This is a genomic window from Diplocloster agilis (genome assembly GCF_019042275.1).
Taxonomy (GTDB): domain Bacteria; phylum Bacillota; class Clostridia; order Lachnospirales; family Lachnospiraceae; genus Diplocloster; species Diplocloster agilis.
Window position 1 is genome coordinate 1 of sequence record NZ_JAHQCW010000024.1, and the last position, 57671, is coordinate 57671.

At 50.9% G+C, this 57671-nt stretch carries 43 protein-coding genes (1 of these 43 running past the window's edge); 13 read left to right on the forward strand and 30 right to left on the reverse strand.

From position 1 onward, the window contains the following. The first annotated feature begins 557 nt into the window (after nt 1-557). Both KTH89_RS14220 and KTH89_RS14225 read left to right on the forward strand, forming a co-directional pair. Nucleotides 558-2648, forward strand: a complete 2091-nt coding sequence (locus KTH89_RS14220; protein ID WP_238722147.1) for an efflux RND transporter permease subunit — start codon at nt 558-560, stop codon at nt 2646-2648. Nucleotide 2649: 1 nt separating this feature from the next. Continuing rightward, a complete protein-coding gene (locus KTH89_RS14225; RefSeq protein ID WP_238722148.1) occupies nt 2650-4914 on the forward strand; it encodes a hypothetical protein in 2265 nt (754 codons plus the stop codon). 207 nt (nt 4915-5121) lie between these two features. Here the strand turns inward: KTH89_RS14225 and KTH89_RS14230 are convergent, their stop codons facing one another. The 8 genes from KTH89_RS14230 to KTH89_RS14265 form a co-directional block, all read right to left on the reverse strand. After that, the gene (locus KTH89_RS14230) at nt 5122-5901 is read right to left on the reverse strand and encodes a sulfite exporter TauE/SafE family protein (RefSeq protein WP_238722149.1); all 780 of its coding nucleotides are present in this window, start codon (nt 5899-5901) and stop codon (nt 5122-5124) included. After that, on the reverse strand, nt 5898-7343 hold the full coding sequence (locus KTH89_RS14235) for a sulfatase family protein (protein ID WP_238722150.1): 1446 nt from the start codon (nt 7341-7343) through the stop codon (nt 5898-5900). The genes KTH89_RS14230 and KTH89_RS14235 overlap by 4 nt, the downstream gene beginning before the upstream one ends. Nucleotides 7344-7552: 209 nt before the next feature. Then, complete coding sequence (locus tag KTH89_RS14240) at nt 7553-9127, reverse strand: sulfatase family protein (protein WP_238722151.1); 1575 nt, start codon at nt 9125-9127, stop codon at nt 7553-7555. Between the two features lie 13 nt (nt 9128-9140). Next, nucleotides 9141-9920: an ABC transporter ATP-binding protein gene (locus KTH89_RS14245; protein WP_158346980.1), complete on the reverse strand. Its 780-nt coding sequence runs from the start codon at nt 9918-9920 to the stop codon at nt 9141-9143. 37 nt (nt 9921-9957) lie between these two features. Continuing rightward, nucleotides 9958-10737, reverse strand: a complete 780-nt coding sequence (locus KTH89_RS14250; protein WP_158346981.1) for an ABC transporter ATP-binding protein — start codon at nt 10735-10737, stop codon at nt 9958-9960. Next, complete coding sequence (locus KTH89_RS14255) at nt 10716-11504, reverse strand: ABC transporter permease (protein ID WP_158346982.1); 789 nt, start codon at nt 11502-11504, stop codon at nt 10716-10718. The genes KTH89_RS14250 and KTH89_RS14255 overlap by 22 nt, the downstream gene beginning before the upstream one ends. Then, entirely contained in the window at nt 11501-12277 is a 777-nt protein-coding gene (locus KTH89_RS14260; protein WP_158346983.1) for an ABC transporter permease, read from the reverse strand. Before KTH89_RS14260 ends, KTH89_RS14255 begins: the two co-directional genes overlap by 4 nt. A 129-nt stretch (nt 12278-12406) precedes the next feature. Continuing rightward, complete coding sequence (locus tag KTH89_RS14265; protein ID WP_238722152.1) at nt 12407-13555, reverse strand: ABC transporter substrate-binding protein; 1149 nt, start codon at nt 13553-13555, stop codon at nt 12407-12409. 304 nt (nt 13556-13859) lie between these two features. On the opposite strand from KTH89_RS14265, the gene KTH89_RS14270 reads away from it, so the two are divergent. After that, on the forward strand, nt 13860-15653 hold the full coding sequence (locus tag KTH89_RS14270; RefSeq protein WP_238722153.1) for a sensor histidine kinase: 1794 nt from the start codon (nt 13860-13862) through the stop codon (nt 15651-15653). A gap of 28 nt (nt 15654-15681) precedes the next feature. Further along, entirely contained in the window at nt 15682-17208 is a 1527-nt protein-coding gene (locus KTH89_RS14275; RefSeq protein ID WP_238722154.1) for a response regulator, read from the forward strand. Nucleotides 17209-17283: 75 nt separating this feature from the next. On the opposite strand, the gene KTH89_RS14280 is transcribed toward KTH89_RS14275, so the two are convergent. After that, nucleotides 17284-17988 (reverse strand): helix-turn-helix domain-containing protein, encoded by a 705-nt coding sequence (locus KTH89_RS14280; protein WP_238722155.1) that lies wholly within the window; start codon nt 17986-17988, stop codon nt 17284-17286. A gap of 151 nt (nt 17989-18139) precedes the next feature. Here KTH89_RS14280 and KTH89_RS14285 point away from each other — a divergent pair, with 151 nt between their 5' ends. The 3 genes from KTH89_RS14285 (at nt 18140) to KTH89_RS14295 (ending at nt 22965) form a co-directional block, all read left to right on the forward strand. Then, the gene (locus KTH89_RS14285) at nt 18140-19507 is read left to right on the forward strand and encodes an MFS transporter (protein ID WP_158346988.1); all 1368 of its coding nucleotides are present in this window, start codon (nt 18140-18142) and stop codon (nt 19505-19507) included. 15 nt (nt 19508-19522) lie between these two features. Continuing rightward, entirely contained in the window at nt 19523-22036 is a 2514-nt protein-coding gene (locus KTH89_RS14290; RefSeq protein WP_238722156.1) for a beta-mannosidase, read from the forward strand. Nucleotides 22037-22128: 92 nt separating this feature from the next. Further along, nucleotides 22129-22965, forward strand: a complete 837-nt coding sequence (locus tag KTH89_RS14295) for a carboxylesterase family protein (RefSeq protein ID WP_158346990.1) — start codon at nt 22129-22131, stop codon at nt 22963-22965. 300 nt (nt 22966-23265) lie between these two features. Here the strand turns inward: KTH89_RS14295 and KTH89_RS14300 are convergent, their stop codons facing one another. The 9 genes from KTH89_RS14300 to KTH89_RS14340 all read right to left on the reverse strand — a co-directional run bounded on the left by KTH89_RS14300 (nt 23266) and on the right by KTH89_RS14340 (nt 35606). Next, complete coding sequence (locus KTH89_RS14300; RefSeq protein WP_238722157.1) at nt 23266-26427, reverse strand: glycosyl hydrolase; 3162 nt, start codon at nt 26425-26427, stop codon at nt 23266-23268. Between the two features lie 97 nt (nt 26428-26524). Next, nucleotides 26525-27559, reverse strand: a complete 1035-nt coding sequence (locus KTH89_RS14305) for a hypothetical protein (protein WP_238722158.1) — start codon at nt 27557-27559, stop codon at nt 26525-26527. 23 nt (nt 27560-27582) lie between these two features. Next, complete coding sequence (gene ulaG, locus KTH89_RS14310) at nt 27583-28647, reverse strand: L-ascorbate 6-phosphate lactonase (protein WP_158346993.1); 1065 nt, start codon at nt 28645-28647, stop codon at nt 27583-27585. A gap of 96 nt (nt 28648-28743) precedes the next feature. Further along, nucleotides 28744-29703, reverse strand: coding sequence for a nucleoside hydrolase (locus KTH89_RS14315; protein ID WP_238722193.1), 960 nt, complete (start codon nt 29701-29703; stop codon nt 28744-28746). A gap of 2 nt (nt 29704-29705) precedes the next feature. Beyond that, nucleotides 29706-30536 (reverse strand): carbohydrate ABC transporter permease, encoded by an 831-nt coding sequence (locus tag KTH89_RS14320; RefSeq protein ID WP_238722159.1) that lies wholly within the window; start codon nt 30534-30536, stop codon nt 29706-29708. A gap of 16 nt (nt 30537-30552) precedes the next feature. Beyond that, the gene (locus KTH89_RS14325) at nt 30553-31422 is read right to left on the reverse strand and encodes a carbohydrate ABC transporter permease (RefSeq protein ID WP_158346995.1); all 870 of its coding nucleotides are present in this window, start codon (nt 31420-31422) and stop codon (nt 30553-30555) included. 98 nt (nt 31423-31520) lie between these two features. Further along, entirely contained in the window at nt 31521-32873 is a 1353-nt protein-coding gene (locus KTH89_RS14330) for an ABC transporter substrate-binding protein (protein ID WP_158346996.1), read from the reverse strand. A gap of 260 nt (nt 32874-33133) precedes the next feature. Beyond that, nucleotides 33134-34090, reverse strand: coding sequence for a sugar-binding transcriptional regulator (locus tag KTH89_RS14335; RefSeq protein ID WP_158346997.1), 957 nt, complete (start codon nt 34088-34090; stop codon nt 33134-33136). A 40-nt stretch (nt 34091-34130) separates the two neighbouring features. Beyond that, nucleotides 34131-35606, reverse strand: coding sequence for an FGGY-family carbohydrate kinase (locus tag KTH89_RS14340; RefSeq protein ID WP_238722160.1), 1476 nt, complete (start codon nt 35604-35606; stop codon nt 34131-34133). Between the two features lie 150 nt (nt 35607-35756). On the opposite strand from KTH89_RS14340, the gene arfA reads away from it, so the two are divergent. Further along, nucleotides 35757-37319: an arabinosylfuranosidase ArfA gene (gene arfA / locus KTH89_RS14345; protein ID WP_238722161.1), complete on the forward strand. Its 1563-nt coding sequence runs from the start codon at nt 35757-35759 to the stop codon at nt 37317-37319. Between the two features lie 130 nt (nt 37320-37449). Continuing rightward, on the forward strand, nt 37450-38772 hold the full coding sequence (locus KTH89_RS14350) for an alpha-L-fucosidase (protein WP_238722162.1): 1323 nt from the start codon (nt 37450-37452) through the stop codon (nt 38770-38772). 152 nt (nt 38773-38924) lie between these two features. Here KTH89_RS14350 and KTH89_RS14355 read toward each other — a convergent pair whose 3' ends face one another. The 3 genes from KTH89_RS14355 to KTH89_RS14365 form a co-directional block, all read right to left on the reverse strand. Next, nucleotides 38925-39896 (reverse strand): ORF6N domain-containing protein, encoded by a 972-nt coding sequence (locus tag KTH89_RS14355; RefSeq protein WP_238722163.1) that lies wholly within the window; start codon nt 39894-39896, stop codon nt 38925-38927. A 507-nt stretch (nt 39897-40403) separates the two neighbouring features. Next, nucleotides 40404-41510 carry an anaerobic sulfatase maturase gene (locus KTH89_RS14360; RefSeq protein ID WP_238722164.1) on the reverse strand — a complete coding sequence of 369 codons (1107 nt, stop codon included), beginning with the start codon at nt 41508-41510 and terminating at the stop codon, nt 40404-40406. A gap of 138 nt (nt 41511-41648) precedes the next feature. Next, nucleotides 41649-42380 (reverse strand): MBL fold metallo-hydrolase, encoded by a 732-nt coding sequence (locus KTH89_RS14365; protein ID WP_238722165.1) that lies wholly within the window; start codon nt 42378-42380, stop codon nt 41649-41651. 176 nt (nt 42381-42556) lie between these two features. Here KTH89_RS14365 and KTH89_RS14370 point away from each other — a divergent pair, with 176 nt between their 5' ends. Genes KTH89_RS14370 through KTH89_RS14385 form a run of 4 tightly spaced genes read left to right on the forward strand, consistent with a single transcriptional unit; the run spans nt 42557 to nt 47616 of the window. Beyond that, nucleotides 42557-44824: an oxidoreductase gene (locus KTH89_RS14370; RefSeq protein ID WP_238722166.1), complete on the forward strand. Its 2268-nt coding sequence runs from the start codon at nt 42557-42559 to the stop codon at nt 44822-44824. Between the two features lie 60 nt (nt 44825-44884). Continuing rightward, the gene (locus KTH89_RS14375) at nt 44885-46168 is read left to right on the forward strand and encodes an aconitase X (RefSeq protein WP_317251465.1); all 1284 of its coding nucleotides are present in this window, start codon (nt 44885-44887) and stop codon (nt 46166-46168) included. Then, a complete protein-coding gene (locus tag KTH89_RS14380) occupies nt 46165-46617 on the forward strand; it encodes an aconitase X swivel domain-containing protein (protein ID WP_158347002.1) in 453 nt (150 codons plus the stop codon). Before KTH89_RS14375 ends, KTH89_RS14380 begins: the two co-directional genes overlap by 4 nt. 39 nt (nt 46618-46656) lie before the next feature. Beyond that, entirely contained in the window at nt 46657-47616 is a 960-nt protein-coding gene (locus KTH89_RS14385; RefSeq protein ID WP_238722167.1) for an SDR family oxidoreductase, read from the forward strand. Nucleotides 47617-47746: 130 nt separating this feature from the next. On the opposite strand, the gene KTH89_RS14390 is transcribed toward KTH89_RS14385, so the two are convergent. From KTH89_RS14390 to KTH89_RS14430, 9 genes are all read right to left on the reverse strand, one after another. After that, nucleotides 47747-50629 (reverse strand): carbohydrate-binding domain-containing protein, encoded by a 2883-nt coding sequence (locus tag KTH89_RS14390; RefSeq protein WP_238722168.1) that lies wholly within the window; start codon nt 50627-50629, stop codon nt 47747-47749. Between the two features lie 350 nt (nt 50630-50979). Continuing rightward, nucleotides 50980-52161 (reverse strand): MalY/PatB family protein, encoded by a 1182-nt coding sequence (locus tag KTH89_RS14395; protein WP_238722169.1) that lies wholly within the window; start codon nt 52159-52161, stop codon nt 50980-50982. Nucleotides 52162-52270: 109 nt separating this feature from the next. Then, nucleotides 52271-52900, reverse strand: a complete 630-nt coding sequence (locus tag KTH89_RS14400) for an ABC transporter permease (protein WP_330654862.1) — start codon at nt 52898-52900, stop codon at nt 52271-52273. Then, nucleotides 52879-53649 carry an ABC transporter ATP-binding protein gene (locus tag KTH89_RS14405; RefSeq protein ID WP_158347006.1) on the reverse strand — a complete coding sequence of 257 codons (771 nt, stop codon included), beginning with the start codon at nt 53647-53649 and terminating at the stop codon, nt 52879-52881. The genes KTH89_RS14400 and KTH89_RS14405 overlap by 22 nt, the downstream gene beginning before the upstream one ends. 39 nt (nt 53650-53688) lie before the next feature. Continuing rightward, on the reverse strand, nt 53689-54579 hold the full coding sequence (locus KTH89_RS14410; RefSeq protein ID WP_238722170.1) for a glycine betaine ABC transporter substrate-binding protein: 891 nt from the start codon (nt 54577-54579) through the stop codon (nt 53689-53691). Between the two features lie 97 nt (nt 54580-54676). Beyond that, nucleotides 54677-55327 (reverse strand): ABC transporter permease, encoded by a 651-nt coding sequence (locus KTH89_RS14415; RefSeq protein WP_158347008.1) that lies wholly within the window; start codon nt 55325-55327, stop codon nt 54677-54679. Nucleotides 55328-55538: 211 nt separating this feature from the next. Further along, nucleotides 55539-56435, reverse strand: a complete 897-nt coding sequence (locus KTH89_RS14420; RefSeq protein ID WP_238722171.1) for a hypothetical protein — start codon at nt 56433-56435, stop codon at nt 55539-55541. A gap of 380 nt (nt 56436-56815) precedes the next feature. Beyond that, entirely contained in the window at nt 56816-57220 is a 405-nt protein-coding gene (locus tag KTH89_RS14425; RefSeq protein WP_238722172.1) for a PaaI family thioesterase, read from the reverse strand. Nucleotides 57221-57448: 228 nt separating this feature from the next. Further along, on the reverse strand, nt 57449-57671 hold the 3' portion of the coding sequence (locus KTH89_RS14430; protein ID WP_158347011.1) for a prolipoprotein diacylglyceryl transferase. 158 nt of this gene lie beyond the right edge of the window; only the last 223 of its 381 coding nucleotides appear in the window; its start codon lies beyond the right edge, outside the window; it ends in the stop codon at nt 57449-57451.

Genomic DNA, 57671 nt, shown 5'->3' on the forward strand with positions numbered 1-57671 from the left:
TGGTGAATAGGCTCGGTTCCTGAATCCGGCTTTTCGATTTCACTTAGCGTATTCCAGCGCTAGCCCTCCGCGCCCCCAGGGAGATACAAAAGAACCCGGCCGCCCGGAGCGTCCCCGGATACCGCCCGCGGTTCCAAGCCGTAAGCTGCGGACATACAAAGCCTCCAGGAAGAACGCTAAGCGAGTGCGACAGCGCCTGGTGAATTGGCCCGGTTCCTGAATCTGCCGTCTGGATTTCACAAAGCAGCAGCCAGCCCTCCGCCCACCCAAGGACAGGCGTCCGCCCCACCGGGCGGCGCCGGCCGGAAGCCACCATCCCGCCCCTCAGGGTTCTTCCTGTCCCCAAGATCATTAAATTTTTATAAACTTGCAAGCTTATATTGACTATTGGTCATTTTTGGTGTATAATTTTCCTTGAGCTTGAAATGACGTTTAGTCATTTTATTGTGTGAACAACTTCTCAAATGAGGATGCGTTGCATATAGTAAACATTAATGAAGGTACGGGGTGGCTGGATTCCGTATCGTGAGGAATTAGAATTTACGAGGAGGATTTGTATGATTAAGCTTGCCAAGAAGATAGTGAAACATAAGAAAATCATCGTCGCCCTGTATATGCTGCTGCTGATACCGTCCGTGATCGGCATCGCGCACACCAGAGTCAACTATGATCTGCTCAGTTATCTGCCGGACAGCCTGGAGACGGTGGAGGGGCAGAATATTATGGTGGATGAATTCGGGATGGGCGCTTTCTCCATGGTGATTGTGGAGGATATGCAGCCAAAGGACGTGGTGAAATTAAAGGAACAGATCGCTCAGGTGGAGCATGTCAAGGAAGTGATCTGGTACGATGATGTCATGGATATCACCGTTCCTATGGAAATGCTGCCGGAGGATATCCGAAACGCCTTTAATCATGGGGACGCTACCATGATGATCGCTTTATTTGATAATACCACCTCTTCCGATGAGACGATGACCGCCATCAGCCAGATGCGGGATATCTGCAATCAGCAGTGTTTTATCAGCGGGATGAGCGGGATCGTTACCGATATCAAGAATCTGTCGCTTCAGGAGATGCCTGTCTATGTGGTGATCGCGGCGTTGCTTTCCCTGGTCGTCCTGACACTGACTATGGAATCTTTCCTGATCCCGCTTATTTTCCTGTTCAGCATCGGCGTGGCGATTCTTTATAACCTGGGCAGCAATGTGGTGATCGGGGAAATCTCCTATATTACCCAGGCGCTGACCGCTGTGCTGCAGCTTGGGGTTACCATGGATTATTCCATTTTCCTGCTGAACAGTTACGAGGATAATAAACTCCGGTTCCCGGGGGAAAAAGACAGGGCCATGGCACATGCCATTTCCAACACATTCAAATCCATCACCGGCAGTTCCGTCACCACCATCGCCGGATTCGCGGCTCTTTGTTTTATGAGCTTTACACTGGGACGGGATATCGGGGTGGTCATGATGAAGGGCGTGGTGATCGGAGTCCTTTGCTGTGTGACATTGCTTCCGTGCCTGATTCTTCTATTTGATAAGTGGATTGAAAAGACGCATCATAAGCCGCTGGTCCCGAATCTGGATAAGATCTCCGGTTTTATTACCAGACATTACGCGGCGTTTATCCTGTTTTTCCTGGTACTGCTGCTGCCCTCCCTTTGGGGTAATAATCACGTGGGCGTTTATTATAATATCGACAAATCCCTTCCCCAGACACTGCCCAGCAATATGGCCAACGCCAAGCTGGAAGAGGATTTCGATATGAATACGATCCATATGGTCCTGCTGAAAAACGGCCTGACTAACAAGGAAAAGGACGATATGGTCAGCCAGATCGATCAGGTAAAGGGTGTGAAATATACGCTGGGAATGAATTCCCTGGTAGGTCCGGGACTTCCGGATGAAATGATTCCTTCTGATTTAAAAGACAAGATCATGAGCGATCATTATGAGATTATCTTCGTCTGCTCGGATTACAAAACCGCAACTGAGGAAGTGAATGCGCAGATTACACAAATTGAGAAGATCGTGAAATCATTCAGCCCGGAATCCATGGTCGTCGGAGAAGCGCCTCTGACCAAGGATCTGGAGGATGTTACTTCCGTGGATTTCCGCAATGTCAACATCGCTTCCATCGCGGCCATTTTCCTGATTATCATGATCGTGTTCAAGTCCATTTCCCTGCCGGTGATCCTGGTGGCCGTGATCGAATTCGCCATCTGCATGAATATGGCGATCCCCTATTACATGGGCACTACGCTTCCTTTTGTGGCCAGCGTGGTAATCGGGACGATTCAGCTGGGAGCTACCGTGGATTACGCGATCCTGATGACCAGCCGTTACCAGAAGGAACGGGGGCGGGGCAAGAGCAAAAAGGATGCGATCAGCATTGCCCACAAGACATCGATGAAGTCCATCCTGATCAGCGGATTCAGCTTCTTTGCCGCCACCTTCGGCGTGGGGCTTTACTCCAAGATCGATATGATCAGTTCCATTTGTACGCTGTTATCCAGGGGCGCCATTATCAGTATGATTATCGTAATCTGCATACTGCCGTCCATGTTCATTATATTTGATAAAGTAATCTGTAAAACATCGATTGGTTTCCTGGCAAAAGAGCCGGAGAATGAAGGAGGAAAATGACATGAAAAGTATGAAAAAATATGCTGCTGCCGGCGCCGCCGTGCTGCTCACCGGCGTCTTAACGGTCGGATCGGCCATGTGGTCCGGCGCTCCGTATCTCACCGCCGCCGAATCGGACCCGGATGACAAGGAAAAACTGGTGGACGCCATTGAGGAAGTGGGGACGAATACCCCCGCGGTTTCCGGCGGCACCGAGCTTTCAAAGGAAGAGACCGTCTATGTGACCGCGGACGCTTCGGGGAATGTAACGAAGGTGATCGTCTCCGACTGGCTTAAGAATGCGGGCCGGGAAGCGTCTCTTAGCGATGTGTCCGATCTGAAGGATATTGAAAATGTAAAAGGCGACGAGACCTTTACCCAGGATGGGAACCGGCTGACCTGGCAAACGGCAGGGGCCGACATTTATTATCAGGGAACCACCGACAAAGCGCTGCCAGTATCCATGGACATCCGCTATGAGCTGGACGGTAAACAGATCTCTCCCGCGGATCTCGTTGGAAAGAGCGGTACTCTTTCCATGACCGTATCCTATACCGCCGCGGATCTTCCGTTTACCATGATTACGGCCATGATGCTGCCGGTGGAACATTTTCAGAACGTAGCTTTGGATAATGGAAAAATCATTTCCGATGCCAAGACCGATATTGCCGTTGGCCTTGCCTTCCCGGGATTGCAGGACCGACTGGACCTGGACAGCGAAGCTCTGGAATTCCCCACCTCGTTTACGCTGACCGCCGATGTCACCGATTTTCAGATGGGGCCTACCATGACGATCGCCACCTGCGGATTGTTAAATGACATGGATCTGGATGATTTTGAGGGAATGGATGATCTGAAGGATGCGTTAAATGACTTGTCGGACGCGTCAACAGAGCTGGTAGACGGAACCGGTGATCTGAAGGAAGGCGTCGATAAGCTGCAATCCAAGACCGGTGAGTTCAAGGACGGTGTGAATACGTTAAATGATGGACTGAATCAGCTTCAGGATGGCGCCGGTACTTTAAAAGACGGGGTGAATCAGTACACCGACGGGGCCGATACCCTGGCCTCCGGCGTAAATCAGTATGTGGACGGCGCTAACACGCTGGCCTCCGGCGCTTCCCAGTATGTGGACGGAACCAACCGGCTGGCCGGAGGAGTTACACAGTATGTAGAAGGCGCTTCCGCTTTGAGCACCGGGGTCAAACAGTATGTGGAGGGCAGCAAATCCGTGGCGGAAGGTATCGATCAGTTGAATCAGGCGCTATCGGGATTGAATATCTCCGAGGAAGACTTAAATACGCTTAATACTCTGGTGACACTGGCCGGCGGCCTGGATAACGACACGCTGAATCAGCTTCGCGGCATGTCCGGATCGATCAATGGGGGAATCGACCAGTATAACGAGCAGTTACAGCAGGCGCTGGACAGCGCCCTGTCCCAGAGCTTAAGCGGCAACCTGACACCGGCGATACTGGATTCCATTGATCCCACCGGTGCAATGCCTCAGGACCAAAAGGACGCACTGGCGGCCTCCATTAATTCCGGCATTTCGCAGACGGTAACCGGCACCTTAAACACGGTATTCCAGTCAGATCCGGCCTCCCCGCTGAAAGACAAGGTGACAGCCGCCGGTACTACGCTCAATGGGCTGGCTGATAATCTGGGTTCCATGAAGTCCGGGATGGATACTGTAAAACCGCTGCTGACACAGCTTCCTGATCTGCAGCAGCTCCCCGGGGTAGTTGGCCAGATCAAAGGCGGAATGGATCAGCTGTCCGAGAAAAACGACATACTGACAGGGGGGGCTGACGCCTTGCTTCAGAGCTCTCCGGATCTGAAAAGCGGCGCAAAAGAGCTGACTGATAAGAGCGCCGATCTGAAAAACGGCGCATCCGCACTGACCGGCAAGAGCGGCGAATTAAAGAACGGCGCCAATACCTTATCCGGCAAAAGCGGCGAGCTGCGGGACGGCGTCAACAGCCTGGCCTCCGCATCCGATCAGTTAAAGGACGGCGGGAACACGCTGAGCAAAGGAACCAACGCGCTGGCCGACGGCATCGGAACCCTGGCCGACGGGGCGAAGGATCTGAACAGCGGCATGAAAGAATTTGACGAAACCGGGATTCAGAAGTTAAAATCCACCTTTGATGATGATATCCAGGGGCTGCTGGACCGGGTGGATGATATAAGCCAGGAGAGCAAAGCTTACAAATCCTTCTCCGGAATCCGGGACGATATGAACGGCAGCGTAAAATTCATCATAGAAACAGCGGAAATTAAATAGAGAGGGGACTGGCTCCTTCCGGCGAGCAGCCGGGCAAGCAGTAAAGCAGGAACGGAAGGTGCCTGTCCCCGGATGCCGGGCTTTGTGCACACCTCCCTTGTTGATATGTCAGGGGCGGTACTGCACGAGTCCGCTTCCGGGGACAGGCACCTTCCTATTCTGCTTTATTTCTTGCCCGGCTGCCTGCCGGAAGGAGCCAGTCCCCTCTCATAGGAATTGTATTATGTTGTAAATGTTAATGCCCACAATTACAAGCATAATTAGAATAAACAGTTTTTCAACCGTCCGGTCCCGGATCGTCTTATTGATCCGGCTGCCCAGCATTCCGCCCAGAACGCCGCCCAGAACCATCACGCCCAGCGACAGTACCGCGAATTCGGGAACCGTGCCGGTGCAAAGGGTATTCAGCAGGCTGGCCGCCTGGGAGAACATAATGATATATAATGAGTTGACCGCAGCGGTCTTGGTCTCCATTGAGAAGAAATAGTAAAGGACCACCAGATTGATCGGGCCTCCCCCTATCCCCAAAAAGGATGACATAATGCCCAGAAGCAGTCCGATCGCGGCGCACAGGGCGACGTTCGTCATATGTAACGTCCGGATTTTCTTTCTGTTGACCGTATACAGCAGCGCCGCTGCCGTAACAAGCATCAGGCACACGGCCTGCACGCAGCCCACTACATTCTCCGCCGCCTGCCGGCTGATCCATTGAAACATGTATTTTCCGCAGACGCCTCCGGCCGCGGCACCGAGGGCCAGCGGCGTGGAGATCCGGTAATCCATCCGGATCTGTCCGTTCCTTTTATTTTTCATCACAGAGATCACGGACATGGTCAGCACCGTGCATCCGGACAGAAAGCTGATGGAGGCCACGCTCATCACCTGAAAGGAATCCAGCAGCGGCTTCATCAGCACACCGCCGCCGATTCCGCAGATCGAGCCGATAATGGAGGCCGCGAAGCTTACGATCAAAAACAGCAGCGTCATTGTACTTCCATTCGAATATCCCGAATGACCTCCTTCATCTCCAAAGGTTCAAAGCGGACATCCTGCGGATATTTCGGATCGTTCCACTCCAGGCTTTTGATATCCCGCACCTTGACGCCAAGCAGCCGCTTCAGCAGCTTCAGCGTCATTTTCTGACGGACCGTGGTATATTCCGGGTCGTCATACAGATTGTTCAGTTCCTTTGGGTCCGACGACAGATCGTACAGCTCGCACCGGTCGTCATAATAAATCGTCAGTTTCAGGCTGCCCTCCCGCAGCATGGCCCCGGGTCCGAAGGAGGTGGGCACGTGGGGGGCTAAAAGCTTAAGCCCGGGAATCGCCTCCTTGCAGGTAGGAGCGCCTCCTCCCGCCTCGCACAGCACGCTGTCCCTGAATTTGTCATAGATCCCCGCGTCCAGAGCAGGGCAGATGGATTTGCCCACCATCGTAGGCGGCGCTTCCACGCCCAGCATATCCAGCAGGGTGGGGGTAAGGTCTACTTCCTCCACCAGGCCGCCGAACCGGATACCATGATATTTGTCCGGGTGGTACAGGATCGCGGGAATTCTGGTAAGGCAGTCGTAGAATACCGGAATCTTATGGGTCATACCCCGGTTCCCCAATAATTCTCCATGGTCGGAGAAGAACAGCACCACCGTATTCGCAAGAAGGCCGCTCTCTTTTAAGTAGTCCATCACCCGGCCCACACTGTCGTCCACGTAGCGGATCTGCCCCATGTAATGGGCCACCGCTTGGCGCATCTGTGTCTCCGAACACAGATCCATCTCCGAATGTTTCCGCCAGACCTCGTTGCGCACCGGCTCTGTGTCCTTATCATATTCCCGGAATTCCTTCCCCAATTCCACCTGGTCAGGATCAAACATGGTGTCGTATGGCGGCGGGCAGGTAAACGCGGGATGCGGGTCCTGATAATTAATCCAGGTAAAAAACGGCCGGTCTTTATTTTCCCCCATAAAACCAATCGCCTCGTCGGTCAGCCGGCCCGTGATATTATAGGGATGATTCTCCTCCAAAGTAAACGAGGAAAAGGAATGTTCATACTTCTCATGCCCGTCGTAGTTTCCCAGGCAGATCTCGTCCAGTCCATCCCAGAGTTTTTCCAGTTCGGAATAGATGAACAGATGATTTTTTCCGTACATGCCGGTCCGGTAGCCCTGGTCTTTGAGCTGACTCACCAGGTTCGGCACCTCGGAACTGATGGAGGACCAGTAGTTCCGGTGATTGTGTTCGGAAAAATAGGTGCTGGTAGCGAAACTGATCCGGCTGGGCGCGCACAGCGGGGCGGCGCAGTAACAATTGTCCAGGGTCACCCCCTGTTCGGAAAGCGCGTCGATGTGATTGGTTTGGATACTTTCATGGCCATAGCAGCTCAGATAATCCCGGCGCATCTGGTCGGGTGTTATAATCACCAGGTTATACAAGTGAATTCCCTCCCTTTGTTCTCTAATAAACGGTTCTATTTCATGCTTCTGTTTTAGGTTGTGAATTAATTTATTGTTATGAATATATGGTTCGCAACGATTTCTTATTTTACTGACCGGACATTCGCAGTCGTTATTGCCGATTGGACACTCGCAGTTGTTATCTATACTGATTGGACATTCGCAGTTGTTCCCTAATGTGTTTTCCCTTACATAGAACAAAAGTAATTGTCTTTTGACACCTTAAAATCCCTGATATTTTTGGAGAACTCAAACTGGTGAATCCGCATCAGGGGACGGTATGTCAAAGGAAAGGTCTTCATTTCCCCGTTCTCCATGGACTGCTTAAGGCCCGGGCGGCTGCAGATCTCCTTTAATTTCATACGGAACTCATCCGCGTCGCGGGTTCGGATGGAAATCAGATTTTCATATTCTTCCGGGTCTTCCCGGAGGTCAAAGAGCTGTTCCAGTCCCCCGTTGGAGAGGAAGATATACTTATACCGCCCTTCCCGGATCATGACTTTGAAGCGCTCGGTTCCGGGACGGCCGTAGACTCCGACCACCGCTTCTCTTTTCTCGCCGCCCAGGATATCCACCCCGTCCTTCTTTTTCATAAGTTCTTCCGTTCTTTTTCCGCTATGCAGGTCATTGCGCAGTTCTTCGGGCCGTACTTTTTGCTCCTTAGTCTCCATCAAACCGGCCGCCCTGAGTGCGATCGGATACAGATCCGCCAGCTCAATCAGGCTGTCATCCACAGCGCCCTGCGGCAGAACCCCCGGCATACTCAGCAGAAACGGAATCTTCGCGGACGCCTCAAAAAACGTCTCCTTCTGCCATGCCCGGTGGTCTCCCATCTGATCCCCGTGATCCGAAAAGAAGCAGATCAGCGTCCGGTCCGCATCCGGCCTGCGCTCGACCGCGTCCAGAATCCTGCCGATGCAGGCGTCTATGTAGCTGATCTCCCCATAGTAGCGGGAACGCAGATTTCTGGCCCAGGCGTCGTTGATTTCGTCCGCCCAGATCGCGTAGTTCATAAATGTAATCTGTTCGTCCATCAGATCGATGTTTTTATCTCCGCGTATGGGATTCGGCATCCGGTCCGGGTTGTACATCAGATGGTAGGGGGCCGGCGGAGCGCAGGGCGGATGGGGACCGACAAAGGAGACAAAACCAAAATAGGGCCGCTTATCCTCTTTCTCAATTTCCCGAACCGCCAGGTCCGCGGTAAAAGCTTCCACGGTCAATTCCTGCGGGAAGGGGCTCATCTGGGGGACATAATACATATTCGTGCGCTCTCCGTGAAGCTGGTCGATATGCGCGTATTCCGGATGTTCCCGCAGCATGAAGCCCGCATAGGCATCCTTTTCCTTGATTTCAGGAGTTTCCCATAATTCTTCCGTATGCTTGTGTACTTCAAAGCCCAGATCCTCGTAGCAATCCGGTTTGGTATGGAATTTGCCGATGCCGAAGGTGCGGTATCCCTGATCAGTAAGACAGCGCGCCAGATAGGAGCCGCACCGTTCTTCGATCGCTTCCGGCTGCCCATCCATGGGAACCGGATTTTCGTTGGAATAACAGCCGGTTTTCTCCGGTTCGCAGCCGGTCATCACCGTATAGCGCGCGGCCACGCAGACCGGGCAGGTGGAGTAGGCTTCCGTAAAAGCCACTCCTCTGGCCGCCAGGCGGTCCAGGTTGGGAGTCTGAATTGTGTCATTTCCCAGTGCCTGTATGCAGTCGTAGCGGAACTGGTCGCACATCAGATACAAAATATTATATTTATCCAAATTTACACCTCTTTTACCACCACTTAATCAGTTCGGTCACTTCATTTCTCAGATTGATAAAGTCGTCTGAGGAGATCTTTCTCGGTCTGGGCAGGTTGTTGATCATCTCTTTTTTAACTTTGGTGGGCTTGTTGGTCAGTACCAGAATCCGGTCGCTTAAGTAAACGGCTTCCTCAATATTGTGGGTGATGAAGATAACCGTGGTTCCGGTCTCCTGCCACAGGTTCAGCAGCTCGTCTTCCAGCTTGTATTTTAGCTGCAGATCCAGCTGGCCGTACGGCTCGTCCATCAGCAGAAGCTTTGGCTCCACCGCGAAGCCGCGGGCGATGACTACGCGCTGCAGCATACTGGCGGAGAGCTGGCGGGGATAGTATTTGCGGTAAGCGTCAAGCCCTACCATTTTGATTACTTTTTCCACCCGTTCGTTCTGCAGCTCTTTGGGGTAGCCCTTTACTTTCAGGCCAAATCGGATATTTTCCTCTACGTTCAGCCATTCCATGGTGGAATATTCCTGAAAAATGTAAGCCAGGTCATGTTTTTGAGGATCGATTTCCTCGCCTTCGAACAGGATCTTTCCGTCGTCGGCCTTGTACAGCCTGGTCAGACTGTTCAGGAAGGTGGTCTTGCCGCAGCCGGTAGGGCCGACGATACAGAGGAATTCGCCTTTTTTTACATCAAAGGAGATATCATTTAAAACCAGAAGATCTCCGAACTTTTTGGTCAGATGGTCCACATTTAAGATGGCTTCCGGCTGTGTGATTTTCGTTTGCGCGCTTGCTTGTGCTTGTCCCATATTTACCTCCAGTGGCGCATTTACTGCGCCTTTTCCATTACAAATCCATTTCATCCATTTCCGATGTAATCAGTTCCCGCAGCTCCAGGAATTCGGGAGATACATAGCTTCTGGGCCTGGGCAGATCCACGACATATTCTTTTTTCACAGTGGCCGGGCAGTTTGTCAGCAGAATGATCCGGTCTGCCAGATAGATGGCTTCCTCGATGTTATTGGTCACGAACACCACCGTCCGTTTTTCCGTGGAGCAGATGCGCTCGATCTCTTCCTCCATCAGATACCGGGTCTGGGCGTCCAGGTGGCCGAAGGGTTCGTCCATCAGGATCACGGAAGGATCGTTGCAGTAGGCTCTGGCGATGCCGACCCGCTGGCACATACCGCCGGAGAGTTTGACCGGATAGCTTTTTTCAAAGCCCTTTAATCCCACCAGATCGATATAATACTGCGCCCGCTCCCGGCGTTTTGATTTCTTTACACCGGCCATCTTCAGGCCGAATTCCACATTTCCCATAACGGTCAGCCAGGGGAACAGCGCCGTGGTCTGATAGACCATGCCCCGCTCAGGCCCCGGCGCGGTGACCGGTTTGCCGTTTACGTTTACTTCTCCGCTGGTGGTCTGTTCCAGGCCCGCCATCAGATTGAGCAAGGTTGTTTTGCCGCACTGGCCCGGGCCGAAGATGACGACAAATTCATTTTCTTTTATATTCAGGTTGATATCTTTTACCACTTCGTGGGAAGTCTCGAATTCCCCGAATATTTTTCCGATGTGGTCGCAGCGGACCACGCAGTCATTTTCTAATTTCCTCGTATTTTCCATGAGCATAACCTCTTTTCCGCATATCTCATCAGCGTCGCCAGGATCAGGCCGATCAGGCCGATTGCCAGCATTCCCACCAGGATCTGGGTCGTATTGCCGGAGTTCATGCCTCCCGTGATCAGATAACCGACCCCCTCCTGCGCACAGACCATTTCCGCAGCCAGCACCGCCATCCAGCTGGTCGATAAGGATACCTGGAGGCCGGCGAAGATATAGGGCACGGAGGCCGGTAACACGATATGTACAAAGATCTGCCTGCGGTTCGCGCCCAGCATCTGGGCGGCGCCGATCAGCTGTTTGTCCACATCCCGGGCGCCTGCGTAGGTATTTAATAACACATTGGCAAAGCCGCCCATGAAGATAATGAAGTATTTCGTGGTCTCTCCGATTCCAAACCAGAGGATCGCCATCGGGATCCAGGCCACGCCCGGGATCGGACGGATCAGGTTAAAGATCGGTTTTACGATAGCATCGATGACCGGGATACGTCCCATAGCGATTCCCAGGATCACGCCTACGACAGCGCCGGAGACGAATCCCACGAACACCCGGTAGAGGCTGAAGACGGCGTGCTGTACCAGGGTATACTGGCCGATGGGTACGGTTAAGGACTCTACAAACTTTTGAAACACAGGGATGGGTTTGGGGAACATTTTCCCTAAAGTAGTCCCGGATACAGCCAGCTGCCAGACCAGCAGAAGCAGGCATACGGACAGCATGGCGAACAGAATCGTGGATACTTTGTCTCTTACTTGTTGTTTACTCATGGCCGCCTCCCCTTTACATATCTATTTTCCAGGAAGTCCAGGATCGTGGAAAGGATCAGTCCCACCACGCCGATCACCAGCATTCCCATAACGATGATATCCGCTCTTCCGATGGTACGGGCCACCTGGATCATATAGCCCAGTCCGTTGTTGGAGGCCAGCAGTTCCGCCGCCACCAGAGTCATCCAGGAGATTCCAAGGGCCGTCTTAAGCCCGGTGAAGATAACCGGAAGCGCTGTGGGGATCGCCACCATGAACAGCATCTGGGTCCTGGTGCCCCCGAAGGTCTGGCCAACCCACATATGCACCGGATTCACCTGTTTTATTCCCGTGTAGGAGTTGATCACGCAGGGGATCAGGGCGCCTACGAAGATTACCGCCACTTTGGCCCAGAAGCCGATTCCCAGGACCAGGATCATGATCGGGATCCAGCCGATGGGCGGGATGGGGCGCAGCAGGTCAAAGATCGGCTTTACCAGCTTGTCAACGGAGCTGTACCAGGCCATGGCGATGCCCAGGGGAATACCGACTACCGCCGCGGTCAAAAAGGAGGCCATGGACACCTTTAAGCTGGACAGAATATGTACCGGCAGCGTGGAACCGTCGGGGCTTGAGGTCGTAAGCTTCGTAATAAAACAGTTCAGTACCTTGACCGGACTGGGAAGAACATAGGAAGGCAGCAGCTGCAGCACATCCGTGATGATCTCCCAGAACGCCAGGAATACAAAAACAGAAGCAAGCGAGATTAATTTATACTTGGTTTTTGTTCTCATACCGTCTCTCCTTAGCTAAATTTTGCGAAAAAAAAATACCGGATGGGGACATGTCCATTTCGGTTTGGGACATGTCCATTCCAGCCGGGACATGTCCCAAATCGATTTGGACATGTCCCCTTTTGTCAGTTATTTCATGGATTCCAGGGCTGCCTTCATAAGCTCGGGTTTTACGTTATCAACCACCGTCTGCACCTGGGAGGAATCCAGCTTGTCGATCATGACCATGAATTCCGCATAGTTTTTCTCGTAAATGCCCATCTCGATCTCTCTGGCTTTGTCGGAGGTGATCAGGGGTTTTAAGTCGCATTCCGCCCTGGCGCTCTCCTCGGTCACTTCATTGGCGTTGTCGGCATACCATTTCATGGTATATTCCACTTTTTTCTCAGGGTCGGCTTCCAGAGCGTCATTCGCCATGTAGACCAGCTTCAGGAAGGTCTGGATTTCATCTTTTTTGCTCTCGTATGCGGACTTGGAAGCGACCAGCTCTTCATAGTTCGGGGTGTCCAGGTTGATCAGGTCCGCCGCTTTTACCCAGCCTTGTTCCGGAGCGTCGTAGCAGTAGGGGGATACCAGTACCACCGCATCGGCCTGGCCCGCTAAGAACGCCTGATAACCGGCTGCGTATTCCATGTTAACAAGCTCCACATCTTCTTCCTGCACGCCTACGGCTTCCAGCCATTTTACCGCGCACAGCTGAGAGGTGGTTCCGGTAGCCATGATGATCTTGGCTCCTTTTACGGTCTCAGGGCTTCCCAGAACATCCGGGTAGGTGGGGTTGTAACCTTTCACCTGGGCGATGGGGCTGTCCGGTCTGACATAGAGTTCATTTCCGCCGGTTCCGTCGATATGGCTGCCCACGACCTTCGCGTCATAGTTGGCTACGCCGAAGACGAACGCGCCGCCGGTCATGGATACATCCCACAGGTCTGCGGAAAGGGCTTCGTTCTGGGTGGCTCCGTTGGAGAACAGGATCGGTTCGATCTTGATTCCGTTTTGTTCATCTAACTTCTGATCCAGGATGTAGGCCATCTGCATGCCGTTGTAGTATGGCTGGACCGCTACCCGCAAAGGTTTCAGATCCCCGGAAGCCTGGTCTGCCGAAGCGTCCCCTGCGTCCTGGCCGCTGGATGCGTCCGCGGTCTCTTTGGCTTCCTCTGATGCTGCGGCCGGTTTGGCCTGTCCGGAGTCTGACGACGGCTTCAGGCTGCATCCGGTAAATACGGCGGCTGTCATTGCGACCGCCAGGGTCAGAGCTAATACTTTCCTCTTTCTCATGAAACTTTCCTCCTCGTTCCTTGTCGTTTGACTGTGTTCTTTTCCGGTACGTCTCTTGCGTACGTTGTAAATTCATTATAGCCTGCGGCGTCCCCCGTGTAATGAAACCAGACTGACCATTTTTCTCCTAATTACCATTAATTGCGGCAGTCATTTTCTGATATATTACTATTTGTACAAATAAATTAACACTATTCTGACATTTTTCTACAAATTTGACTCTCTTTTCCGTCAATGTTATAATTTTTAACAGTAATTTTCACAACTACGGAATACAGGAATACAGGCTTCTGACAGGTGATATATGAAACTATTTAAGGTATTTAAGAAAAATTTTCAATTAAAGCAGGTTTTACTGTTTTGTTTCTTGTTTTTAGTTTTTCTCTCTACCTTTTTAATGGTAGTTTTTTCCTATAGTATCTATTCCAAAAATATAACCAAACAGCTGGCCTCCTCCAGGGTGGACGTGCTGGAGCAGATCTCGGAACGGACCAGCTCCATCCTTCAGACGGTAAATGTAGTCAGTAACTTCTATTACTATAATCTGCCGTTTAACCGGTCTGATCTTGATTATACACGAGAATTGTCCCCAGAGGAACAGCTCAATATTATCCATTCTATGGATACCCTGGACGGCATTCTGCAAAAGACCATTGACGCCACCAACATTGACTTTTATTATACGATCGCGCTGAACAACGGTTTCACTTATTCCACCGACGGCTATCCTTCCAGGCGGACGATCGACATGTATCAGAAGAAACTGTGGTATGCGGATATTATTGCCGCCAAGGGACAGCCGGTTCTGATCTCCACGCACCGGAATTTTTCTGAGAAACCGCAGTACGTATTTTCCATGGCATATTCGATCCTGCATCCGGATACCGGCGAACAGCTGGGTATCTTCCTGCTAAATGTCAAGGAGTCGAATCTGTCGGCCACCTACGAGAGCCTGATCAACAATAACAATTCCATCTATATCATAGACCAGAAGGGAACGATTATCTCCCACAACAACAAGGACATGCTGTCCATTAACTTTTATAATATGGACCGCTTTGATCAGATCTTTGGGGACACCGACTTTCAGATTATCGATAAAAATAAAGAAAAATTCCTGTTTTCCAAATGCGAAAATTCCACGCTGGGCTGGGTGATGATCGAGGAAATACCCTTGGAGGTGGTGCTAAGGCCGCTGGCTTCCATTCAGTATATCGTAATTATTTTTGGTTTTGTCGTATTTTTGGTAATTATTTCTCTCTCCTACTATCTGTCCAGCAAAATCGTGAAGCCGCTGTCCAACCTGTGCCAGCAGCTGGAAAAGGTGGGAAGCGATGAGGCGCCTGAGAATTTTAACGTCCGCGGCTGGGCCGAGATCAACACCATCTCCGACGAGTGCAATTATATGCTGGGCCGGATCAACATGCTGGTGGAGGATATCAAGCTGAAAGAGGAGTCCAAACGCCAGGTGGAGCTGCAGGCTATGCTGGCCCAGATGAACCCGCATTTTATCTATAACACACTGTTCTCGGTCAAATGCATGGTGGATATGGGGCGGAAGGACCGGGCGCTGGGCGTCATCGACGCCTTCACGGTCATATTAAAAAATACCATGTCCTATACCAATAAATTTATGCTGGTGTCGGACGAGCTGAATTTTCTGGAAAATTACATCACGCTTCAGAAATACCGGTACGGGGACATTTTTGATTTTATCACGGATGTGCCGGAACAATTCCGCTCCCTGCGCATCCTGCGGATGATGCTGCAGCCTCTGATTGAGAATTCCATATTCCACGGCTTCTCCGATATCGGATACCGGGGACAGATCACGCTTCGCATCTGCTCCCAGGGCGGCGATCTTCTGATAACGCTTTTTGATAACGGGACCGGGATGGACGAAGAACAGCTAAACAGGCTGTGGGACGGAGACCTGGTACCCAGCAGCCAGCATTCGAACCTGATCGGGATCCGCAATATCTCAGACCGGCTGCTGCTTCACTTTGGCCCTTCTTACGGAATCACCATAGACAGCAAAGAGGGCTGCGGCACCCGAATCCGGATCCTGCATCCAAGGATTGAGAATGACGCTAACTGACTTTTAACGGCAACAGGGGGGAATTGTTATGTTAAAGATTATGATTGTAGATGATGAATTGCCGATCCGGGAATGGATCGAATATGTGATCCGGGAGACGGGCCTTCCGGTAGAAATCGTCGGAATCGCGGCGAACGGCCGGGATGCTATGGAGTGCTTTCGTCAGCACAGGCCGCAGCTGGTGTTCACGGATATTAAGATGCCCATGATGGACGGGATCGAACTGCTGCGGCAGATCAAGCTGGCGGTCCCCCAGACCATGGTAGTCATGCTGACCAGCCACAATGACTTCGAATATGCCAGGGATTCCCTGAACTATAACGCGGATCAGTTTATCCTGAAGACAGAGATCACAAAAGAATGTCTCCGGGAAATCATCTCCGGCTGTATGAAAAAAGCCGGTGAACAGCCGGCTGCTGCACCTGTCCCCAAGGCTGCGGCCGGGGATTTTATCCGCTTCACTCCCGGTGAACTGAATCAGTGGATCGCCCAGGAAGGCCTGGCCGTCCCGTCAGGGCCTTATTTTATCCTGACCTATGAGGCCGCCCCGGAGCTTGGCCCCCTGTCCGTGAAGCTGGGGGAACAGTGCGCCGAATCCTTCTCTCTGGTCATCCGTGAGCACGAATGGAAACAGGGCTATCACGCGGCTGTCTTCTATCTGCCCGCTTCCTCCAGCCGCCTGTACCTGTACGATGTGTTTGAAAAGGTCGCCGGCCAGATGTCGGAGCTGCTTGCGCGTCCCATCGGCACTTCCGGACCTGTAACCGAGGGATTGGAATTCGCCGAGGAGTTGTCTGTCAGCCTGCTCCTGCACAACATGCGCTTTTACGAGGAGGAGGACGCCAAAATATCCGCCCATGCTCCCTTTCGTTATCAGGCATCGGCGAAAACCTATCATGTCTGGCAGGATACGCTGCAGAAAAGTTTCCAGGAGATCATCTACGAGATCTCTTCCCAGCGCTTTCATGAAGCGCAGAGCAAGATCAAACTGCTTCTATCCTATCTGGAAACCGAACATCCGCCGCAGATCTATCAGATCCGGAAAATTTTCCGGGAAATTATTAATAACTATAAGCTGATCGCGCTGGGACAGGGCTTTGCCAATACGGAAAAGCTATGCCACGCCGCTATCTCCAAATTAAAAAGCGCCGGAAACTTCCGGGAGTTTAAAGAACATATTTACGCGTTCCTGTCAGGCAGCACCATCAGTTTTCTGAATACCTATTCCGGATATTCCGAATATGTGAAGGCTGCCATTACACGGGTCCGGAAGGATTACGCGGCAATTGAGAAGATTTCGGATATCACAGATGTTCTGAATATTAACCAGGAGTATTTCTGCCGGTTGTTTAAAAATGAGGTGGGTATTTCCTTTAATAAATATCTTACCAATTACAGGCTGAAGATCGCGGAAGAATTGTTAAAGAATACCGACCGGAAGGTTTCGGATATTGCCCGGCAGGTTGGATACCAGAATCTGAGCTATTTTTCCAAGATCTTCAAAGAGAAGTATAATACGAATCCTTATAAATACCGGGCAGGGGATGAGGAGTAAAGGGCGCACAGGCCATTTTCTTTTCTTCTCGCCCATGACCTTTACACAGATTTTTTCACAAAATACTCTTTTTTGCTACATTACATATTGTCTGGGTGTTTTCCCGTAGAACCGTTTAAACTCTCTGATAAAGTGGGAGGCATTGCAATATCCGAGAATATCAGCGGTTTCGTTTACGGACAAGTGGTCATTAGCCAGGAGTGTCAGGGCTTCTTTCATTTTCTCACGCCTTACATACTCCTTAGGACTCATTCCCAGTTCCTGTTGGAAAAGGGCCGCCAGATATTTGGGGTTGCAGCCGGTAAACTTTGCAGCCCCTTTTACTGTACAACTGCCAAAGAGATTAGCATTGATGTAGCGAATCGCTTTCGACACCGGATAGGGATATTTTCGCTGCTGCGCTTCCTCTACCAATTCCCGGAACCGGTCCAGAATTTCTTTCAGAAGCTCCTGTAATTCCACTTCTGTCTTTTGTTTTTCTACCTCATTAATAAAAAAATCACTCATGGAAAAGCTGATTTCAGAGTCAGCGCCATTTCGTATGGATGAACGGCTTATCACCGTAATCAGACAGATGAGCGTGTTTTTTACTGCACGTATCCGGTCGGGTGCAAGAACGTCCGCATAGGTGTCTATACGCAGGATCTCCTCAAGTGAACTGTCTCCGCGCCCCTTCAGGTAAAAATCCGATATCTCGCGTTCTATGGAAAAAGAATGGTGGCGGTAACCACTGAGGATAGATTGCCGGATAAATTGATTCATTTCTTTTTTTTGCGACATAATTATATTACCTTTATACTATTATTATGAGTTTCATATCATTATATTAGCAAAATAGATGATAAAATTCAATTGCAACAAGTAATATTGTACACATGATTCAAATACGCCTGACAGGCGGAAGAAAATTTAAGTTAAAGGAGAAGAAAGTATGGGCAAAAAACAATTTACGACATCGCGGGGTGAGCGGGGTAGTTATGGGCTGTATGCCTTTGGCGCTATTTTGTCATATTATGTAATTATGAGTTTTCTTCAATTATTTATGACGGATTTGGGGATTCCGGCGGCCATGGTTGGTCTGATTTTTGTGTTTGCAAAGGTCTGGGATGCCATTAACGATCCGGTTTTTGGCGTCATTGTGGACAAGGCCCATTTAAAAGGGGGAAAATACAGACCTTGGCTGCGTATCGCCGGTCTTACCATTCCCATAACAACGGTTTTGCTGTTCATCATACCATCCGGAGCATCCATTCAGGTAAAGATCATATGGTCCGCAACGGCTTATATTTTATGGGACACGGCATATACCATGTATGATGTGCCAATGAATGCAATCGTAACTGCAATGACGGAAAATCAGGAAGAAAGGAATAAATTGTATTCCCTGAATTCATTTTGCGTATATTTGGGCGGGATTCTGGTGGCCATTTTGGTTCCGCTGCTCTATCCTGCTATCGGGTGGCCCTTGACCATATTAATTTTGGGCGTACTTTGCCTGATTACAATGATACCGCTGCCCGGCAAAGCAAAAGAAAGGTATGGCGGAAAAGCAGAAAAGGAAGTCTCCATTAAGGAAATTTTTATGAGCCTAATACATAATAAATATCTGTTGATTTTTACGCTGGCTTCCATTGTCAGCGCCTTGACAGATTTCAGCAATACATTGCTGGCATATGTAGCGATTCATTGTCTGGGCAGCGAATCTTATATCACAATTCTTACCTTGTCCTCCGCACTGCCCATCCTGATGGTAGCGCTGCTGATTCCTAAAATGATCAGTAAGATGGAGAAATTTAAGCTGAATATCACAGCCCGTATCATTGCTCTGGTGTTTACGACAGTAATGTATTTTGTGGGGTATGAAAATACCGTACTCGTGTTCATTCTTTATATGGGGAAAAGCCTTTTTTCAGGAATCAGTGCGGTTACAGCGATCATGTTCGTTGCCGATTGTGTAGAATATGGCCAGTTCCGCAACGGGGAGAGAAATCAAGGTATTGCTTTTGCAACAAAAGCGTTTACCAATAAAATCGTCGTGGCACTGACGGGAGCCCTGGGTATGTTTGGTGTGGCGGCTGTCGGATTTGTGGCTGGAGAAGGCGCGGTTCAGGGTGCCGGAACCATTAACGGCCTTTGGATACTGTTTGGACTTGCTCCATTGATCGGAGGAATTATTTCTATCTTTATCATGTTGTTTTGTTATAAGCTAAGAGATCCGGATGTGGCACTGATGATCCGCTGCAACAATGGTGAAATGTCCAAAGAGGAAGCAAAAGCTTCGTTCAGCCACAAATTTTAATAGGAGTGTATAGACATGATGACATTGAATTTAAACGGTAGATGGAAAATGCGTGCTGCAGAGTGCGAAGACATCTGGGATGCGGTTGTTCCGGGAACCGTGGCAGCCACACTGCTGGAGCATGGGGTGATGCCTGATCCTTTTTGGCGGGATAATGAGAAAAAAATACAGGAGCTACTGGATCGGGACTACATTTTTGAAAGAAGCTTCACAGCAGGAGAAGATTTGCTGAAGCAGGAACAAATTGTGCTTCATTGTAATGGTCTGGATACACTGGCGGAAATTCGACTGAATGGAGCAGTTGTTGGTAATGCCGATAATATGCATCGCATATGGTTCTTTGATGTGAAGCCGTTTTTAAGACCGGGAGAGAACGAGATCTCGATTTATTTTCGCGCACCGGCACCTTATTTGAATGAACATCCGTCCGGGATTGGGAAGCCCTATACCGTGCTTCGGAAGGCTGCATGTATGTTCGGCTGGGATTGGGGGCTGTCGCTGCCGGATTCGGGTATCTGGCGTGATATTATGATTGAAGGATATGAAAAAGGAACCATAGAAACCGTAATTGTACATCAGGAACATATGAATGGAAAAGTTATTGTAAAAGCACAGCCCGTCTGCCGGGGAGCGCAGGACCTTCTTTTCCGGCTCACTCTGACCGAACCGGACGGTGCAAAGCTGGAAACCCGGGAATGCGCTGCGGGAGGCACGGTATACTTTGAAGTGGAACATCCCAGGCTCTGGTGGCCCTCAGGTTATGGCGGGCAGCCGCTGTACAGGCTGTGCACCGAACTAATGACACAGGACATGATTTTGGATACCAGGGAGCAGCGGATCGGGCTGCGGACGATAGAGCTAGACCGTTCGGAAGATGGTGACGGCGCGAAATACTCCTTTGTAATCAATCATATACCTGTGTTCTGCAGGGGTGAAAATATGATCATCGAGAACTCGGTGATACAAAAGACAGACGGCAGCTGCTATAAGAAGCTGATTGAGAACTCCCTTCGTTCCAATGTGAACAGCATCCGCGTGTGGGGAGGGGCTTATTATCCCCCGGAGGAATTTTATGATTTATGTGATGAAAATGGGATACTGGTCTACCAGGATTTCATGTTCGCCTGTTCCTTTTATCAGATATCCCCTGAATATATGGAAAATGTGAAGCAAGAGCTGAAGGACAATCTGGCGCGGATAGCCCATCATGCCTGCATCGGGCTATACTGCGGAAATAATGAAATCGACTGTATCTACACAGTGACAGGCGCAACAGATCCCGAGACCACGGCGCTTCGCAAACTGTTCGGTTCCGGTAAGGACCCATTACCGGAAGCAGTCAGGAAGGCTCTTTGGGCCAATTATGAACCATTATTTTTAGAGATGATTCCAGAGCTGTGCAGTCGTTATGCACCGGATACGGACTATGTCCATTCCTCTCCGTCCGCCAAGGCACCGGGAGAAGTCACTGCCTTTTTCGACTATGCAAAGGATGGGGATCTGCATTATTATCTGCAATATAACGGAAATGCCCCCTACCAGAAAATACGGACCATGCGCAGTCGTTTTGTAACAGAAATGGGGTTCCAAAGCTATCCTTCCATGAAGACCATCGCTTCTTTCACAGAGCCGCAGGACAGGCTGCCTTATACCCCGGTGATGTATGCCCATCAGAAATGCGCCGGCGGAAACGAAACAATCGAACTGTATATGGAGCGCGACTATTTGATTCCAAAGGACTTTGAAGATTATGTCTTTTTGTCACAGCTTCAGGCCGGAGAGATTATGCGGTATTCCGTGGAACATTTCAGGCGTGATAACGAATATTGCAGAGGGATCATGCTGTGGCAGCTCAATGACTGCTGGCCGGTCGTGAGCTGGTCGGGAATTGATTATTACGGCAGATGGAAGGCGCTTCAATATTTTATACGGCGGTTCTATGCGCCTGTGCTGGTAAGCGCCAGGGAAGAGGATACCAATGTCTCGCTGTGGGTTTCCAATGAAACTGCGATGGAATGTAACGGCCAACTCCGATGGAAATTATATGGAAAAGATGGAAAGATACTGGACCAGGGCGAGAAGTCGGCCCATCTGTCAGCGGGTGAAAGTGCTTCGTTGGTATATCTTGACTATTCCAGGATGTTAAACAGGATAGAAAAAAAATCTGCTTATCTGTTTTTCGAGTGGGAACATAACGGAAATGTAGAAAGGGGCACGGTTTTGTTTGTACTTCCACGGGAATTTTACTTCTCGGAGCCGGAGCTTTCCTGGGAGGTTAAAGAAACGGGGAGCAGTTATGTCATTGAAGTGACCGCCAAACATTTTGCAAAGGCGGTCGGATTTGATACGTCAGAAGGCGACTGCATTTTTTCCGATAATTATTTTGACTTGCCGGCGGGAGAAAGCCGAACTATAGAGGTGAAAAAAGTTGAATGCGAAGGCATTTCGGATTCGGAGGATCTGAGAAGGCAGCTTATGGTCCGCACGCTCAATGATGTTATGCTGAGGGCGGCTATGGCCGGAAAGTAAGATAGAATTAATGATACCGTGAATCAAACAGTATATGGGTATGCCATCGATATACCTATATATGCGGAAAAACGCACGCATGGAGGATCAGCATGAAGAAAAAGGTAAGAATCATTTTGAATGTAATGGCAGTTATCCTATTTGTATTAATTGTAGGTCTGGCGGCCGCATTTTACATAATAGCCGGAAAAGGAGGGTATTATGCTCTTTTTACAAGCAAGGACCGGACAGATATCATGGAAGCTTTCCGTTATACGGACGATAACGGAACAGTTCTTCCATACCGTTTATACCGGCCCGCAGAATCGGGGGAGAACTATCCTCTTGTGCTATTTTTGCACGGCAGCGGTGAGAAGGGAAGTGACAACGAAAAACAGGTACAGGTAAACAGTGTCACGGATACACTGCTAAATGAAAAAAACCGGAAAGAGTATCCCTGTTATGTGGCAGCTCCCCAGTGCCCGGAAGGTGAAAAATGGTCTGTAAAACTCGAAGAGCCAGGCAGTTTCTCGGAGAATACGGAAGAGCCGCTGCTGGATGCAGTCATGGGGCTGGTGACCGAATTGGAATCGGAATATCCCATTGACCCGGATCAGATTTATATAGTCGGTATTTCTATGGGCGGCCATGCAGTATGGAATCTGCTTTCGCGTGAAAATGATACTTTTGCAGCAGCGGTATCTGTGTGTGGCTGTGGAGATCCAATGCAGGCAGAAAAAGTGAAAGACATTCCCCTATGGTTATTTCATGGAGCTAAAGATTCTACCGTTCCGGTCCACTACAGCCGGGATATGGCGGAAGCGCTAAAAAAAGTTGGGGCGGAGAATATCCGTTACACGGAATATCCGGGCGAAAAGCATCAAAGTTGGGAGTTGGCATACAGAGAGAAGGATTTATTTCCATGGCTGTTTGCGCAGCGGAAAAAATAGTAAATTACAGGCTGCCCTTATAGCTCCCCTCTTCTGTGAATCATTCATACTAGTAGTCTGTTCTTCAAGTCCTTGTGCATAGAGTACCTGATATTCGCGTCAGGTGTGCGATTGCGAAGCGACGGCGTAGCGAGTCCTACGGCTAGCTTCGCAATCGTGCACCTGGCGTGAATAGCGGGTGCTATATGCACAAGGACTTGGAGAACAGACTACTAGTCTCCCGGATACAGCTCAAGCCTTCGTAACTTTTACTCCTGTTTCAATTACCTGCCCGACTTATACGCACATACTGTCAGAGGCTCATACCAAGCTCTCAATAACTACAGGCTCCGACAAAAGTCCGGCCGCTGCCAGGCGGTAGCTGTCCGTCCAGGCATCCCCCGCCGTCCGCCAGGCGTCCGGGCCGCACCATTTATCCTCACTGTCCGCCTGGTGTAGGGCGCCGAACGCATTCTGTCTGGAGATATACGCGGTTATCTCAAGCATATGTTCCCCGGCTGCCGGTCTGCCCAGTTCCGCCTCATAAGGCGGATAGGCCAGCGCTCCAAAATCCTGCCCATCCATCCGCACGTGCAGCACATTGGCCCGGTAATGCGGAATCCGCACCCGCAAGTCCCCGCCTCCGCTGCATAGTCTTATCCGGTAAGTGAGCGCCCCTCCATAGAAAGCAAGTCCCTGTCTCGTAATATCGTCAAATCCTATCTGCTGCGGAAAAGCCGTGATCCGTTTCCTGCTTCCGCATACCTGCACACCGAAGTCCCCCAGAAGGTAGCACCATTCCGTGTTGGTACGCTTGCCGAACGGGATCGTAAGCTCCAGTATATTAGCACCTTCCCTCAGCCTGGGAAGAGGAATCCTGCGTATGGCCCGATCCACATACCAGCCCGCGTCGCAGGCCCTCACTTCCTCCCCGTTCCAGACGATCTGCGCCTGTTCCGGGTGCTCGATGGCCAGATAGGGACTCTCATATGCGATCTCGCTTTCCACCTGGAAGCGCAGATGGAGTTTATGTGATATCACCTCTTTTTCTATGGTCCAGGGCTGCGCCAGCGCCGCCCCTCTCCTGGGCCAGCCTAATTTTTTTCTGCAAAGATTATCTGCCCGGAAAAGCTCGGTTTCCCCGCTAAAATCTTCCTCGTCCAAATGGAACCAGGCTTTATCAAGAACCAGCACATTTGGCTCCGACAAGGTAAAAGAGGTCAGGGCTTCTACCGGCAGCCGCCGCTCTTCTCTTCCGCTGCCATCGTATTCATCTGCTTTCATCCCAACAGCCCGATTGCCATCTACAGGATTTTCTGCCGCACTATTGTCTGCGGACTCTACCGGAAGAAGCCTCAGCAGCAAGCTGTCGTAATCATAAAAATAATAGGTAATGACCGTGCAATTATTTTCGTGGCGGAAGGCAATGGATTCTTCTTGTCCATTCTGGGTATTGAATAGAACCGGTGCATAGAGTCCTTTGATCCGCAGCCTGATTTCTCTCTTTCGGGGGATATCTTTGTTATAGGGCTCGGTTCCCCGGGCAATAAACAGCCATTTTTCCTGTCCGTCCATCCGAAGCTGATACAAAAGATTCGTAGTCCGGGTTCCGTCCGCTTCTCTTAACTCCACTTCCCGGAAGTCATCTAAGGCAGCCAGAAGGTCCTGCCGTTCGAACATAATCACCTGTCCCGCCTTATCCGCCTGATCATAGAGGGCTGCAGGCCGGTCTGAAACTACCGCGTCCATATAGCGGGGGCATTTTCCCATGAATATCAGACGACCGCCCTGATCCCGGAATTTTTCCAATCTTTCCAATGTGCTCGCGCGCAGAGTCTCACACTCGGGAACCACGACGGCATCGTAGCTCATTTCTCCTACCTGCAGCGGCGCTTTGCCCTCCGGGCACTGGAACGGCAGCTGGGACTCGCAGATATAATCAAAATCAATTCCGCCGAACAGCAGCCATTCCGTCACATTTTCAAAGTTTTCATCCATCTGCTGCCGGATATCCGCCGTCTGATCGGAAGGCCCCCAGTGCAGCCAGTAGCTCTCAATCGGATGTATCACGCCGACCCGCACGACTGCTTTTCCCCTGGTCAACGCCGTGTTCACCCGCGCGAAATGATCTTCCACATATCCAAACTCCCGATACCAGGGAGACTGATATCCGAAGGTGGCCGGGAAATCCCTCTTGGCCTCGCCTTCCATAGAAACCCAGGAAAGATGCGGTACCCGCAGGGTAACCCCAAGGGCCGCCTGCCAATCTCCATGCAGCTTATAATCCCGGAAATCCGCAGTCCAGCCGGTCACCCCATATAACTCGCTCATAACGCCTTCCCGGCCGCACTGATGCGCCATGGACTGGGCCTGTATCACGGTGGTATATTCCAGATCCCAACGAAGCATATCCACGCCCGGGATGTCGATGCCACGGTAGGAACGCATCGCTTCCCCAAGAGCCGCGCACTGGGATTCAAGAGTCGGCTCCTCCATCAGATGTCCCGTTAACAGCAGATGATTGCTGCGGCACCATTCCCCGTAAGTATCGGCAAAGGCCGAGGTAAAGCGCTCCGCCACATGATCGTGATAACGGTATCTGGTTACAGACACCCCCTGATCCGGCAGTTCCCAGATCAGTTCCGGCAGCTTTTCGATCAGGCTGCCGCCATAAGTTTCGTGATACGTATCTTCCAGATCGTCGGTCCAGGGCAGCGTCACATCCATTTTACTTCCGGCAAAGTTCAACGTATGCTTTCTGGAGAATTGGGGTTCATCGGTAAAAACTGCGGGTACAGATTCCCCGAAGTCCTCCCCGATTCTGCTTTTATAGCGCTCATGGGTCACTTCCAGGAACCGCTCCACAGCCCGCTTGTCCAGGGTATTGCTGTAGGTCTGGTTGTTGTACCAGGGATTGGGCTGGGCGGTTTCCAGATAGGCATACCATACATCTCCCCTTTGTTGTTCGCCGTCCTGCAGCAGCCGGTATCCGGCCAGGCATCCCTGCCGGTCCAATTCAATCTCATATCGGGCCAAAAGGGTCCCCTTGCCATTTCTAAGGGGCTGCGACAGGAAACCGCCCGGTGTTTCCATACCTCCCAGCTCTTCATAGGACCAGGGCGTAAACAGCAGATATTTCTGCCGGTACTGCTCATCCTGCGTCACGATTCCTCCGGCCGCGCCGGAAGACCAGCGGTCCTCATCATAGAGCCAGGCCAGCATCCGCCTCTTTTTGGCTTCCTCCACACATTCCTGCACGATCTGCATATATTCCTCACTCAGATACGGGGTATCCATTCCGGTTCTCACGTGCATGAAAAACCCGCCGAATTTCATCTCCTGGAGATCCCTTATCTGCCTGCGCAGTTCCTCGGTATCCAGTTTACAGTTCCAGGACCAGAAAGGGGCAGCCCGGTATTCGCTGGTGGGGTTTTGGAACAGCTCCTGTGAAAATGGAGTGTTATAAGACTGCTTATACAACATATGTTTGTCTCCTTTAGGTGCAATTGGTGCAATTTGGGACATGTCCAGATCGAAACGGACATGTCCCAAACCGAAATGGACATGTCCCAAATCGATCTTATGGTATGACTTTATAAATAACTGCCTGGGCGGCTTCCCGGTTGGCGGACAGGATATAATCCGCATCCGCGCCGTTATAGATCATGGCGTTGCTGGGGCCCGCGTTCTCATCCACCGTGTGAATCCGGAATTCCTGCGCATCCGCATCCCAGGAGATCAGGAAGAGCTGTTGCTTTCCCCTCCTGCAGCCGCCGATGAATACCGGCCGGCCATTCAGGCTGCCGCTTTTCACTACATGGTAGAATTCCGTGACTTCCGGGTGCTCGAACACCTGCCGGTAACTGCCGTTTTCCTCTTTGTAGATCCGATAATAGCAGCCGTGGAATTCCTCGATCACCGCCAGTTCTTCCACACCGTCCCCGTCAATGTCGATCAGGTCGATATCGCTGGCGGCACGGTCTAAGATCTTCTCAATGGTCCAGTCGGAAACGGCGCTCTGAGGGGGCGTCACGCGGAATACGCCTTCCCGTCCGGCGATGTATGCGGTATCCTTGCCGTCCGCTGTTTTTTTGCAGAAACCATGATTCTGGTGGATCTCCACCGGAAGGGGGGTGAGTGTAATCCCGTCGTTCAGATCTTCCGGCAGCTTGGCCACATAGAGATGGCCGGGCAGCGACCAGTCCTCCCGCGTGGCTTTGTGATCCGCCAGTGTCGCACAGATCAGATAGTTACCGTCCGCGCCGGTGAGCACGTCAAACCGGTGAAGATAGGGAAGGGTAAATAATTCCTGTACCCGGTATCCGTCCGCTTCTTTCCGGCACCAGACCAGTTCCGCTTCCTCCCAGTCGTACAGGCGGTAGAACTTCTGTACCGCCAGGAAGCCTTTTCCTTCCCCTAACGGCACCATGCTCATGGTTCCGCCCGGTTCCTCCCACACGGTCTTCTTTTGTTCAAAAGTGCCGCAGTCGAAGGCCACACAGCCGCCGACTTTGCCCTCAGTGGCAAAAAAGGCATAATCTATTTTATCCTCCGGCATTACGGTGACGCTGTAACACCGTTCCATATCTGTCAGGACTTTTTTCTGAAATTTCATCTTTACCTCCCTCTTCCGCCGGATTACAGAATCGACCGGAACGGAGTGTTGGGTTCTTCGATAAAGCAGTCGGAAAAACCTCTGTCATGATGATACTGGCGTTTTTCCTTGTCGGCAGGGTATACATATTTTCCCCCTACCTCCCAGATAAACGGATGGAACTGATAGTTCAGACGGTATTTTTTCATCTCGTAGAGCACTTCGATCTCCCGGGTGTCTGCCATGAAATTCGTCCATACGTCATAATGGATCGGAATCACCACCTGGCAGTTCAGGGCTTCGCCCATCCGCAGGATATCGCAGGAAGTCATCTTGTCCGCGATCCCCACAGGATTCTCACCGTAGGAGCCAAAAGCCACATCGATCTTGTGGTCCTTGCCGTGTTTTGCGAAATAGATGGAATAGTGGCTGTCGCCGCTGTGGTAAATGTTGCCGCCCGGGGTTTTGATCAGGTAATTCACCGCTTTTTCGTCCATGTCATCGGGGCAGGTATGCCGGATGTCCTCTTCCCCGTTGGTGGTAACCAGACAGGTTCTGTCAAAGGATTCCAGGGCTAAGATTTCAATATCTTTGATCTTAACGCTGTCTCCGGGTTTCACTTCGATGAAGCGGTCCTCCGGAACTCCCCAGGAACGCCACAGCTCGATGGATTTCTTCGGCCCGATGAAGGGGACTTTCTCCTCCACATTGCGCAGCACCGCAGCCGCGTAGTTGGGATCCATATGGTCCTGATGATAATGAGTCGCCAGCACCGCATCCACATGCTTTACCGCGAAGGGATCGATCACAAAGGGCGTGGCCCGCAGGTTCGGCTGCAACAGCCTTCCGCCGCACATGTTCGCCATCTGGTGTCCCTTGGCCATGTATTTATTCTGCTTGGACCTCTTGCCGTTGCCGCACCACAGGTCGATGCTGATGTTGCAGCCGCCCGGGGTTTTTACCCACAGTCCGGTGCAGCCAAGCCACCACATCGCCACGTTTCCGGGCTGAACTTCCTCTTCCTCAATTTCTTCATTTAACCAGGTTCCCCATTCCGGGCAGCTGCTCATAATCCAGCTTTCCCTGGTGATTTCGTCTATTTTTGCCATAGTCTGCCTCCTCATTTCTTTCATTCTTTATGCGCTCTTCCATTATGTAAATACAAATATTACTATGTCCGATATGTCCGATTACACCGTCTTACATCACTTTGTGCCCTGCCGCTGTGCATACAGAGCTAATTTAGCAAAGAAATCCTCCAGTATGTAGCGGCTGTTCACGCGGTGGTATACTTTGATCTCACGGTTGTCCGGCTCCTCTGTGTAGGTCATATCAGGCCGGATACCAGGCGCTTTTCTCCATTCATATCCAAACAACTGGTCGGCCAGCAGCACCCCGATCCCCGGCGAGTCACCCAGGCACCAGAATTCTCCGGTCCGGTTGGTGGCCATGGAAGCGGACGTATGACTGCACTGTTCCAGCTGCTCAAACAAATATCCGCCCAAGATCCCGCACCCTTTTACCTTGTACTGAAGCTCCGCCATAGAAACCAGTACTTCCGAATAGACATCCCTGGGGATCTGCCACAAAGGCAGGTCGGAATGCATGACGGTCTGCGCCGCCAGAATATCATTGCTCAGATTATATTCAAAACCACCGTAGGGATACGCCCCGCCGCCGATCCAGATACAGGTCAGCTTCCGGGCGATGGACGGTTCGCAGATCCAGGCCAGGGCCATATCGGTCAGCGGTCCCATACACACCACGTATAACGGCTCCTTTGTATCTTCCCGAAGCGCTTCCTCTATGATAAACCGCGCGCCGTCCGATGGGGGCTTCTGTCCCGGAACCGCTGCAACGCCGTCCGTGATCAGCTGTCCGTTCCGCTGTGTCAAAGGCTTACTTGCGCCCGGATGAGCCAGCCCCTCCGGTAATCCCATCAATTGTAAAATATGCTTTAATTCCGTATCACTATCCTGCATACTGTGGGGGCTTCGCACACTGCCAAAGTGAGCGGCCACGATCCCCCGGTTGTCAAATTTGGGGCTGAGCAGCGCATGTATGATCGCATAGGGATCATCGGCCTCATTTTTTACATCGGAATCGATAATCAGCCGGATTCTTTTCCCTTCCGGTATCTTATAGTCGTATTCATCGTAAATCATTGTCACGCCTTAACGGCTCCAGCCATTCCTTCCACGAACTGACGCTGGAACACAATGTAAATAATCAGGATTGGTATGATGGAAACCAGCACACCTGCGCTTAACAGACCGTAATCCGTACTGAATTCTCCCATAAAGCTCAAAAGCCCGTTGGGTACCGTCTTCATGGTATCCTTGGTAATCAGTACGCTCTGGAGTAAGAATTCGTTCCAGGTGTTCAGGAAATCCAGGATAAACATAGTCGCCACTGCTGGTTTTGCTACCGGCATGATAATGTTGGCGTAAAGCCTGTATTTTCCGCATCCGTCGATGGCCGCCGCCTCATCCAGTTCATTCGGTATGGATCGGAAAAATCCGCGGAAGACCAGTGTTCCCAATGGAATTCCAAAACCGATATAGGTAAAGATCAGGCACAGATATGTATTATTCAGATGCAGTCTGGAGTACATAATATTTAACGGAATCAGCGCCATCTGTACCGGCAGCATCATTCCGACCAGGATAAAGATAAACAGCGCGTTGCTGTGGGGAAGCTTCATTCTGGTCAATGCAAATGCGCACATCGAAGAGATCAGCACTCCCAGCGGAACCTTGATCAGACATACCATGATACCGTTTGCCATGAATCTGCCGAGATTTCCGTTTGTCCAGGCTTTCGAGAAGTTACTCCACTGAATCGTATCCGGGATGGAAAACAGATTCAGGTTTGAAAAGAATTCACTGGTGCTTCTGATTGCAGACAGGAACAGCATGACCAAAGGAATGACCCAGATCAACGCTACCAGTGTCAGCACGATATAAAAGAGGATTTTCTTAATACTTTTTTTCTTCACTTTCCACCGCTCCCATCTAGTCTTCTTTTGTGGAGTATATTACATACGGAACAATGATCACCATCATGATCGCCATCATAACCGTAGCGACAGCGCTTCCTGCCCCCAGGCTATTGTAAGAGAAGGTCTGGTTATACATGTACGTGGCCAGTGTCTGCGTGGCATTCGCCGGCCCGCTGTCCGTCATTACATAGACAATATCGTACACCTTCATGGATGCGATGATCTGTGTTGCCAGTACGATTACAAAAGTTTCTTTCAGCATCGGAACGATAACCCGGATGAACAGGTTGAACTTTCCGGCTCCGTCAATTCTGGCCGCTTCCAGGACATCCGACGACATAGTCTGCAGTCCTGCCAGGAAGTATAACATCGGCTGCCCAAGGCCCTGCCACAGCGCCGCGATGAACACACAGTACAGCGCGATTTTTGGATTGGACAGGTAGGCGCCCTTTAAGGAATCCAGTCCCAGCGCGTCCAGGAATGTATTGATCATACCGAAGTTGGGGTTATACATCCATTTCCAGATAATACCTACGATGATCCAGGACAGCATGTAGGGGAAATAGAAGATCGACCGGTAAACGATACGCCCTTTAAAACGATTATTCAGCACCAGTGCCAGGAGCAGCGCCAGTACCACTGTGATACAGACGGTCAGGACGATCCATATGATATTATTTTTCAGGGCAATCCGAAAGACCGCGTCGTTGGTAAATAAATTCACATAGTTTTTGATGCCTATGAATTTTTTCTCTGAAATTCCGTTCCAGTCAAAAAAGCTTAAGATCACGGAATAAAAGGTCGGAAAAACAATGATGATAAAATAGATGATCAAAGCCGGAGCCAAAAAAGATAGTGTTTTCAGCCGTTCCTTCGTCTTCAACTTGTGAACCTCCCATCTGTGTTAATACGCGGGCCTTTGCCCTTCAATAGGACTCCTATTGAAACAGCAAAGGCCCTGCATATATTCATCTGCCTATATTACTTATTTGCCGCTTTGTAAGAATCAATGGCAGCCTGAATCTGCGCACCTGCCTGAGAGGGTTCGATGCTTCCCAGCAATACCGCCTCTTCCGTAGCGAATACAACATCCATGATTTCGTTCGGAACGTTCTGGTCGGTGGTGGTATAGCTTCCGGCTTCGTCGATCATTTCCAGAAGGCCGTCTGCCAGTGCCATGGAATCGGAAAGTTTCGCGCCTGCTACAGCGGTGGGCTGCTCAATGGATGCATGGGCTGCCAGGCTTTCGTCACTGTAGTAGTAATCCCAGAACAGCATAGCTGCTTCAAACTGGTCATCGGTCAGGTTCTTGTTGAACTGTGTAGTTTTTACATAGGAAGAGATTCTTCCGGTTTTTCCATCCTGTCCGGTAGGCAGTGCAAAGAAGGAATACTGGGATGTATCATATCCGTTAGCCACTACGTCGGAGGCCATACCGGAGTTGTCCATTACCATGGCGCTGCTGCCGCTGAATACATACATTTTGGCGTTGTTGGCGTCTTCTGTTACATATCCGTCGATGAAGTAACCTTTGTCGCCCCAGTCTTTTAATTTTGCAAATGCATTAGTCACTGCTTCTGATTTGGACCAGTCTGCTTCCAGAGCGTTCAGTGCGTCATGCTCTTCCGGTCCTGCGTAGTACTCAAGCAGAGCTTCCAGATATCTGAAAATGTGCCATCCGCCTGTGGAGAAGGAAGCCTGGCCGTTTTCTTTCAGAGTTGCGCATACCTGTTCCAGTTCTTCAAATGTAGTCGGAACCTTCAGGCCGTATTGATCAAAAATGTCTGTCCGGTACCACAATACTAATCCGGTGTAAACCTGAGGGAAGGCAATGATCTTGCCGTCATCTGTTTTACACAGGTCCAGAGCGGACTTCACATATTTGTTTTCCCAATCGTGTTCTGCTGCATAGGCGGACAGATCGTAGCAAAGGTCAGCGGACGCATAGTAATTCGCGTAATTATAACCGCCCCAGTTGTACCACATATCCGGCAGGGTTCCTGAGGAAGCCGCTACCTTGGTATTTGTCTTGATATCATCCGTTGAATAGAAGGTCGGCTCGATCTTGATATTCGGATACAGCTTTGCAAAGTCTGCAATTACCTGCTCGTCCGCATCTTTGTGCCAGGTAGGAGACCAGAAGGTCAGGGTTACTTCTTTATCAAACTTCGCGCCGTCTGCGGAATCAGACGCATCGGCCGGAGCCTGTGTCTGCTCTGCGGCAGGCTCTTTGGAAGCCTCGGGCTGTGCTGCTTCCTCTTTGGATCCGCAGCCGGCCAACATAGAAGCCATCATAGTCAAGACTAATGTACATGCTAGTAATCTTTTTTTCATTTCTTTCCCTCCTGCGTTTTCGCATTTCATCAATTATTATTTCATTTTTTTGAAACAGCAGCCTTATCCGGCGCCTGACAAAGCCTTGCTGTCTCCCCACAGAATCATTTGGCGAAATTGCACATTTGCTCAATTCTTTTGCCTTTTCTCCAAACGTATTGTAACATTTTCTCACTTATTTGGCAACACGCTTAAAAAATAAGCACATATGTTACTTTTTTACTGCAACATTTGTGCTTATTTCAAGCATTTCACCTCATTTATGACAGTTTGACCATTTTTTCCGCCGTCGAGCTGTCCGAAATCAGCACATCCACGAAGCCGCCCTTGATCGCTCCCAGCAGAGCTTCCGCCTTCACCTCACCGGTGGCCACAACAATGACTTCCTTTATCTTACGGATATCCTCCAGTTCAATCCCCACACATCTGCGGTTCCAGGCATTGTCCAGAATCTTACCGTCCTTATTGAAGAATCTGGCCCCCAGACAGCCGATGGCTCCCTGGTCCCGAATCTCATCGAACATCTCTTTCGTCATATACCCCAGCCATGGATTGGAGTCCGTTACCTTCTCAAGCGTACCGATACTGGTGAGAACGATATCCGCATGGGTAGCCAACGACAGGGTACTCGCCACATTCTTATCCTTCATGATCTGATTCTTCACGTAAATATCCGGCACAAACAGCGGGGAATTCAGCCCGTAGACGATCCCTCCGTATTTGGATGCCAGCCGGTTGGCGATATTGTCGCTGTTGCTCATCAGATTCGTGGTAGCCGCCGATCCCATAATCTGTACGATATCGATGGGGATCTCCTCCACATCGGTGATCGCCTCCACTGTCCGGCGGATCGTCCCGCCCCAGGAGATTCCCACGATCATTTTCCGGTTGATCTTTTCTTTCAGCAGCGCCGCCGCCAGTTTTACCACGCCGTCCCTTACTTCCTCTTCCGTCTTCTGGCCGCTGTTGTAGAGCTGCACTTCCTTTAAATGAAACCGCTCCTTTAAGCGCTCCTCGAAGGAGTGATTCCTTTCCAGGATGTGATTGATGCGGAATTCCACCACCCCCATCTCATGAGCCTTTTTCAGAATTCTGGAAATCCTGGCTCTGGACAAGTACAGTTGGTTCCCGATCTCCTCCTGCGTCATATCCTTCTCATAATACATGGAGGCCACTTCCGTCATAAGGCTTAACTGCACCATTTCCTTCTTGTTCATCTCATTCCCCTCCTTACCGCGTTTTCAGGATCTCAAACCGTCATACATCCTCTAACGCCCGGTACAACCGCTTCCTCTTTTGTATCATCTCCCGGTAGATCTGTGTGTTCTCCCGTACCGGGCTATAGCTGTCTTTCCCTGCGGCCAGCAGCTTTTCCGCTTCCTTAGGCCCTTTCACAATCCCAAACGCCATGGCGGCGCTTAAGAACGCTCCCTTCGCCGTAGCCTCCGGGTCCTGCCCCAGCAGCAGCGTGCGGCCGCAGGCGTCCGCCTGTATCTGGTTGAACAGCTCGCTCTTCGTCAATCCTCCGGACAGGCAGACCTTCGATGCCGGCCCCGTATATTCCTCTATCACCGACAGGTTTTCCGCCGTCTCAAGAGCGATTCCCTCCAGCAGCGCCCGGGCAAAATCTCCTCTGGTATTCTGCAGGGTCACATTCAGGAAACTTCCGGTGGCGCGGCTGTTCCAGTCCGGTGAACCTCTTCCCTGAAAATAGGGGAGCACAATGATTCCTTTCGAGCCCACCGGAGACTGCCAGGCCTCCCGGTTCACCTTCTGTATTCCCTCTTCCTTCTCGTCGTAAAACTCCCGGAAGAACCATTCATATAAAATAGCCGACGACAGCATACTGGCTTCCACTATGTACTGCCCCTGAACCGCGGAGACATTGCACAGAAAACGCATATCCGGATCCAGCACCGGTTCCCCGGAGCAGGCGATCAGATAGGCCCCCGTTCCCGTAGTGGCCTGGACGCTGCCGCTCTCCATCACGCCGGCTCCCAGGGCCCCGCACTGCTGGTCACCGCCTGCCGTCACCACAGGCGTTCCCTCCGCCAATCCGCAGGCCGCGGCAAAGGCAGGTGTCAGACGGCCCAGAACCGAGCCCTGCGGGATCAGCGGACACAGCTTCTCCCGGTCAAGCCCAAACAGGCGAAGCATCTGATCATCCCATTCCAGATCCCGGATATTCATGAGCCCCGTACGGCTCCCATAAGTGTAATCACTGGCCCATACGCCGGTCATTTTATAGTGAAGGTAATCGGCCACCGTAGCGATCAGCGCGGCTTTCTTATAGATATCCGGCATCTGCCTTTTCATCCACGCGGCTTTCACTCCGGAAAATACGGGATACAGCCGGACGCCGGTATGTTCATAGACCTGTCTTTCACAGTCTTTCAACTCTTCGCATACGCCGGCGGCCCGTTTGTCCTGCCACATGACGATCTCACTTAAAGGTTCCCCCTCCCGGTCCACCGCCAGCACGCAGGACCTCAGCGCCGTGGTCGTGATCCCGATCACAGGGATTCCCCTCTTTGCGGCGGCCTCCCCGCATGTCCTGACCACTTCGGTCAGATGATCCAGGTAGACTTCCGCTTTTTGTTTCACACAACAATCCGATTCATAGATCGGAATACTTCCCACCGAAGTTTTAAAAATCATATTCCCGTCAAGGTCATACAGGATGCCTCTCATATTGGAGGTTCCCACATCAACTGCCAATACTGCTTCCATCATCTTCTCCTCTTAATCGTGCAACTTTTCGGCTATATATGAGCAAATGTGCCTTTTTTGGTTTAGATATGGATTATTTATGCAATTATGTTATCATATAAAGCACAGATGTGCAAGTTGTTTCATTTGAAAATAAGGAGAAGGAGAAGAGTTGTGAAATCGTCGAAAATAATTCTGGATCGATCTTATGTAGTTGGCAAAATTGACAACCGGCTTTTCGGCTCATTTGTGGAGCATCTGGGGCGCTGCGTCTATGAAGGGCTGTATGAGCCGTCGCACCCCCTGGCAGACGAACTGGGATTCCGAAAAGATGTGCTGGACATGGTCCGGGATCTGGGCATATCCCTGATCCGTTATCCCGGAGGCAATTTCGTATCAGGTTTTCACTGGGAAGACTCGGTAGGCCCTGTCTCGCAGCGTCCCCGCCGTCTGGATCTGGCCTGGAAGACGACAGAGAGCAATGAAGTGGGCCTCCATGAATTTGCCGCCTTTTGTAAAAAAGCCGGCGCGTCGCTTATGTATTCGGTTAATCTGGGCACCCGCGGAGCCGACGACGCCAGGAATGTGGTGGAGTACGCGAATCATGCCGGCGGAACTTACTGGTCCGACCTGCGTATCAAAAACGGCGCCGAGAAACCCTTCGGCATCCCGCTGTGGTGCCTGGGCAATGAGATGGACGCCGCCTGGCAGACGGGGCAGAAGAGCGCTCAGGAATACGGCCGCCTGGCCAGAGAATCCGCCAAAGTCATGAAGCTGGTTGACCCCGGTATCGAGCTGGTCGTATGCGGTTCCACCGGTCCTGTGATCGAGACCTTCGGCGACTGGGAGCTGACCGTGCTGGACGAGTGCTACGACTATGTCGATTACGTGTCCCTGCACCGGTATTATGAAAACCCGGAACATGATACCGCCAGTTTTCTGGCCAACACGCTGGATATGGAGGACTTCATCCACACGGTGGCCTGCATCTGCGACACGGTGAAAGGGAAGAAACACAGGAAAAAGAAACTGAACCTCTCCTTCGATGAGTGGAACGTATGGTATCACACCAAAGGACAGGACGAAGAGCTGATCGCAGCGGACCGTTGGGGACAGGCGCTGCCTCTGTTACAGGATGTCTATAACTTTGAAGACGCCCTGGTCGTCGGGCTGATGCTGATCACCCTGTTAAAGCACGCGGACCGGATCAAAATCTCCTGCCTGGCACAGTTAGTCAACGTCATCGCCCCGATCATGACGGAAAAAGGCGGCGGCACATGGGCCCAGACCATCTTCTATCCCTTCATGCATGTGGCAAAATACGCAAAGGATACGGATGTCCTGATGACTCTGATCGATACCCCTCTGTACGACTGTAAGAAATATACCTCGGTTCCGTATCTGGACGGGGTTGCCGTTATGGCCGTTGACGCGCAGACCGGAGCCTGCAGGGAGGTCACTTTGTTCTGTGTCAGCCGGGACCCTGATGAGGAACATACGGTAACGCTGGATCTGCGCTCCTTCGGTTCCCTGTCCCTTAAGGAACATATCCTGCTGCATCATGATAATGTAAACGCCTGCAATACGCAGTCCGATCCGTTTCGTGTAGCACCCGCGCCCGGCCCGGGAGGAACTGTGGAAGACCAGACCGCGGTTCTTCGCGTCCCCGCTTTGAGCTGGAATGTTTTCCGGTTTACCGCGTGCGAACAAGAATTCGAACAGAAACCAGATAAGTAAAGCCGGAACGCTCTGCCCGCAGCAGGCCCCGTACGCGGTATCTTCCTTACTGCCGCTGTGCGATCCACGCGAAGCCTGTTAAGCAACATGTACTATAGACCAACGTATTCGATTGAAAGGAGAATTACTCATGAAATTTAAACCAGAAATGGATTCCATCCGCACCCACACCGTACCTCAATGGTACGATGACTGCAAGCTGGGTATCTTCATCCACTGGGGCCTCTACTCCGTTCCCGCCTGGGCATATCCTTCCGGGAAACTCGGCACCATCCCCTTTGACGAGCGGTGGTTTGCCTATAACCCCTACGCAGAATGGTACTGCAACTCCGTGCGCGCCGGATTCGGCCCCACTTACGAGCATCATGTAAAAACCTACGGCGCAGATTTCGATTATGAATCCTTTACCGATCTGTGGAAAGCCGAGCGCTGGGATCCGGCACAATGGGCGGAGCTGTTCAAGAAATCCGGAGCCCGCTATGTGATCCCCACCACGAAGCACCACGACGGCTTCTGCCTTTGGAACACCAAGTATACGGATTACAACTCTTATCAAAAGGGCCCCGGCCGCGATCTCATGAAAGAGCTGTGCGACGCGGTACGCTCCGAAGGTATGCGCTTCGGCGTCTACTACTCCGGCATGTTAAACTGGCACGTCACCCACAATGCCATGATGAGTGACTATGAAGTACATCATCCGAACAATATCACGAACGGATACGCCGACTTTGCCTATAACCAGATGATGGAGCTGGTGGACACCTTCGAACCTTCCGTGCTGTGGAACGATCTGGACTGGCCGCTTAAGGGGCTTGATGATCTCCCCTATCTCTTCGCCCACTATTACAATACCGTTCCCGAAGGTGTGGTAAATGACCGCTGGCACGATGTCTGGTTTGATTACAAAACCAAAGAGTACCACCGGGGCGACAAGTTCCTGGAGCAGAAATGGGAATGCTGCCAAGGCATGGGCTTATCCTTCGGATACAACCAGGTCGAAACCGACGAACACTATGTAAGCCACAACGAACTGATCACCCTGCTGATCGACACCGTGGCCTACAACGGCAATCTCCTGATCAATGTAGGCCCGAAGGCAGACGGAACCATTCCCGAAGAACAGGAAAGCCGTCTTCTCTATCTCGGAAAATGGATGGAGGTCAACAGCCCCGCCATCTATTCCACGAAGCCCTTCAGCCGGCAAAAAGAAGAGCTGGAAACCGGAGAAGTTGTCTACTACACGCAGAATGACTCTTCCATCTTCCTGCTGGTCACGAATCCGAAAGCCGGAAACAGCACGCTGCGCATTCCGGAACCGGCATTTTCCTGCGATTTCCGCAAAACACTGGGTAACTTTGGCGCAAATGTAGCCATCTCAGAAGGAAACCTGGTAATCGACCTGCTGGATATCCCCGCCGACTCCGCCCCCGTTGTGCTGGAATTCACCAAATAGCCAGAGAGGGGACTGGCACATTCCGTCAGAAGAGGTGGCCGGTAAGATACTTATGGCGGAAGGGGCCTGTCCCCGGACGCCGGCATAAGCGGATAAGTTTCCCCTCCAAGACAGGTAAGCGCGTCACAGCGCTCGCCTGCCCGGAAGGGCCTTTACCCCGTTTCCTCCGCCTCCAATTCCAATCTCCGTGTTATATCTCTGATTATCGTATTGTCTTCCAACAAATTAATGGCAAAGCATTTTTTACCCGCATCTTTTAAGGAAGCGCCTATATGGTACGCGCGCGTTTCATCGACTATCATAAACCGATCATGAAAGGTTCTCGTATACTTAACCTCCAAACTCGGATATTGGGAATTAAAATTTTCAATATCTTTACCAGTCAGTTTCGTACGTTTCATCGTATAAACAAAAACTGATACATTCTGCTTCTTTTTAGACAATATATTTAATGTATTGATATCTACATAATTGTCCACTAAAACCAGAGTCTTTTCTGCGCTGCTTACCAAGTCCGCCAAAAGGCTGAACGCATCATATATTTGGCCCTCAAAAAACACTCTTTGTGTTACTTCCGCATGATCCGCAATAAAATCTAAAATCTGTTCAATCTGTTTGTCCGTCCTGCGCTGATAATCCATCTGACACAGTTCTAATCTATTTATTTTATCAAGCATCCATGTACTACTTACCATATATCTGCGGATCTCAACGAACGTTTCCATTATACGTATGCTTACCTGAATCGCCGTGGGACTTTTCAGCACGGCGGATAGCATGGCGATTCCCTGTTCTGTAAATACATAGGGCAAAGTTCTTCGTCCGCCGTAATTATCTGCTCCATTGTCTGAACTTGAAATCACAAATTGTGATTTCAAGTCTTCATATTCCCTGCTTGTAATCTGGAACCGAAAGCTCTCCGGAAACCGGCTGATGTTTCTTTTTACCGCCTGATTAAGGACCCTCGTTTCCACTTGATATAACTTAGCTAAATCACAATCCATCATGACCTGTTGATCACGAATAACATAAACCAAATTCTGTATTGTACTTTGATTCATGTTTTTAAGATTATTGATACTATTTTCCTTTTCCGTGTTTAAATGATTGCGGGGTTCGTCCATAAAAATCCTCCATACATAACCGCTTAATCTTTTGTTCATTTAAAATTACTAATATGTTTGAGACCTCCGGGAGAAATTCCCGATAAGATATTGGATAGAATTATTCCTTAAATATGAGCACTTAGTGCGTATATAGGTACTAACATGTGATGCCGGAAAATAGTCAGCATGTTTTTTTCAAGTGCTGCTATTTTTAGATAATGATATTGTAATTGAATTAAAAAGAGATTACAAGTATTTTTGAACCTAATTTGCCAGCTCTTATGAGAGGGGGCTGGCACATTCCGTCAGAAGGGGTGGCCGGTAAGATACTTATGGCGGAAGGGGCCTGTCCCCGGATACCGGCTCTAAAGGAAAAACTTCTCCCTCGGTGAGACAAGTACGCTACCGCACTCGGCTTCCCGGAAGGCGAAGCTTTTCTATTTATGCCGGCTTCCGGGGACAGGCCCCTTTCGCCATTTGTTTCATACCGGCCAACTCTTCTGACGGAATGTGCCAGTCCCCTCTCTACCGGGCAGATGCCAATTGTTCCAGGCGTTCGATTACGTAAGGGAAAAACGCTTGGTATGCCCCGCAAAAGCAGTTCAGTCTCAGTTTCTCCTCCCCGTAATCCCGTTCTCTTCTGCATCCGCCTCTGCACAGGGGATACCATTTGCAGCCTTTACACGCCTCATCTGTCTCCAGTGACGGCTCCAGATATTCTCTGGCGGTATCGGAATTTCTCATATCCGCGAAACTGTCCGTGTTCACATTTCCGATCCGGTACCGGTCCACCACGTAGAAATCACAGGGATACACATCCCCGTTGGCTTCTACCACAGTCTGGACACTGCATCTGCCGCACATATTACAGCTCTCCGGCACAAATCCTTTCAGGATTCCGACCCAGTTCTCGAACTGGCGGATATACACATATTTGCCGTGGATCAAATCTTCATACCACAGATCAAACAGTTCCTTTAAGGCTTCCCCCAGCTGATCCGCCGAAAGCGAGTACTCTTCCTTTCCCTTATCCTCTCCCAGTGGGTCCAGACAGGGAATATATTGTTGATACCAGATCTCTTTCTCGGTCAGGAACCGGTAGATCTCTCCGATTTTCGGCGCGTTGGAACCGTTTAACACCGTCAGCACATTAAACTCGATCCCGTACTTCTTAAGCTTACGTATGGTAGACCAGACCCGCTGGAACGTACTGACGCCGCCCGGCCCATGGCGGTGCATGTCCTGACAGCTCTTCGGCCCGTCCAGGGATACGCCCACCAAAAACTTGTGTTTCTTCAAAAACGGAAACCATTCCTCCGCCAGGTCAAACCCATTGGTCTGAATCGCATAGCTGACCGGCAGCCCTTTCTTATTATATTGTTCCACCGCCGACACGAAGTGTTGAAAAAAGGGAAGGCCGGCCAGTGTCGGCTCCCCGCCCTGAAAGGCAAAGGTACATTGGCCCTCCGCCTCTTCCAGCGCCTTTTTCACCATATTTTCCGCCGTATCCGCTTCCATGTATCCATAAGAATATTGTTCCCGTTTCTTTGCCTCATCACAATAAAAGCAATAATCACAGTGCATATTGCAATTAGATGATGCCGGCTTTATCAATAAATATAAAGGGGGCATTGTCTCCTCTTCCTTTCTTCCTATCTTCCTCATTTACAGCCAATCTGTTGCCTAAGGCTTATCTCTATGTCTGTCGCAGCTTATTTAACATATGTTATATTCTATATCCATCCGCCTGCGCCGTCTTCATTCATCGCTCTAAAACTCAAACACTTGTCCCTCCCGTGTAATCTCCACCACCCGGTCACGATAAGGCTTCGAGCAATCCAGGGAGAGCAGCCTGGGAATCACGGAGTAATCTCCCCAGAAATGCATGGGAATCGCCTTTCCGGCATCCGCCGTTCTCATAAACACATCGAATCCCCAGGAAAACCGGTCCTCCTGCCTTGGATCCAGCGGCAGAAATGCGGCATCAAAACGCCTGCCCTCCAGCTTTTTCATTTCCCGCTTAAAATTTTCCTCCATGCGGCGCTCATCGTCATCGCTCTCTCCTTCCCAGGACCACCAGTTCAGATCTCCGGCATGATAAATACATCTGTCTCCCATACCGACAAGGAAAGCCACGCCCTCATCCGTGGAGGCCAGCGTCTCCACCGTCACTCTAGTATCACCCGGGCCTTGCAGAACCTGTTCCGCATTTTTACCTATATAGATTATATGTTCTCTGGCCGCTGCCGGTATGCCCCTGCGTTCCATGTATTTTTCGTTCATTCGGGTATCCGAGGACAATATATAGGTTACATCCGGATACTGATCCGACAGCGCGAAGATCTCCTGATTGAAATGATCGTGATGCTTGTGGCTGACAAATACATAAATCGGCTTCCTGCCGTCAAACTCCGGGATCGTCCCCTGATAATAGTCAAATATCAATACGGCCTCCTCCAGCTCCGCAGAGAAACCGCTGTGACCGATGTAGGTTATCTTCATTGCGCTCATCCTCCCCTTTTCGCAGTCGTTTTCTACGCTTCATTGTATCATGAGCCGCATCATTTTTCCACATTCGTTAAGAACACCGGAATTGTTAATTATTTGACATCCTCCTCCAACCCAGATACAATCATAGTAGAAGAATATTCGTTCTCTAGAGAAGGAGGAATTCCCCCATGAAAACAGATGCTCTCGTACAGCGCCTGGTAGACAGCTACGGCAGCTGGGTCACCGACGACTCCGCGGTCCGCGCGGGCTGTGCCAGAATGACGCAGAATCTCTACCCTTACACCTCGATGTTTTCCCCGATCCGGATCAACCGCATGACCGTTAAGAACCGGCTGGTTATGGCTCCCATGGGAAATATCGATATGTGCGAGGAGACCGGCAGGCCCAACGACAAAATGCTCCAATACTTTTTTGCCCGGGCCAAAGGCGGAACCGGCCTGCTCACCACCGGCCTGGTTCCCATCAGCCACGGCATTGACCATTCCATCACCGAGCTTGGCAAGCTGACCTATTTTCCCCGAATCGACCGGAGCCGAACCGTGTTCGCGGGCTGGCGGGATCTGGCGGAAGGCATCCATGTCTACGGCGCCAAAATCTTCGTGCAGCTGACTGCCGGGCTGGGGCGGGTGGGCAATCCCCAGTGTCTGATCAATGAATTGAAATTCCCGGTCAGCGCATCCTTCAATCCCAATTTTTACATGTCGCAAATCCCCTGCATGCGCCTGTCCGGACACAAAATCAAGAAAATCGTCAAGAACACAGGCCAGGCCGCCGCGGACGCCAAAGCCGCCGGACTGGACGGCGTCTATCTGCACGGACACGAAGGCTACCTCATGGAACAGCTTACCAATCCCGCGTTTAACCACCGGAAGCTGGGGCATTTCGCGGACTGGCAGGCGTTCGGCCTGGACTCCGTCAGGGAGATCCGCAAAAGGGTTGGCGACGACTATCCGATCATGTACCGGATCGATCTGTCCCTGGCCCTGAATGAAACCTACGGGGACACCATGGAGAGAAATCCGTTAAAGAAATTCAAAAACGGACGGACCGTGGAAATGACTTTGGACTACATGAAACATCTGGTGGAAGCCGGCGTGGATATTTTTGATGTGGATCTGGGCTGTTATGACAACTGGTGGCTGCCTCATCCCCCCGCCGGAATGCCTGCGGGCTGTTTCCTTGATGTAGCCCGGACCGTCAAACAATATTTCTCAGAACATGACATTGTATCAAACGCGGGAGTTCCGGTTCCGGTAGTCGCCGTTGGCAAACTTGGCTACCCGGATCTGGCGGAACAGGCGCTGCGCGATGAAAAATGCGATATGGTCATGCTGGGCCGCCCTCTTCTGGCCGACCCGGACTGGCCCCGCAAAGCTTATTCCGGCCATGTGGAAGATATTACCCCCTGCATCGGCTGTCAGGAGGGCTGCATCAATGAATTCGTGGACGGCGGCCATCCCCAGTGCGCGGTCAATGCCCGGACTTCCTTCGAACATCTCCTGCCGGAGGTCCCTCCCGCGCCTGCAAAGCCGAAGAAGATCGCTGTCGTCGGCGGAGGGCCGGCCGGTATCCTCTTCGCGACCACTGCCGCCGGCCGTGGACACCAGGTGACCCTGTTCGAAAAAGAGGACCGGCTGGGCGGCAAGCTGATCCCCGGATCTGTTCCAAAAATCAAATTCGACCTGGATAACTACCGCCTCTATCTGGAACGCCAGGCCATCAAGGCGGCATCCGAAGGTAACCTGACCCTGTGCCTGAATACCGAGGCCAGCCCCGAACAGCTGCGGCAGGAACAATATGACAGCATCATCTTTGCCACCGGCACCAAACCCTCCGCTCTGCCGGTTCCCGGCATCGACGCAGCGCCCACGGTGGAGGCCTCCGATCTTCTCTGCCATCCCGAGAAGCTTGGCAATTCCATGAAAATCCTTGTGGTCGGCGGCGGTGTGGTGGGCTGCGAAACCGCATATTGGCTGAGTTATGAGCACAACTGCGAGGTTACCGTAGTCGAGATGACCAGCTACTTCATGGACGGCACCTGTACCGCCAACCGCGGTCATCTGATCCATTATATGAAGCAGGCGGGCGTCACCTTATTAAACTGCTGTAAGGTCGTATCTTTCCACGGTAACGAGGTGACGGTAGAGCAAAATATTTCCAAGGGGGTACCCGATCCCTACATAACCTGGCAGCCCATCCTGCCGAAAAACATAGAAAATCCCCTGGCGCCCAAGCTTGGCACCGAAACCACTTCGAAGGTTCTGAAGGCCGATCTGATCGTACTGGCTGCCGGCGGCCGCGAGGACGCTTCCCTGTTCCTGGAAGCTCAGAGAAACCATATTGCCCCGGAGCTCTACCAGATCGGGGACAGTTTTGCTCCCGGCAAGGTTCTGGAGGCTGTCAGAGCCGCCTATACCCTGGGCAGCAAAATTTAAAGGGGGCTTATTTATTCCACAGGCGCACTTTCCCGTGGAAATCAAGAAAGGAGAATGCTCATGGCATCCATGCAGTTAACGACGGAAGAACAGGAAATGCTGGACGGCCGCCAGGGAGAAGCCATGGCCAAGGTGATGAAAACCCTGGTCATGTACGGCGAAACTTTCGGCGCATCCAAAATGGTTCCTGTCACAGGTAAATACGGCCATCTGGTCACCAGCTTCGGCCTGTCCGTTCTGGACCCGGTGTACGGCCTGATGGACGAACTAATCAAAGGCGGCGCACTGTCCAAGCAGCAATTCAGCATCGATCCCCGTCCGCTGGATAAAAATGTTCCGGCGAACCTGATACAAAAACTATTTTTTAAGATCATGTACTCCAAACAGGAGATGTACGAAGGGCAGCTGACACAGCTGGGCCTTCTGGACAATGATCCTTTCACCTGCGCCTGTTATTTTGACGAGGTGGGCAATACGCCCAAAGAAGGGGAGATCCTCTCCTGGGCGGAGAGCAGCGCCGTGGTCTACGCCAACAGCGTCCTGGGAGCCAGGTGCAACCGGAACTCCGGTATCATCGAGCTGTTCGGCAGTATCGCCGGACGGGTTCCGTATTTCGGCCTGCTGACCGACGAGGGCAGGCAGGCGGACTGGATCGTGGAGATCCGAACCTCTAAGAAACCGGAGGCCCAGGTCCTGGGCAGCGCCATCGGTATGAAAGTGATGGAGGATGTCCCTTACATCAAAGGATTGGACCATTGGCTTGGCGCCGAATTGAATCAGGATGCCAGAGATTATCTGAAGGATATGGGCGCCGCCACCGCTTCCAACGGAGCGGTCGGGCTGTATCACATTGAAAACCTGACCCCGGAGGCCGTCCGCTTAGGCAGCTCCCTGATCAAAGCCGATGCCAAAACGTATGTGATTGACGACGCGGAGTTGGAACGGGTGCAGCGGGAATATCCCTGTATCTGGAAAGATCCGTCCGCCGCTCCGAAGCTCTGTTTCATCGGATGTCCGCATTTATCCTACGAACAGCTGGTTCACTGGAGCAAGGCGCTGCCGGAATCCCTTCGGCAGGCAGGCCGCAGTAAGGTAGCGGTCCCGACCGTGATGACTACGTCCCCGGCTGTGCTTAAGAAGTTTACCGCCACGCCGGAAGCCGCCCGTTTGAGGGAGGCCGGCGTTGTCTTAAGCTATATTTGCCCATTGATGTACATGAACAATCCGATGTGCGGGAAAATGCCGGTTATCACCAGTTCCAATAAGCTTCGCACCTATACCAGCGCCCGGTATTTCCGGGATGAACAGATACTCTCTTACCTATCGAAAGGAGGCAGCTTATGAAAAAGACATTCAAAGGCCGTCCGGTAGTTCCGGGCCGGGTTACCGCTGAGGCTCTGGTCACCCACGCGGGATTTAACACACTGGCCAGTTTTCAGAAGAGTCTCATGTTCGGAGATAAGAACGCTACCTGTTCGGATCAGAATAATCCCGATCTGAACGGGAAACAGATGGCCGGCAAAGCTCTGTGCCTGCCTCAGACCATCGGTTCCACCACCGGCGGCATGGTTTTATATACGGCTGCCTCCATGCACCGGCAGCCGGCCTGCCTGCTTTTTTCCAAACCGATCGATTCTCTGGCCGCCGCCGGCGCTATCCTGGCGGATGTGTGGACGGACCAGTCCATGCCCACCGTGGATAACCTGGGGGAAGAATTTTTAGATTATGTAAACTCAGGGATGAAAATTACGGTGGAAGAAGACGGCACGGTTACTGTGGAATCGCAGGGTTGAAGGAAATAAATGAGAAGTCGGATGTCTCCGGGAGGTTTTATGACAGAATTAAAGAACGATAAAGAATTGCAGGAAAATTTCTACAGGGACCATGAGGTTTCCCATAACATAGACCGGAACACAAAAATCATGGTTACCGGAGCCGACGGATTCCTCGGCTCCCGCCTGGCAGATGATTTGCACAAACTCTGTACGGTATACCGGATCGGGCATTCCCGGCTGGATATTACGAACCGTCAGGAAGTCGCGGATGTCGTGAAGGAACTGCGGCCGGACTTTGTGCTTCACTGCGCTGCCCTGTCGGATGTAGGATTCTGTGAAGAACATCCGTCTCTTTGTGAACAGGTAAATGTCATGGGACCGCTGTATCTGGCCGAGGCTTGTAAGGCAAACGCGGCCCGGTTGATTTTTATGAGTTCCGACCAGATTTACCATAACAGCGGCGAAACGGCCCCCAACCGGGAAGAAGAAGCCGCGGCTCCCACCAATGTCTATGGAATCAGCAAGCTGCGGGCGGAGCAGGAGCTTTTCTCTCTGCTGCCGGACACGGTCTGTCTGCGTCTGACCTGGATGTATGATCTGCCGGCATTGGGGAAGCGGACGCATCAGAATCTGCTGCTTCAGCTTCTGAACGCCCTGATCCGGGATGAGAAGCTTACGCTTCCCGTCTATGATTTCCGGGGAATCACCTGGGTCCATGAGGTGGTAACCGGGCTTAGGAAGGCTCTCTTTATACCGGGCGGCGTTTATAATTTTGGCAGCGCAAATGAATTCAGCACATTGGAAACCGTACAAAAATGGATGGACGTGCTCGGATGCGGGAATCGCAGGGATCTGCTGCTGCCGGACAGTACACGGTTCATGAATCGGCCCAGAAATCTTATGATCGACAACAGCAAAATTACTTCGTTTGGAATCCGGTTCTCTGATTCGGCCTGCGGCCTGAAACATTGCCTGGCGGAATATGGTATCACTGTTACCGATTCTTCCGGTATATAAATAAAGAGCCTATTCACCAGGAACACATGATGTGTTTCCGGTGAATAGGCTCGGTTTCTGAACCTGGCTTTTATACTATCTCTGTGCCCTGCCTCTAGCAGCGGGCATACTCAAACACGTGAAAGTCCCCTCAGCTGTATTTCTTTTTCCGAGTATAAACCAAAGTACCTGTCAGACCCGCGCCTGCCAGGATAAGCAGACCGATCCAAAGCTCCATATTGCCGTTATCACCCGTCTGCGGGCTGCCCGCCTTCAAATCCGGTCCGCCGCCCGTGGCCGGGATCGTCTCAGTTACTTTGTATCCGCAGACCGTACAGCTTTTTTCCCGGCTGCCTGCCTCGTTAGCCCCGGCCGCCTTCGTCACCGTCCAATCGCCAAAGGTATGGGCGGCCATGTCGATCCTTTCCCCGCAAGTACATTCATGCCAATGATATGCGGCATCCGACTTCCAACCGGTACTGCAGCTATGCGTATGGTCCGGAGGGATGATGCTGTCTTTTTCAAATATTGCCTTCACGGTAACATTCCCGGCAGGCATGATGAACTTATTTCCTATGACAGCCGCACCTCCGGACACGACTTGCCATTCTTTAAATCGGAAACCTTCATTCGCTGCGGCAGTTAAAGTAATTTCCGTTCCTTCCGGGGCTTGGGAGTGCGAGGGGTAAGCCGTGCCATTTCCGTCGGTCAGTACCGTTACCTCATAAACGGTCTTCTCCCACTTTGCATAGAGAGTCAGATCCTGCGTGACCGGGGCTGCAAAATCATAGCGGCTGCCTGAAAAGTCCTTCGTCGCGTACCACCCGGTCAGAGTGTAACCGTCTCTTGACAATTCGGGCTGTTTTCCGCTTCCATTATGTTCCACCAGCGCAGTTGGCACCTCTATACCGCAATTACTTTCAAAAATAATTACATGGCCTAATTTATAATCGGACAATTCCAGCGTTTGAATCGCGTTTGCGTCCTGGTCCGTAATAATATAGACTCCACCCACTTCCGATACCGTCATGTTGTCCGGCAGACCTTTCATATTTATAGCATCCGGTCCTAAATCCGACTTCAGAACCCGAACCACCGTATCCCCAAGGCTGTAAAGCCCCAGCCTGGAGTCTTTGATTCGAATACCGGCGCTCGCAGAAACAGAGGGCCCTTCTGTCGCCATCACCATCAGCTGCGCGTAGGATACGTTGAGCGACTGTGCCGCAATTCCAAACGGGGAACTGATTGTCACGGCGCTGTTTGCGATTGTAAGCTCATTGCCGGCATCCACGGCAATTCCCTTTTGATTGTTTATGAAAAGCGAGCCGCCACCATAGATAAGCAGACCACCTTCAGAACGAAGGGCTTTTTCCTCATTGCCATTTACTATTATTGTATTATCAGTTCCGGATATAAGTTTTATTTTTGCTCCCTCCGGAAGATGTATCGCCGTTTCGCCTTCGTTCAGAGAAGAGAGATCCATCTTGAAACCGGACAGCGTAAGCGTTTTTGTTTCCTGATCCCATGCATATCCATCCCCGTCCGCAGGCGGTGTTTCTTGTGTGTAATCGAGGATATCCTTGCATATCCGGTAAACCGTCCCAAGCTGGGACAGCCTGTTTTCAAGTTCTTCCTCCGCTCCCGATATAAATACTTTACTTCCCGGTTCGCTCTGAAGCTGGCCGGTAAGAGAAAATGCGCCCTCCGGTTCTTGTATAAAAACCCCGCCGTTTCGGAAACTGCCCGCACCTGTTAGGGTGCCTTTGTTAGAAAGGCTGCCGCGGTTCGTCAGGGAAGCTCCCTGGTCTATGGTCCATACGCTGCTTTGAGTTATTGCCGATGAAGTTTCTCCTGAAAGCTCCAGTGCGCAGCCATTCCCCAATATGAGCTTTGAAATTACACCGGCCTGTGTAGTCCGGATACCGACATCGGAACCGTTTGTGAACGAAACGCTGCCATCGCTGCCAAAACAGCTGATCCCGCGTCCCTCACCTTCCACCGTTATCTGAGAGTTATCCAAAATGACGTGTTCCGCCTCCACCGCCTCACCATGCTCATGGGCATAGAATTCTCCCTGCGCTATATCTATCAGTTTCAGATCATTTTCCGCGCTTAGACCGCATCCTTTTGTTTTCATGTCTAAAGGAGTGTTTTTTATCGTCATATCGACAGCGGAATAAATCCCGTTGTTTTCAGAGGTTACCGAAAGCTTCGTACAGTTTTCGATGAGAAGCTCGCCCCAGTCAGCATACATTCCGTTGTTGACAGCGGTGATGTCTATGGTACCGCCTAGAATCTGGATGACATCGCCGCATAAAATTCCATCCTCCCCTGCCGAAATCGTTACCGTAGGACTTCCGGATATCGTAACGGGAATATAAATGGAAGTCGACAGGCCATGTTTCTGTGCTGTAATATCAAGAACCGCGTTTTCCGATATAGAGAGCTCTTTATCATCAAAAACGTAAATACCGGAATCCCCCGCATGAATTTTTAACGTACTGTCGCCCTTTATCGTAACGCCGCCGAATATTCCATTTCGTGCGCTGGTAATATCAAGGGAACCTCCGCCTGTTATCGTCATATCACCGGAGCACGAAATACCATCTCCCTGAGTGTTAGTGATCGTGTTCTGGGTTCCGTCCGTTAAAACGATCGTCGCCTTGTCCGGAAGAGACAGCGATGTATTATCTGTGTGAAGATCCAATCCCGCTAGAGTAAGGGTACGGGAAACATGATTCCAAGTATATCCATCCCCCGCATCAGAAGAATAAATATCCAACGATATAGAGCTGTCAAAAGCAGCTTCTTGTTGGCCGCCTGCCATTAGGGATGAATTTTCCCCGTTAATCGGCGCTGTCCGGCACTCCCCCTCATGGCTGTTCTCCAGCATGCATCCCTCCGTGATCACACACGGGTCTGTAGTCCTTTGTTCGCCCTCTGTTTCTTCCGCATATACCGTTCCCGGCAGCAGCGTTATGGACACGGCCGCTGTCAGCGCCAGGGCCAGCAGTCTTTTTTTCGTTTTTCCCATTCTCTTATCCTTTCAGATTTTTCATTCTTCCCTATTGGCGATCCTAAAAGGGTGTCCCCCGCCTCTTATAGAACAATGGACAGGTTACACCCTTCAAAATTACAACTTAAACCTCTATTGCAAATAAGATTTAACACCTGATGGCCAATTACAGATGCAGACAGTCCTGTGCAAAGTCTGTATCCTGATACCACAACTGTCAGCTCTTTCCATCGTCCAATAATATTTGCCTATTTTATCAAACGACCGCCCTTTTTTCAAGATAATTTTACAAAAAATGGTAAATACATTTTCTCCGTTTCCCTGACCTGATCAGATCCACCCATGCAAGGCAGCAAATATTGTAACCATTAAAACTGCCGGGCGATCCTTTCAAAAGCCTCCTGTATCAGCGACCTGCGAGTTCCCAGGCAGACCCGCTCGTATCCTTCTGCGTACTCCGGATCAAAAACGCTGCCCGCCTCCAGGATTACGTTAGCCCGGTTATAGATGCGGTCCCTGATCTCTTCAGCCGGCAGCCCGTACCCGCGAAAATCCATCCAGAGGATATAGGTTCCTTCCGGACGCGCGCACTTAACTTTGGGCATCCTCTCCTTCAGGAAATCCAACACCCACTGGATATTCCCGTCGATGTAATCGTTCATCTGGCCCACCCAGTCATCGCATTCCTGGTACGCGGCGATCAAGGCAGCTATGGCAAAGGGCGTCGGCGCTCTGTACCCGGCGTGGGCGCGGAATGTCTCCCTAAGCTCCGGATCTTTTATAATAATATTTGAGCACTGCAGACCTGCCAGATTAAAGGTTTTATTAACCGCAGTACAGATTATCATGGGATCCGTATCCGCTACGGCAGCCATAGGATAGAACCTTACGTCCTTGCGGATGATATCTCCATGAATCTCATCCACCACCAAAAGGACATCATTCTTCCTGCAGATACCGGCAATCTTTCGCAGCTCCTCCGGTGTCCAGACACGGCCAACCGGATTATGCGGACTGCAAAGAAACATCATTTTATTCTGCGGATCCCGCGCCTTTTGTTCCAGATCTTCATAGTTGATCGTATAATAGCCCTCATGTTCAAGCAGCTGATTATTGATAAGCTTTCTGTGTGTATTGTCAATCGTACCGGAAAAAGGGCCGTATACCGGGCGCTGAATTATAATTCCGTCTCCCTCCTGCGTGAAGGCTTCCACCGCGATCTGGAGTGCTTCCACGGTTCCATTGACATACAGGATCTCATCCTTTTCTATCTGCCAGCCATATCGGCGATGAAACCAGCTTATAACCGCCTCGTAATATTCCGGAACTACCGTACAGTCCGAATACCCGAATATCCGGTGATCCACCACCCGGCGAAGCGCTTCCAGAACCGGCTGCGGGCAGGCCAGATCCATATCCGCCGTAAACAGCGGAATCGTGTCATCGTCCACCCGGACCGCCAGTCCCTTACGGATCAGCTGCTCGCCGGAATCCCATTTTATACTGTAAGTTCCCCTTCTGTCTATCACTTCATCAAAATCATACTTCATCTCGCGTCACTCCTATTTAAGTAAAAGGGGACATGTCCATTTCGGTTTGGGACATGTCCAAACTGGAATGGACATGTCCCAGACCGAAATGGACATGTCCCCTTTTGTATTATCCTATCTTTTTTTCCACCGCATTTAAGATCCAGTTCACCACAACCGCCAGTCCGGCGGCCATGACGGCGCCCCAGACGATCTTCACCGTATTCAAAGTTCTCAGCCCGTCAAACAGGATGCTCCCGATTCCTCCCGCGTTGATCGTCGCGGCAATGGTCGCGATTCCGATCGTAGACACCACCGCCAGGTGGATACCCGCGAAGATGGCTTTTCGGGCCAGGGGCAGGCGGACCTGCAGAAGAATCTGATTCGGGCTCATTCCCATGCCGGTGGCCGCTTCCACAACGGCCGGATCTACATGATACAGGCCGTCCAGAAAATTCCGCAGCAGCAGATACTGATTATATACCACCAGAACAATCACCGCTGTCGTTTTCCCAAGGCCGGTCAGCGGAATCATGATGGCGAACAGCGCCAGGCTCGGTATACAGTAGATCATCTCAAACAAATGAATGACAAACCCGGAAAGACGTTTGAACTGTAACAGCAGTACCGTCAGCACCGCTGCCACCAGTATGGAGATAACCAATGTCAGCAGCACGATCTCCAGATGCTGATACAGAGCCTTTTCCAGCTTTCCATGGTATTTTATCAGGTATTCTATCATGAGGTGGTTTCCTTCCATAACAGTTCCTGCTGCCTGACCGAGTCGATCAGGGATTCCACAAAGGCATTGGCAGGATTAGTAACGATATTCCTGGGAGTATCAAACTGCTGGATTTTTCCGCTGTCCATAATCAATACCCGGCTGCCAAGCTTAAATGCTTCATTGATATCGTGAGTCACGAATAAAAAAGTCTTGCGGGACGCCTGATGGATCTTAAGCAGCTCATCCTGAAGTTTTAACCTTGTGATGGCATCGATGGCGCCAAAAGGTTCATCCAGAAGCATCAGCTCCGGATCTGCCGCCAGCGCTCTGGCTAACCCCACTCTCTGCTGCTGGCCGCCGGACAGCTGGGACGGGTATCTCTTCCGGTACTCTTCCGGGTCAAGGCCCACGAGAATCAGCAATTCGTCGGTTCTGCTGCGGATTTTATCCTTGTCCCATTTCAGGATTCTGGGAACCGTGGCTATGTTTTTTTCTATGGTCATGTGGGGAAATAAACCCACCTGCTGGATCACGTAGCCGATCTTCCGGCGGAATTCCACCGGATCGTTCCGGCTGATATCCTCACCAAAAAACCGGATCACCCCGCTGTCCGGTTCGTACAGCCGGTTGATCATCTTTAACAGGGTAGTCTTTCCGCAGCCGGATGACCCCAGGATCGTGATCAGCTCCCCGTGAGTTACCGAAAAGCTGATGTGATCCACGGCGTATTCCGAAGTATTTTGAAACTTCTTGCTTACATCGTTAAATTCTATGGATATGCTCACACTGTGCCTCCATTTTACCGCGTCTGCATCGTTTGTAATTTATTTCAGGGAATCGTAATATTCCTTGGCCACTTCTTCATATTCCCGCTTATCCACATCCACCGCCGCATTCAGTTCCGTCACTGTCTCCGTATCCAGACCGGCGCTGATTTTGTTGAGGATGTCCGCCACATCCGGATATTTATCCAGAAGATCCTGCCGTACCACCGGAGCCAGATTATAAGGCGGCCATACATGCTTGTCATCTTCCAGCAGTGTAAATTCCGGTTTTACCAGCGGTCCTTCTGTAGTGTAGGCCGGCGCCGCGTCTCCTTCGTTATTGGAAAGGACGGAGTATCTCAAACCGCCGTCATAGACGGTGGACGACTTCCAGTCAAAGGGGCCGTATACCTGTTCCAAAGCCATCAGCCCATCTTCCCGCTGGTCAAAATCCCCCTGGGACACAAAACGGATCTCGGGCGCGTGCTTCTGAAGATCGGACAGGGTGCTGATTCCCAGCTTCTCGGCCACATCCGTGCGGATCACGATGCCTTCCCCGTCGTTTGCCTGGGCATAATCAAGCCAAACCAAGTCATATTTCTTCTTATATTCTTCTTTTACGGTATCGTACACCTGCTGTGCATCCGTAATCATGGGCAGCTGTAAAATCGTCAGCAGCCCGGTCCCCGTATATTCCGGATACAGGTCGATTTCATTGTTGGTTATAGAAGTATGCACAACACTTCCGGCGATATCAAAGATGCGTTCCACCTCATATCCCGCGTCCTCAAGCGCCAGCGCATAAATCTCGCCCACGATCAGGTTTTCCGTAAAATCTTTGGTCCCAACCCGGATCGCCTCCGTCTTTTTCCCACCGCAGCCGGCTAACATCCCGGTAAGCAATACTCCTGCAATGCAAAGCAAAACCATTTTCTTCATAAGTCTCTTCATTTTTTCCTCCTCTGGCGCATAGACTGCGCCCTTAATTCTGAAAAACCAGTTTCACGGAACCTATTTTCGCATACACGCGAAGGTATGGTGATTATCATTACTGAGAGGTTCCCAGATGTGTATATCTTAAGATTCTCCTGTCCAGCAGATTCAGGATACCGCTGACCAATATCGCCAGCACCGCCACCGATAGACCGCCGATCAGCAGCAGGTCCGTCCGGTTCAATCCCAATCCGGTGAATATAATCGTACCCAGGCCTCCGCCTCCAATATAAGTGGCCAGGGTTGCGCTGGCGATCACTTCCACCGCCGCCGTCTTAAGGCCCGTAAATATAAAAGGCAGCGACAGCGGAATCCGCACCTTCCAGAAAAGCTGCCCGTCAGACATCCCCATCCCTCTGGCAGACTCCACGACCGAGTCCGGAACAGAGCGGTAGGCCAGAGCCGTATTGATCAGAATCGGCGGGATCGCCAGCAGGACAAGCGCCACTACCGCCGGTTTTACACCCGTTCCCATCACAGGTATTAGCAATATTAATACCGCCAGGCTTGGCACAATCCGAAACGTATTGAACACGCTGGTCACCAGCTGATATGCCCTGTCATTTTTTGTGCTCAGAATACCAAATGGAACACCGATCAACAGCGCGCAGGCCACAGACAGTAAACTGACCCAAATATGCTGCCGCACCGCCAGAAGATAGCTGTCCATATTATTCATAAAGTATTCCATTATCTTTTCCATCATAGGTATCTCACAGCCTTCCGGATTTCTTGCACAATCCTTTCCTGCAAATGTAAAGTACACACATTCTAACACAAAAGCCCAATTTTAGACAGTTTTTTACAATTCAGCTCTTGGAGTTATGATAAGTCATAAACAACTTTTTGTAAAGTAGACACATTTGAGAAACCTACCATTCCAAAAGATACTATCGTGATATAGCAAAGCTTTCCGGTTACCGCATTTCTAATTCATAACTAGCCTTAGGATAGAGTGACGACAGCACTCTGCGCCCGTGTATAAATAAATCAAGCTCCACGCTGCCGGAGAGATTTTCCCTGATTTTCCTGCCCATCCCATTCGTGTCCGGGGCCATGAGCGTTTGCGCCCCCTGGCCGCTGTCAGGTATCCTTCCGCACAGCAGATATTTTCCCTGTGCGATAGCGAATCCTTTTTCATCGCGATAGAGAACCCGGGCCCCTTTGTACGATGCCAGCCGTATTTCCTGTTTCCCATTGCTGATCAGGGCAAAACAGCCCCGGAAACTCATACGTCCCACCGGAATATCCGCGATAGCTGCCGTTATGCTTCTGTTTCTGCCGAACGCACTGTACTTCGGATTTTCAAAGGTGTGGATCCACAGATACTCCCGCGGAAACCGGCAGCCACTGTCTCCCTCGATATAGCCGATTCCATCTTTTATGGTCTGTTTCCTTCCCGCAGCCTTCAGAACACCGTCTACCCGGTGGGCCATACTGACGATCTGATGGTTACATTCCATCTGTTTGGCCAGCAGGGTAAGCGGGCCCATGATCGGATACGCCGGTTTTCTGAAATCATAAAAGGTAAAATGTCCGCTTAATTCCAGCTTACCGCTGTGTATCCGGATTTTCATCCCATCCTTCGTAAAAATATTTTCCCCGATGCGCATGCCGAAGCCGTTGGGCAGCATCCATACCTGATCCAGCGGATACCGTATAAAATAGGTCTTATTTTCATAAAAGACCTGAATGAACGCCTTTCCCTGCCCCTTCGCCGTCATGCAGATTCCCGGTATCAATGCCAGCCCGGTATTACCGTTTTGAATTTTGATGTACCATCCTTTAAAATATTGCTTCCGTTTCTTTTCCATTTTCCTACGCTCCAGATTCTATACTTAACAATATCCCATCAATACATGCCCTTCGGGCGGGTTCGCAGCATTCGCTGCTCAACAATGAATACTTAACAGTATCCCATCAATACATGCCCTTCGGGCGGGTTCGCAGCATTCGCTGCTCAACAATGAATCATTTCCTATTTAAAAGTATGGGCAGCAATCTTATTTTTTATGTTGCGATTGTCATACCGGGGGTTGTCAAATAATGGCTGCCTGTCATACATGATGATCGGCGGCTGCGATTGCCTTCCGGATATGAATCATTTAAAATTGTTGTAAGAGAATCCGAATTTGCGCATCTTATCTGTGAGGAGGTGAAAAAGTTGAAACGTCTATCAAACGGTCCGCATTTTCTAAATCATCTGTTCCAGTGTATAATAGGAAAACAACCCTTTTGCGATCAGCCGTCCCTCGTCGTCCGACACTTCAATATCATAGACGGAAATTGTCTTGCCAGCCTTCGCTTCCCTTGCCTCAACGATCAGTTTCTTGGTATTTCTGGCCGGCCGCAGGAAATGGATGTCACCGTTCACCGTCGTACAGTAATGACCACAGGTCATGGCCGCCGTAGCACCATTGGTATCTGCTATAGCGAAAATGCAGCCGCCGTGAACCGTCCCCAGGGAATTCCTGTGCTGTTCCGTGATTTCCAGTTCTCCTCTGGCATATCCTTTCCTGATTTCCACCGTCCGAAAGCCCATTTGAATGGCAAATTCCGTCGGATCCTTTCTCAATTCATACAATTTTTCAAATTCCATGTCGCCTCTGCCTTTCTTTCCTCTATTCCTTGACTATTTATTCACAAATTTACCGTATCCATTCTATCCCAAAATACGCGTAAGATCAAGACATAAGGGACCGGCGGAAACAGAGTGGAAACAGCGGAAACAAGCAAAATGAACAACAAAATGGACAACAAAATGGACATGTCCCAAACTGAAATGGACATGTCCCAAATTGTAATCATTTATGTTAAGTATCTGTTGTTATTCTGCCTCGTCTGAAGAAGGCTGATCCTGCGCTCCGTTGGCCTCTCCGGCTCCGCTTGCGCTGTTAGAATCCGCCGGTTTGGATGTATCTGCAGGCTCTGTGCCGTTTGCCGCTTCCCCATCAGCAGGATTCGGGGTTGCGTCCGCGTCCTGAGCGTCAGGTGCGGCAGTTCCTTCCGGATTTGCAGTATCTTCCGGTGCGGGAGTTACATTGGCATCA

Coding starts and splice junctions, on each gene's coding strand:
- KTH89_RS14220 (WP_238722147.1), top strand. CDS start 558: ATGATTAAGCTTGCCAAGAAGATAGTGAAACATAAGAAAATCATCGTC.
- KTH89_RS14225 (WP_238722148.1), top strand. CDS start 2,650: ATGAAAAGTATGAAAAAATATGCTGCTGCCGGCGCCGCCGTGCTGCTC.
- KTH89_RS14230 (WP_238722149.1), bottom strand. CDS start 5,901: ATGACGCTGCTGTTTTTGATCGTAAGCTTCGCGGCCTCCATTATCGGC.
- KTH89_RS14245 (WP_158346980.1), bottom strand. CDS start 9,920: ATGGGACAAGCACAAGCAAGCGCGCAAACGAAAATCACACAGCCGGAA.
- KTH89_RS14250 (WP_158346981.1), bottom strand. CDS start 10,737: ATGGAAAATACGAGGAAATTAGAAAATGACTGCGTGGTCCGCTGCGAC.
- KTH89_RS14255 (WP_158346982.1), bottom strand. CDS start 11,504: ATGAGTAAACAACAAGTAAGAGACAAAGTATCCACGATTCTGTTCGCC.
- KTH89_RS14260 (WP_158346983.1), bottom strand. CDS start 12,277: ATGAGAACAAAAACCAAGTATAAATTAATCTCGCTTGCTTCTGTTTTT.
- KTH89_RS14265 (WP_238722152.1), bottom strand. CDS start 13,555: ATGAGAAAGAGGAAAGTATTAGCTCTGACCCTGGCGGTCGCAATGACA.
- KTH89_RS14270 (WP_238722153.1), top strand. CDS start 13,860: ATGAAACTATTTAAGGTATTTAAGAAAAATTTTCAATTAAAGCAGGTT.
- KTH89_RS14275 (WP_238722154.1), top strand. CDS start 15,682: ATGTTAAAGATTATGATTGTAGATGATGAATTGCCGATCCGGGAATGG.
- KTH89_RS14280 (WP_238722155.1), bottom strand. CDS start 17,988: ATGTCGCAAAAAAAAGAAATGAATCAATTTATCCGGCAATCTATCCTC.
- KTH89_RS14285 (WP_158346988.1), top strand. CDS start 18,140: ATGGGCAAAAAACAATTTACGACATCGCGGGGTGAGCGGGGTAGTTAT.
- KTH89_RS14290 (WP_238722156.1), top strand. CDS start 19,523: ATGATGACATTGAATTTAAACGGTAGATGGAAAATGCGTGCTGCAGAG.
- KTH89_RS14295 (WP_158346990.1), top strand. CDS start 22,129: ATGAAGAAAAAGGTAAGAATCATTTTGAATGTAATGGCAGTTATCCTA.
- KTH89_RS14300 (WP_238722157.1), bottom strand. CDS start 26,427: ATGTTGTATAAGCAGTCTTATAACACTCCATTTTCACAGGAGCTGTTC.
- KTH89_RS14305 (WP_238722158.1), bottom strand. CDS start 27,559: ATGAAATTTCAGAAAAAAGTCCTGACAGATATGGAACGGTGTTACAGC.
- ulaG (WP_158346993.1), bottom strand. CDS start 28,647: ATGGCAAAAATAGACGAAATCACCAGGGAAAGCTGGATTATGAGCAGC.
- KTH89_RS14315 (WP_238722193.1), bottom strand. CDS start 29,703: ATGATTTACGATGAATACGACTATAAGATACCGGAAGGGAAAAGAATC.
- KTH89_RS14330 (WP_158346996.1), bottom strand. CDS start 32,873: ATGAAAAAAAGATTACTAGCATGTACATTAGTCTTGACTATGATGGCT.
- KTH89_RS14335 (WP_158346997.1), bottom strand. CDS start 34,090: ATGAACAAGAAGGAAATGGTGCAGTTAAGCCTTATGACGGAAGTGGCC.
- KTH89_RS14340 (WP_238722160.1), bottom strand. CDS start 35,606: ATGATGGAAGCAGTATTGGCAGTTGATGTGGGAACCTCCAATATGAGA.
- KTH89_RS14350 (WP_238722162.1), top strand. CDS start 37,450: ATGAAATTTAAACCAGAAATGGATTCCATCCGCACCCACACCGTACCT.
- KTH89_RS14355 (WP_238722163.1), bottom strand. CDS start 39,896: ATGGACGAACCCCGCAATCATTTAAACACGGAAAAGGAAAATAGTATC.
- KTH89_RS14360 (WP_238722164.1), bottom strand. CDS start 41,510: ATGCCCCCTTTATATTTATTGATAAAGCCGGCATCATCTAATTGCAAT.
- KTH89_RS14365 (WP_238722165.1), bottom strand. CDS start 42,380: ATGAAGATAACCTACATCGGTCACAGCGGTTTCTCTGCGGAGCTGGAG.
- KTH89_RS14370 (WP_238722166.1), top strand. CDS start 42,557: ATGAAAACAGATGCTCTCGTACAGCGCCTGGTAGACAGCTACGGCAGC.
- KTH89_RS14375 (WP_317251465.1), top strand. CDS start 44,885: ATGGCATCCATGCAGTTAACGACGGAAGAACAGGAAATGCTGGACGGC.
- KTH89_RS14380 (WP_158347002.1), top strand. CDS start 46,165: ATGAAAAAGACATTCAAAGGCCGTCCGGTAGTTCCGGGCCGGGTTACC.
- KTH89_RS14385 (WP_238722167.1), top strand. CDS start 46,657: ATGACAGAATTAAAGAACGATAAAGAATTGCAGGAAAATTTCTACAGG.
- KTH89_RS14390 (WP_238722168.1), bottom strand. CDS start 50,629: ATGGGAAAAACGAAAAAAAGACTGCTGGCCCTGGCGCTGACAGCGGCC.
- KTH89_RS14395 (WP_238722169.1), bottom strand. CDS start 52,161: ATGAAGTATGATTTTGATGAAGTGATAGACAGAAGGGGAACTTACAGT.
- KTH89_RS14400 (WP_330654862.1), bottom strand. CDS start 52,900: ATGGAAGGAAACCACCTCATGATAGAATACCTGATAAAATACCATGGA.
- KTH89_RS14410 (WP_238722170.1), bottom strand. CDS start 54,579: ATGAAGAGACTTATGAAGAAAATGGTTTTGCTTTGCATTGCAGGAGTA.
- KTH89_RS14415 (WP_158347008.1), bottom strand. CDS start 55,327: ATGATGGAAAAGATAATGGAATACTTTATGAATAATATGGACAGCTAT.
- KTH89_RS14420 (WP_238722171.1), bottom strand. CDS start 56,435: ATGGAAAAGAAACGGAAGCAATATTTTAAAGGATGGTACATCAAAATT.
- KTH89_RS14425 (WP_238722172.1), bottom strand. CDS start 57,220: ATGGAATTTGAAAAATTGTATGAATTGAGAAAGGATCCGACGGAATTT.